This window comes from Nocardioides marmoraquaticus (assembly GCF_054777915.1).
The window spans coordinates 1-56,248 of record NZ_BAAHAA010000014.1; the positions used below are offsets into that span (position 1 = coordinate 1).

55 protein-coding genes and 1 pseudogene (1 of these 56 cut by a window edge) are annotated in these 56,248 nt (G+C 72.9%); 27 read left to right on the forward strand and 29 right to left on the reverse strand.

Annotated features, from left to right (window positions below):
* Positions 1 to 183 precede the first annotated feature (183 nt).
* From ACYU8I_RS11640 to ACYU8I_RS11680, 9 genes are all read right to left on the reverse strand, one after another.
* Complete coding sequence (locus ACYU8I_RS11640; protein WP_460840874.1) at positions 184 to 996, reverse strand: ABC transporter permease; 813 nt, start codon at positions 994 to 996, stop codon at positions 184 to 186.
* Entirely contained in the window at positions 993 to 1,907 is a 915-nt protein-coding gene (locus tag ACYU8I_RS11645) for an ABC transporter ATP-binding protein (protein ID WP_460840876.1), read from the reverse strand. Before ACYU8I_RS11645 ends, ACYU8I_RS11640 begins: the two co-directional genes overlap by 4 nt.
* Entirely contained in the window at positions 1,904 to 2,971 is a 1,068-nt protein-coding gene (locus ACYU8I_RS11650) for a LolA-like protein (protein WP_460840877.1), read from the reverse strand. Before ACYU8I_RS11650 ends, ACYU8I_RS11645 begins: the two co-directional genes overlap by 4 nt.
* A 2-nt stretch (positions 2,972 to 2,973) precedes the next feature.
* The gene (locus tag ACYU8I_RS11655) at positions 2,974 to 5,310 is read right to left on the reverse strand and encodes a glycoside hydrolase family 31 protein (RefSeq protein ID WP_460840879.1); all 2,337 of its coding nucleotides are present in this window, start codon (positions 5,308 to 5,310) and stop codon (positions 2,974 to 2,976) included.
* A gap of 31 nt (positions 5,311 to 5,341) precedes the next feature.
* The gene (locus ACYU8I_RS11660; protein WP_460840881.1) at positions 5,342 to 7,177 is read right to left on the reverse strand and encodes an alpha/beta hydrolase; all 1,836 of its coding nucleotides are present in this window, start codon (positions 7,175 to 7,177) and stop codon (positions 5,342 to 5,344) included.
* Positions 7,174 to 7,530, reverse strand: a complete 357-nt coding sequence (locus tag ACYU8I_RS11665; RefSeq protein ID WP_460840883.1) for a WXG100 family type VII secretion target — start codon at positions 7,528 to 7,530, stop codon at positions 7,174 to 7,176. The genes ACYU8I_RS11660 and ACYU8I_RS11665 overlap by 4 nt, the downstream gene beginning before the upstream one ends.
* Positions 7,523 to 8,026 carry a hypothetical protein gene (locus ACYU8I_RS11670; RefSeq protein ID WP_460840884.1) on the reverse strand — a complete coding sequence of 168 codons (504 nt, stop codon included), beginning with the start codon at positions 8,024 to 8,026 and terminating at the stop codon, positions 7,523 to 7,525. Before ACYU8I_RS11670 ends, ACYU8I_RS11665 begins: the two co-directional genes overlap by 8 nt.
* Positions 8,027 to 8,073: 47 nt before the next feature.
* Complete coding sequence (locus ACYU8I_RS11675) at positions 8,074 to 8,607, reverse strand: hypothetical protein (protein ID WP_460840886.1); 534 nt, start codon at positions 8,605 to 8,607, stop codon at positions 8,074 to 8,076.
* A gap of 91 nt (positions 8,608 to 8,698) precedes the next feature.
* Entirely contained in the window at positions 8,699 to 10,156 is a 1,458-nt protein-coding gene (locus ACYU8I_RS11680) for an HNH endonuclease signature motif containing protein (RefSeq protein ID WP_460840888.1), read from the reverse strand.
* A 680-nt stretch (positions 10,157 to 10,836) separates the two neighbouring features.
* On the opposite strand from ACYU8I_RS11680, the gene leuS reads away from it, so the two are divergent.
* From leuS to ACYU8I_RS11705, 5 genes are all read left to right on the forward strand, one after another.
* The gene (gene leuS / locus ACYU8I_RS11685) at positions 10,837 to 13,320 is read left to right on the forward strand and encodes a leucine--tRNA ligase (protein WP_460840891.1); all 2,484 of its coding nucleotides are present in this window, start codon (positions 10,837 to 10,839) and stop codon (positions 13,318 to 13,320) included.
* Positions 13,321 to 13,407: 87 nt separating this feature from the next.
* Positions 13,408 to 13,881 carry a potassium channel family protein gene (locus tag ACYU8I_RS11690; protein WP_460840893.1) on the forward strand — a complete coding sequence of 158 codons (474 nt, stop codon included), beginning with the start codon at positions 13,408 to 13,410 and terminating at the stop codon, positions 13,879 to 13,881.
* Positions 13,878 to 14,288 (forward strand): hypothetical protein, encoded by a 411-nt coding sequence (locus ACYU8I_RS11695; protein WP_460840896.1) that lies wholly within the window; start codon positions 13,878 to 13,880, stop codon positions 14,286 to 14,288. Before ACYU8I_RS11690 ends, ACYU8I_RS11695 begins: the two co-directional genes overlap by 4 nt.
* Positions 14,289 to 14,329: 41 nt before the next feature.
* On the forward strand, positions 14,330 to 14,779 hold the full coding sequence (locus tag ACYU8I_RS11700; RefSeq protein ID WP_460840898.1) for a DUF350 domain-containing protein: 450 nt from the start codon (positions 14,330 to 14,332) through the stop codon (positions 14,777 to 14,779).
* An 18-nt stretch (positions 14,780 to 14,797) separates the two neighbouring features.
* Positions 14,798 to 16,087, forward strand: a complete 1,290-nt coding sequence (locus tag ACYU8I_RS11705) for a glutathionylspermidine synthase family protein (RefSeq protein WP_460840901.1) — start codon at positions 14,798 to 14,800, stop codon at positions 16,085 to 16,087.
* Between the two features lie 7 nt (positions 16,088 to 16,094).
* Here ACYU8I_RS11705 and ACYU8I_RS11710 read toward each other — a convergent pair whose 3' ends face one another.
* The 7 genes from ACYU8I_RS11710 to ACYU8I_RS11740 all read right to left on the reverse strand — a co-directional run bounded on the left by ACYU8I_RS11710 (position 16,095) and on the right by ACYU8I_RS11740 (position 24,205).
* Positions 16,095 to 17,096, reverse strand: a complete 1,002-nt coding sequence (locus ACYU8I_RS11710) for a sugar phosphate isomerase/epimerase family protein (RefSeq protein WP_460840903.1) — start codon at positions 17,094 to 17,096, stop codon at positions 16,095 to 16,097.
* A 22-nt stretch (positions 17,097 to 17,118) separates the two neighbouring features.
* Positions 17,119 to 18,291: a Gfo/Idh/MocA family protein gene (locus ACYU8I_RS11715; protein ID WP_460840905.1), complete on the reverse strand. Its 1,173-nt coding sequence runs from the start codon at positions 18,289 to 18,291 to the stop codon at positions 17,119 to 17,121.
* Positions 18,288 to 19,160 carry a sugar phosphate isomerase/epimerase family protein gene (locus ACYU8I_RS11720; RefSeq protein ID WP_460840907.1) on the reverse strand — a complete coding sequence of 291 codons (873 nt, stop codon included), beginning with the start codon at positions 19,158 to 19,160 and terminating at the stop codon, positions 18,288 to 18,290. The genes ACYU8I_RS11715 and ACYU8I_RS11720 overlap by 4 nt, the downstream gene beginning before the upstream one ends.
* A 78-nt stretch (positions 19,161 to 19,238) precedes the next feature.
* Positions 19,239 to 20,492, reverse strand: coding sequence for a substrate-binding domain-containing protein (locus tag ACYU8I_RS11725; protein ID WP_460840909.1), 1,254 nt, complete (start codon positions 20,490 to 20,492; stop codon positions 19,239 to 19,241).
* Positions 20,493 to 20,553: 61 nt separating this feature from the next.
* Positions 20,554 to 21,597, reverse strand: a complete 1,044-nt coding sequence (locus ACYU8I_RS11730; protein ID WP_460840911.1) for an ABC transporter permease — start codon at positions 21,595 to 21,597, stop codon at positions 20,554 to 20,556.
* Entirely contained in the window at positions 21,594 to 22,694 is a 1,101-nt protein-coding gene (locus tag ACYU8I_RS11735) for an ABC transporter permease (protein ID WP_460840913.1), read from the reverse strand. Before ACYU8I_RS11735 ends, ACYU8I_RS11730 begins: the two co-directional genes overlap by 4 nt.
* Positions 22,691 to 24,205 carry a sugar ABC transporter ATP-binding protein gene (locus ACYU8I_RS11740; protein ID WP_460840915.1) on the reverse strand — a complete coding sequence of 505 codons (1,515 nt, stop codon included), beginning with the start codon at positions 24,203 to 24,205 and terminating at the stop codon, positions 22,691 to 22,693. Before ACYU8I_RS11740 ends, ACYU8I_RS11735 begins: the two co-directional genes overlap by 4 nt.
* Before the next feature lie 100 nt (positions 24,206 to 24,305).
* Here ACYU8I_RS11740 and ACYU8I_RS11745 point away from each other — a divergent pair, with 100 nt between their 5' ends.
* A complete protein-coding gene (locus ACYU8I_RS11745) occupies positions 24,306 to 25,472 on the forward strand; it encodes an ROK family protein (RefSeq protein ID WP_460840917.1) in 1,167 nt (388 codons plus the stop codon).
* A 136-nt stretch (positions 25,473 to 25,608) separates the two neighbouring features.
* Here the strand turns inward: ACYU8I_RS11745 and ACYU8I_RS11750 are convergent, their stop codons facing one another.
* A complete protein-coding gene (locus ACYU8I_RS11750; protein WP_460840920.1) occupies positions 25,609 to 26,256 on the reverse strand; it encodes an SDR family oxidoreductase in 648 nt (215 codons plus the stop codon).
* A 71-nt stretch (positions 26,257 to 26,327) separates the two neighbouring features.
* On the opposite strand from ACYU8I_RS11750, the gene ACYU8I_RS11755 reads away from it, so the two are divergent.
* The 6 genes from ACYU8I_RS11755 (at position 26,328) to ACYU8I_RS11780 (ending at position 33,200) form a co-directional block, all read left to right on the forward strand.
* On the forward strand, positions 26,328 to 27,806 hold the full coding sequence (locus ACYU8I_RS11755; RefSeq protein WP_460840922.1) for an MFS transporter: 1,479 nt from the start codon (positions 26,328 to 26,330) through the stop codon (positions 27,804 to 27,806).
* A 26-nt stretch (positions 27,807 to 27,832) separates the two neighbouring features.
* The gene (locus tag ACYU8I_RS11760) at positions 27,833 to 28,696 is read left to right on the forward strand and encodes a DegV family protein (protein ID WP_460840924.1); all 864 of its coding nucleotides are present in this window, start codon (positions 27,833 to 27,835) and stop codon (positions 28,694 to 28,696) included.
* Between the two features lie 225 nt (positions 28,697 to 28,921).
* A complete protein-coding gene (locus ACYU8I_RS11765) occupies positions 28,922 to 29,788 on the forward strand; it encodes a helix-hairpin-helix domain-containing protein (RefSeq protein WP_460840926.1) in 867 nt (288 codons plus the stop codon).
* On the forward strand, positions 29,785 to 32,100 hold the full coding sequence (locus tag ACYU8I_RS11770; RefSeq protein ID WP_460840928.1) for a ComEC/Rec2 family competence protein: 2,316 nt from the start codon (positions 29,785 to 29,787) through the stop codon (positions 32,098 to 32,100). The genes ACYU8I_RS11765 and ACYU8I_RS11770 overlap by 4 nt, the downstream gene beginning before the upstream one ends.
* A 47-nt stretch (positions 32,101 to 32,147) precedes the next feature.
* Positions 32,148 to 32,942 (forward strand): GAF domain-containing protein, encoded by a 795-nt coding sequence (locus ACYU8I_RS11775; protein WP_460840930.1) that lies wholly within the window; start codon positions 32,148 to 32,150, stop codon positions 32,940 to 32,942.
* Between the two features lie 99 nt (positions 32,943 to 33,041).
* The gene (locus ACYU8I_RS11780) at positions 33,042 to 33,200 is read left to right on the forward strand and encodes a hypothetical protein (protein ID WP_460840932.1); all 159 of its coding nucleotides are present in this window, start codon (positions 33,042 to 33,044) and stop codon (positions 33,198 to 33,200) included.
* A 21-nt stretch (positions 33,201 to 33,221) separates the two neighbouring features.
* Here ACYU8I_RS11780 and ACYU8I_RS11785 read toward each other — a convergent pair whose 3' ends face one another.
* Entirely contained in the window at positions 33,222 to 33,689 is a 468-nt protein-coding gene (locus tag ACYU8I_RS11785; RefSeq protein WP_460840935.1) for a hypothetical protein, read from the reverse strand.
* Between the two features lie 43 nt (positions 33,690 to 33,732).
* Between ACYU8I_RS11785 and ACYU8I_RS11790 the strand changes: the two genes are divergently transcribed.
* Genes ACYU8I_RS11790 through ACYU8I_RS11810 form a run of 5 tightly spaced genes read left to right on the forward strand, consistent with a single transcriptional unit; the run spans position 33,733 to position 36,819 of the window.
* On the forward strand, positions 33,733 to 34,569 hold the full coding sequence (locus ACYU8I_RS11790) for a PhzF family phenazine biosynthesis protein (RefSeq protein WP_460840938.1): 837 nt from the start codon (positions 33,733 to 33,735) through the stop codon (positions 34,567 to 34,569).
* Positions 34,566 to 34,913, forward strand: a complete 348-nt coding sequence (locus ACYU8I_RS11795) for a glyoxalase superfamily protein (RefSeq protein WP_460840941.1) — start codon at positions 34,566 to 34,568, stop codon at positions 34,911 to 34,913. Before ACYU8I_RS11790 ends, ACYU8I_RS11795 begins: the two co-directional genes overlap by 4 nt.
* A complete protein-coding gene (locus ACYU8I_RS11800) occupies positions 34,910 to 35,296 on the forward strand; it encodes a hypothetical protein (protein ID WP_460840944.1) in 387 nt (128 codons plus the stop codon). Before ACYU8I_RS11795 ends, ACYU8I_RS11800 begins: the two co-directional genes overlap by 4 nt.
* A gap of 12 nt (positions 35,297 to 35,308) precedes the next feature.
* Complete coding sequence (gene holA / locus ACYU8I_RS11805) at positions 35,309 to 36,310, forward strand: DNA polymerase III subunit delta (RefSeq protein ID WP_460840946.1); 1,002 nt, start codon at positions 35,309 to 35,311, stop codon at positions 36,308 to 36,310.
* A gap of 2 nt (positions 36,311 to 36,312) precedes the next feature.
* Positions 36,313 to 36,819 carry a putative immunity protein gene (locus tag ACYU8I_RS11810; protein ID WP_460840949.1) on the forward strand — a complete coding sequence of 169 codons (507 nt, stop codon included), beginning with the start codon at positions 36,313 to 36,315 and terminating at the stop codon, positions 36,817 to 36,819.
* Positions 36,820 to 36,877: 58 nt separating this feature from the next.
* Here ACYU8I_RS11810 and rpsT read toward each other — a convergent pair whose 3' ends face one another.
* Positions 36,878 to 37,138: a 30S ribosomal protein S20 gene (rpsT, locus tag ACYU8I_RS11815; RefSeq protein WP_460840951.1), complete on the reverse strand. Its 261-nt coding sequence runs from the start codon at positions 37,136 to 37,138 to the stop codon at positions 36,878 to 36,880.
* Positions 37,139 to 37,279: 141 nt separating this feature from the next.
* Between rpsT and ACYU8I_RS11820 the strand changes: the two genes are divergently transcribed.
* From ACYU8I_RS11820 to ACYU8I_RS11830, 3 genes are read left to right on the forward strand one after another with little or no spacing between them, the layout of a single operon-like run.
* Positions 37,280 to 37,804, forward strand: a complete 525-nt coding sequence (locus ACYU8I_RS11820; protein ID WP_460840953.1) for a GNAT family N-acetyltransferase — start codon at positions 37,280 to 37,282, stop codon at positions 37,802 to 37,804.
* A 43-nt stretch (positions 37,805 to 37,847) separates the two neighbouring features.
* Positions 37,848 to 39,569 carry a thiamine pyrophosphate-dependent enzyme gene (locus ACYU8I_RS11825; protein ID WP_460840955.1) on the forward strand — a complete coding sequence of 574 codons (1,722 nt, stop codon included), beginning with the start codon at positions 37,848 to 37,850 and terminating at the stop codon, positions 39,567 to 39,569.
* A 32-nt stretch (positions 39,570 to 39,601) separates the two neighbouring features.
* Positions 39,602 to 41,566 (forward strand): S9 family peptidase, encoded by a 1,965-nt coding sequence (locus ACYU8I_RS11830; protein WP_460840957.1) that lies wholly within the window; start codon positions 39,602 to 39,604, stop codon positions 41,564 to 41,566.
* Between the two features lie 181 nt (positions 41,567 to 41,747).
* Here ACYU8I_RS11830 and ACYU8I_RS11835 read toward each other — a convergent pair whose 3' ends face one another.
* Entirely contained in the window at positions 41,748 to 42,233 is a 486-nt protein-coding gene (locus tag ACYU8I_RS11835) for a hypothetical protein (protein WP_460840959.1), read from the reverse strand.
* 157 nt (positions 42,234 to 42,390) lie between these two features.
* On the opposite strand from ACYU8I_RS11835, the gene lepA reads away from it, so the two are divergent.
* On the forward strand, positions 42,391 to 44,262 hold the full coding sequence (lepA, locus tag ACYU8I_RS11840) for a translation elongation factor 4 (RefSeq protein WP_460840961.1): 1,872 nt from the start codon (positions 42,391 to 42,393) through the stop codon (positions 44,260 to 44,262).
* 26 nt (positions 44,263 to 44,288) lie between these two features.
* Here the strand turns inward: lepA and ACYU8I_RS11845 are convergent, their stop codons facing one another.
* A complete protein-coding gene (locus tag ACYU8I_RS11845; protein ID WP_460840963.1) occupies positions 44,289 to 46,142 on the reverse strand; it encodes an ATP-dependent nuclease in 1,854 nt (617 codons plus the stop codon).
* 188 nt (positions 46,143 to 46,330) lie between these two features.
* Here ACYU8I_RS11845 and ACYU8I_RS11850 point away from each other — a divergent pair.
* Positions 46,331 to 46,432, forward strand: a pseudogene (locus tag ACYU8I_RS11850) (hypothetical protein); the annotation flags it as partial.
* Positions 46,433 to 46,627: 195 nt separating this feature from the next.
* On the opposite strand, the gene ACYU8I_RS11855 reads toward ACYU8I_RS11850, so the two are convergent.
* Both ACYU8I_RS11855 and ACYU8I_RS11860 read right to left on the reverse strand, forming a co-directional pair.
* Positions 46,628 to 47,755, reverse strand: coding sequence for an RNA polymerase sigma factor (locus ACYU8I_RS11855; protein WP_460840966.1), 1,128 nt, complete (start codon positions 47,753 to 47,755; stop codon positions 46,628 to 46,630).
* Positions 47,756 to 47,759: 4 nt separating this feature from the next.
* Positions 47,760 to 48,167 carry a YciI family protein gene (locus tag ACYU8I_RS11860; RefSeq protein ID WP_460840969.1) on the reverse strand — a complete coding sequence of 136 codons (408 nt, stop codon included), beginning with the start codon at positions 48,165 to 48,167 and terminating at the stop codon, positions 47,760 to 47,762.
* A 125-nt stretch (positions 48,168 to 48,292) separates the two neighbouring features.
* Between ACYU8I_RS11860 and ACYU8I_RS11865 the strand changes: the two genes are divergently transcribed.
* Positions 48,293 to 48,772: a phage tail protein gene (locus tag ACYU8I_RS11865; protein ID WP_460840972.1), complete on the forward strand. Its 480-nt coding sequence runs from the start codon at positions 48,293 to 48,295 to the stop codon at positions 48,770 to 48,772.
* On the opposite strand, the gene ACYU8I_RS11870 is transcribed toward ACYU8I_RS11865, so the two are convergent.
* Entirely contained in the window at positions 48,748 to 49,572 is an 825-nt protein-coding gene (locus ACYU8I_RS11870; protein ID WP_460840974.1) for an MBL fold metallo-hydrolase, read from the reverse strand. The two genes, ACYU8I_RS11865 and ACYU8I_RS11870, sit on opposite strands and share 25 nt — an antisense overlap.
* Before the next feature lie 77 nt (positions 49,573 to 49,649).
* Entirely contained in the window at positions 49,650 to 50,267 is a 618-nt protein-coding gene (locus ACYU8I_RS11875; RefSeq protein WP_460840976.1) for a DJ-1/PfpI family protein, read from the reverse strand.
* A gap of 89 nt (positions 50,268 to 50,356) precedes the next feature.
* Here ACYU8I_RS11875 and ACYU8I_RS11880 point away from each other — a divergent pair, with 89 nt between their 5' ends.
* Entirely contained in the window at positions 50,357 to 51,694 is a 1,338-nt protein-coding gene (locus ACYU8I_RS11880) for an aminotransferase-like domain-containing protein (RefSeq protein ID WP_460840978.1), read from the forward strand.
* A gap of 84 nt (positions 51,695 to 51,778) precedes the next feature.
* Positions 51,779 to 52,375: an aggregation-promoting factor C-terminal-like domain-containing protein gene (locus tag ACYU8I_RS11885; protein WP_460840980.1), complete on the forward strand. Its 597-nt coding sequence runs from the start codon at positions 51,779 to 51,781 to the stop codon at positions 52,373 to 52,375.
* 4 nt (positions 52,376 to 52,379) lie between these two features.
* Here the strand turns inward: ACYU8I_RS11885 and ACYU8I_RS11890 are convergent, their stop codons facing one another.
* Positions 52,380 to 52,829, reverse strand: a complete 450-nt coding sequence (locus ACYU8I_RS11890; RefSeq protein ID WP_460840982.1) for a DUF6326 family protein — start codon at positions 52,827 to 52,829, stop codon at positions 52,380 to 52,382.
* A 146-nt stretch (positions 52,830 to 52,975) separates the two neighbouring features.
* Here ACYU8I_RS11890 and ACYU8I_RS11895 point away from each other — a divergent pair, with 146 nt between their 5' ends.
* Positions 52,976 to 54,112 carry a sensor histidine kinase gene (locus tag ACYU8I_RS11895; RefSeq protein WP_460840985.1) on the forward strand — a complete coding sequence of 379 codons (1,137 nt, stop codon included), beginning with the start codon at positions 52,976 to 52,978 and terminating at the stop codon, positions 54,110 to 54,112.
* Entirely contained in the window at positions 54,109 to 54,756 is a 648-nt protein-coding gene (locus tag ACYU8I_RS11900; protein ID WP_460840987.1) for a response regulator, read from the forward strand. Before ACYU8I_RS11895 ends, ACYU8I_RS11900 begins: the two co-directional genes overlap by 4 nt.
* A gap of 187 nt (positions 54,757 to 54,943) precedes the next feature.
* On the opposite strand, the gene arr is transcribed toward ACYU8I_RS11900, so the two are convergent.
* From arr to ACYU8I_RS11915, 3 genes are all read right to left on the reverse strand, one after another.
* A complete protein-coding gene (gene arr / locus ACYU8I_RS11905; RefSeq protein WP_460841108.1) occupies positions 54,944 to 55,354 on the reverse strand; it encodes an NAD(+)--rifampin ADP-ribosyltransferase in 411 nt (136 codons plus the stop codon).
* A complete protein-coding gene (locus ACYU8I_RS11910; RefSeq protein ID WP_460841113.1) occupies positions 55,345 to 55,623 on the reverse strand; it encodes a hypothetical protein in 279 nt (92 codons plus the stop codon). The genes arr and ACYU8I_RS11910 overlap by 10 nt, the downstream gene beginning before the upstream one ends.
* A gap of 424 nt (positions 55,624 to 56,047) precedes the next feature.
* On the reverse strand, positions 56,048 to 56,248 hold the 3' portion of the coding sequence (locus ACYU8I_RS11915) for a S8 family peptidase (RefSeq protein WP_460840989.1). 1,011 nt of this gene lie beyond the right edge of the window; only the last 201 of its 1,212 coding nucleotides appear in the window; the start codon falls outside the window, past its right edge — the gene reads right to left on this strand; its stop codon occupies positions 56,048 to 56,050.

A 56,248-nucleotide genomic window follows, 5' to 3' on the forward strand; every position in this document is an offset into this window, starting at 1 on the left:
GCACGGGCCACCCCTGCACGACGATGAGCTCGGCGAGGCGTTGCCGGCCGACAGGGGTCAGTGGAGCGTTAGCGTGAGTCATTGAGGACCTTCGGTCGGAGGTTGGTGTGGTAACCCCTCCGTACCGAAGGTCCTCGCTATTCGTCTACGCCTCGGCGTTCACAACCTGCCGGGGAACTACAGCTAGCGGGCGACGTCCTTGGTGGCGAAGTTGGCCCAGGCGGCGCCGGCGAACACGACGAGGTAGGCCAGCTGGGTCAGCGTGCCGTCGACGACGTCGCCCCAGCGGATCGGGTCGCGGAAGAGGTCGACGAAGGCCAGCCAGTGCCGGGTCATCAGGTAGGGCTCGAGCGGCTCGGCGGCGTCGAGCCCGAGCAGCACCGTAGAGGCCACGAGCAGGCCGATGGTGCCGAGCGCGGCGCCGACCGCCGACTCGGTGGTGGTGCTGAAGAAGAGCGCGATGGCGGCAACGCCGAGCATGCACAGCACCACGTAGACGAAGGTCATCGCGGTCCGGGTGTACATCTCGGCCGGGGTGAGGGTGCTGCCGGACACGCTGACCACCCCGGTGACGGGGGCGTCACCGAGGAGCGCCAGGCCGAGCAGGTAGCCGACCAGCCCGACGGCCAGGGTGGCGATGACGACGAAGAACACGACGCTCACCAGCTTGGCGACGAGCAGCCGACCGCGGGCGACGGGGCGCACCAGCAGGTAGCGCAGCGTGCCGCCCTGCGACTCCCCGGCGATGGCGTCGCCGCCCACGACCGCGACGGCGACCGGCAGGAACAGCGGCAGCACCAGGCCGAGCGCGGCGAGCGGGAACAGCGTGCCGTCGGTCAGCACCGCCGACAGGAAGGGCGGGCCGGTGCCGGGACGGGGGCCGAGGTCGGTCAGCGCCAGCAGCACCGCGACGACCGCGGGCAGGGCGTTGAGCGCCGCGATGGTGACCCAGGTGCGGGGGCGGCGCAGCAGCTGCCACAGCTCGACGCGGATCACGAGGCCACCTGCCGCTCCGTCGTCTCCAGCACGACCTCCTCCAGGGTCCGGCGCTCGGGCCCGATCTCGGCGACGCGGACACCCGCACCCACCAGGTCGGCGTTGAGCCGCGCCGCGTCGGGGGCGCGCACCAGCAGCACCTCGCCGTCGCGACGCTCCACGCGCCCGCCGAGCAGGCCGACGACCCGGTCGGGGTCGGGGGTGCGCAGCCGCACCCGTCCGGTCGGGGCGTGCACGGCGGCGAGCGCGTCCTGCAGCACCAGCCGACCGTCGGCGAGCACCCCCACGCGGGTCGACATCTGCTCGACCTCGGCGAGCAGGTGGCTGGACAGCAGGATGGTGGTGCCCTCCCGGTTGAGCGCGAGGAGCAGCTCGCGGATCTCGGTGATGCCCTGCGGGTCGAGGCCGTTGGTCGGCTCGTCGAGCACCAGCAGCTCGGGCCGCTGGTACAGCGCGGCCGCCAGCCCCAGGCGCTGCCGCATCCCCAGGGAGTAGGTGCGCACGGGCCGACGGTCGCGGGGGTCGAGGCCGACCTGCTCGAGCACCTCGTCGGTACGCCGCCCGCGTGCGGCCCGGCGCTCCGACCCACGGCCGGCCGCGTCGAGCACCCCGAGGTTGGCGCGGCCCGAGAGGTGGGCGTAGGCGCCGGGCCCCTCGACGAGGGCACCCACCCGCGGCAGCACCCGCGAGGCCGCCCTCGGCATCGGCTCGCCGAGAAGGTCGACCTCGCCGGACGTCGGGCGCACCAGTCCGAGCAGCATCCGGATGGTCGTGGTCTTGCCGGAGCCGTTGGCGCCGAGGAAGCCGTAGACATCGCCGCGGCGTACCTCGAGGGCGACGTCGTCGACCGCGCGGACCCCGCCGCGGTAGAGCTTGGTCAGCGCCCGGGTGCGCACCAACGTGTCGGTCATCGGCGGACCTCCAGCTCGTCGGCCGCCTGCTGCAGGGTCGGCAGGGTCACGGTGCCGACGAGCAGGAGGGCCTGCTCGTCGGACTGCGTCAGGACCACCGAGACCGGCCCGAAGGCCACGGCCTGGCGGGCCCCGGTGTCGATGGTGGCGGCGACGCGCCGCAGCTGCTCACGCAGCCCTCGGGCCACGCTGTCGCGCACCGGGATCACCGCGGTGCTGGTGGCCCCGCGGCCGTAGACGCCGGCGTCCCCGACCTCGGCGTCCGCACGCAGCGGCAGCCCGGCGATCCGGTCGGGTCGGACGAAGAAGCCGTCGGCCCGGGCCTCGAAGCCACGACCGCGCGAGACCTCGACGCCGCGGGTGAACTCGATCTGCGCCTGACGGGTGGTGGGGCGACGCAGGTCGAGGTCGGTCACGGTGCTGACCAGCGCGGGGGAGGTCTCGCCGACGCCGTACACCTCGACACGCAGCGGCACGCCGCTGTCCTGGTCGGCCCACAGGTCGATGCGGTCGAGGGTGGAGCGCGGGTCGGACGGCACCACCCGCAGGCCCGCCGCGGGCCGTCCCGCGACGCGCTCGTCGGGCAACCGGCTCAGCTCGTCGTCGGTGACCCCGGCGAGCAGCCGGCGGGCCAGCGCGACGGGCACGACGTCGGGGTCGTCGGGCAGGCGCAGGTCGTCGTCGAAGGTGACGGTGACGCGGTTGCCCTCGTAGCGCCAGCGCACGCTCACGTCGCCGGCGCGGAGGATGTCGGTCTCGCCGCTGGTGCGCAGGCGGTCGACACGGTGCTCGTCGGGGGAGCGCCACCACACGCGCAGCGTGCTCGACTCGCCCAGCAGGCGGGCGACGCCGTCCAGGTCGGAGTCGCTCTCGGGGATCTCGACCGAGCCCTGGGTGTAGACCTCGCCCGACCAGCCGGTGTCGTAGGCGTCGCGCACCGCGTCGGCGAGCGCCGGGGCGTCGAGGTCGCTGGGCTCGACGGGCCAGGCGCGCACGAGCACCGGCGCCCCCGCGAGCACCACGGCCACGGCGAGCACCAGCAGCCAGCGTGCCGCGGGGACCACGCTCACACGGTACGGGCGGCCCGGTGGGGGTCGGCGAGCACGAGCTCGAGCACGGCGTCCTCGAGGTCGCGGTCGAGCTCGAGGCCGCGCACGGCGGCGGTCGCGGCGGCGGCGTCGGACGCCGCGCGGACGACCTCGTGCACCCGCAGCTTGGTGTCGTGCTCGACCTGTGCGCGGTGGAGCAGCCCGTCGACCTGCTCGAGGGTGTGCTCCCAGCCGTGGGGGACGACTCCCTCCAGGCGTACCGCGAGCGCGTCGTCGGGCCCGACGGTGCCGAGCTCGCGGCGCTCGTGGCCCCCGGTGGTGGCCCCGAGCAGCCGCAGGTGCCAGGTACGCCGCTCGGGCACCGCGGCGTGGTCGCCGACCACCGGGCCGATGCGCAGCTCGCCGGAGGCGTCGTCCCAGCGCACCGGGGTGGTCGCCCGCGCCCCGTCGACGGTCCCGTCGTCCTCGACGAGGTCGAAGGCGCCGTCGGCGCCGGGGGCGAGCGCCAGCTCGACCACCTCGGGGTGCTCGGTGCCGACGGCCTCGTCGTCGAGGCCGGCCAGCGGCAGCAGGGCGCCGTCGGGCAGCAGCACGGGGTAGTGCTCGGCCGGACGGTGCAGCCGCAGCTCGCGGCCGCCGACGTAGCGGGTGCCGGTGAACAGGTCGGTCCAGCCGCCTGCCGGCAGCCAGGCGCGGGTGCTCGCGGTCAGCAGCTCGGGGTGCAGCGGCTCGACGATGCTCGCCACGACGACCTGCGAGCCGAAGCGGAACTGCGTCGGCACCTCGTAGGCCGCCTGCTCCTCGGGGTGCTCCCAGTACATCGGCTCCACCAGCGGCACCGACCGTTCTGCTGCGCGGACGTTCATCGTGTGCAGGTAGGGGACGAGGCGGTGCCGCAGCCGCAGGAACGCGTCGATGCTGGCCCGGGTCTCGGCCGGGAACGACCACGGCTCCTTGCGGATGAAGGGGTGCAGCGTGGAGTGCAGCCGGAGCACGGGGGAGAAGCACCCGAGCTGCACCCAGCGGTTGTGCAGGTCGTGGTCGCGCCGGCCCCACAGGTGGCCGCCGACGTCGTGGCTCCACCAGCCGTAGCCGATGTTGGAGGCGGTCGCGGTGAAGTGGGGCTGGAAGGCCAGCGACGCCCAGCTGACCACGGTGTCGCCGGAGAACCCGATGGGGTAGCGGTGGCTGCCGGGGCCGGCGTACCGGCTGAACGTCAGCGGCACCTCGCCGTCGCGCCCGGAGTCGGCGTAGTGAGCCATGTTGAGCAGCCAGAGCGGGTCGACGCCGGGCACCCGGGTGTGCTCGCCCTGCTGCCAGTCGAGCCACCAGAAGTCGACGCCCTGCTCCTCGAGTGGGTGGTGCAGCAGCGTGAAGTAGGCGTCGAGGAACCGCGGGTCGGTCGGGTCGAAGGCGACCGGCTGCCCGCTCCCCGGGTCGAGGCCCATCGCCTCGGCCATCGCGGGGTAGGCGTCCTCGAAGGAGCGCACCCCGTCGGCCGGGTGCACGTTGAGGGTGACCTTGAGCCCGCGCTCGTGCAGCTCGCCGAGGAACGCCTCGGGGTCGGGGAAGAGGTCGGTGTTCCACGAGTAGCCCGTCCACCCGACGCCGTGGCGCGGGTCGATGTCGACCCAGTGCCAGTCCATGTCGATGACGGCCACCGACAGCGGCACCCGCTCGGCCTCGAAGCGGTCCATCAGCGCGAGGTACTCCTCGGCCGAGTAGGGGTGGTAGCGGCTCCACCACGTCCCGAGCGTCCAGCGCGGCAGCCGCGGCACGGCGCCCGAGACCGCGTGCAGGTCGCGCACGGCGGCCCGGTGGTCGAGGCCGCGGGCGAAGACGTAGAGGTCGCGGTGACCCTGCCGCCGCGGCGCGGGCGCCCCGTCCTCCAGCAGGAACGACGTCGAGTCGTCGACGACGGCGATGCCCGTGCGCGAGACCACCCCGCCACCCAGGGGTGCCGCGCCGTCGACGTCGTCGAGGGTGCGGGTCGTGCCGCCCAGCCCGTCGGCCGGCTCGCCGTAGCGCCAGACGCTGGTGTGCTTGGAGTCGAGGCTCCGGGCGACGGTGACCTTGAGGCCGCTCGGGCTGAACGGCCCGCCGTCGTGCTCGAGGTGGAAGCAGGCGGTGTCGACCTCGACGCGGCCGCCCTCGTCGCGGCGTACGACGAAGTGAGGCACGGGCAGCGCCCGGTCGACGGCGAAGGTGCTGGCGCGGTCCTCGAACTCGCCGGTGTCGGACCACTCGAGCCGCACGAGGCCGGGCGTGAGCACGGTGATCCGCCACCGGTCGCCGGTCACCACCGCCTCCGGGTGTGCGACGGGGTTGCCGGGGACGTCGAGGCGCGAGGTCACGCGCCCCACCGTAGGGGGCCGCGCCCGAGCCTCAGAACGGCCAGAGTCGGCCACCCGCCTCGACGACGGCCTCCCCGGCGTCCTCCAGCCGGCCCTCGACCTCGTCCTCGATCCGCTGGCCCTGCTCCTCGACCCATCGGACACCTTCGCCGACGGTCTGGTCGGCCCACCACAACGGCGTCTCGGAGTCGCTCCGGCCGTCGACCTGCTCGACCTGGTCGCCCTCGCCGGCCACGATGCGGCCGATGTTGTCCAGCGAGGTCGAGCCGGGGTCGAAGTAGGAGGTGTGGTTGTCGAGGCTCGTGAAGACCTCGTCGGTCGCGTTGTCGACCTGGAACCGGTGCGCCCCGAAGTCGGACTCGGCGGGGTCGTCGCCCAGTCCGGCCATCGTGGGGTTGCCCAGGCGGGTCACGAAGTCGTCCTGGGCGGAGCCGACGTAGACGTCGCCCGAGAGGTCGGAGGCGTGCTCGTTGCCGCCGCCGGCCCCGGGGCTGCCGACGAGGACGGTGTTGTCGACGGGGATCCCGTCGCCGGAAGCGATGGCGACCGTCGTCGAGCCGTAGCTGTGGCCGATCGCGGTCAGGTGGGCCTGGCCGCCCTGGTCGCTGGCCCGGAGACCGTCGATGAAGTCGGACAGGTTGGCCGCCCCGGCACGCGCGTAGTCCTCCTCCGCCACCTGGGCGACGTCCTCGATGCCGTGGATCGTGTCGAGGGGACCCTCGAGGATGCCGTCGGGGCTCGGTGCGTCGTAGCCCAGCCAGGCGATGGAGGCGACGGACCCGTTGCCCTGCTCCACCGCCTCCCGGTAGACGTTGAGCGCGTCACCGGTGACGCCCTGGAAGTTGTCCATGGTCGAGGTGAGCCCGGGCACGTTGACCGAGACGTTGTCGGCGGTGTCGGGGTTGCCCCACGAGAGGGCCGCCATGCCGTCGCCTGCCGCCGCGTCGGGGTCGTAGATCATGAGCAACGGCTGCAGCGGCTCCATCGTCGCGGGGTCGAGCACGGGCTCGTCGCCCTCCCCGGCCGTGCCCAGGGCCCCGTAGAGGTGCTCGAGGCGGTCGAGCCGCTCCTGCTCCTCGTCGGTCAGCTCGCCGTCCTCCTGCTTCTGCAGCAGCGTGTTGAGGTCCTCGGAGAGGTTGGCCCGGTTGGCGTCGTCGCGCTCGACGGCGGGGATGCCGTTGCCGCCACCCACCAGGTCGGGGTGGCTGATCTTGAGCGCCTCCTGCTGGGCGGGGGTCAGTGACTCCCACCAGCGGTTCATCGCCTCGGGGTCGCCCGCCCGCTCGGAGAGCTGCTGCGCCAGACGCCCGGTGTCGGGGGCACTCTCGGCCGCGGTCGCGCCCTCGGCGACGGTGTCGTTGGCCCGCAGCACCGCGATGAAGGCGTCCTCGGCGGTGGTGAGGTCGTCGCCCCACGTCGTGACGTCGTCGTCGAAGTCGACGATGCGCCGGCGCAGGGCCTCGGCCTCCTGCTCCAGCCCGGCCTCCTCGGTCGCGATGTCGTAGGACTCCGCCCGCTGCGACAGGTCGAGCCGGTCGCTCACGAGGTACGTGCGCCGGGTGACGAGCGACTGGCGGCGGTCGAGCAGGCCGTCGAGGGTGTCGAAGAAGGTGTCACCGGCGGTCACGACGTCCTGCATCGCCGCCACCGCACCCTCGAGGTCGTCGGCCGTCGAGGTCATGGCGTGGTTGGCCACCTCGGCGGCGTCGCCCTCCCACTCGGCAGGGGCCGCGTTGTCGCGCATGACGTCGCCGGCGTCGGAGGCGCCGACGGCGGCCGCCCGGATGCCCGTCACGAAGCCGCGTCCGGAGGCCTTGACCTCGCACTCGGGCACCTCGACCGGCGGCGCCGGGATCACGACGCTCACTGCGGACCGCCCGTCGAGGTGTAGTGCGGGGTGGGCGCGCCGTCGTGCTGCCCCCAGGGCAGCAGCTGGGCCAGGTCGTGGCCGACCACCTGGTCCTGGCCCGTGTAGTCGGCCGCGGTCGCGTCGAGCGCCTCGGCGTGGCCCTCGGCGGCGTCGACCAGGTCCTGGACCTGCGTGAGCCAGGTCGATATGAAGGCCGTCGCGGCCGGTCCCAAGCGCGGACCGAGGTCGGCCACGGCGTCCTCGGCGTCGAGCAGCCGCTTCTTGCCGCCGCGCAGCACCTCGCTCTGGTCGTCCCACGTCGTCGCAGCCGTCCGCAGCGCCGTCGGGTTGACGAGGTATCCCTCAGCCATCGCTGCGCTCCTGCTCGTCGTCGAGGACGACCTCGGCGCCCCTGACCCCGACCACGAGGCTGTGTGGCTCCGCGTGCGCCTCGACCACGAACCGGGCCGCGGCGTCGACCGCGACGAGCCGGGCCCCGCCCCCGGGGCCTGGCCGCGCGTCCCACGCGGGGTCGTCGACGAGGTGGTCGCGCAGCGAGCGCAGCGCGCCGATGCTCTGCTGCGGCGTCAGGTCGGTCCAGCTCGTCCGGGCGGCGTAGCGGTGGGCCGCGCCCGTCGTACGCCGCCAGCCGCCGGTGCGGCGTCCGTCGTCGAGGCCGGTGTGCCGGACGAGGCCGTCGAGGATGCGGTCGACCTCGTCGGCTCGGGCGCGCCGCGCAGAGGGCCCGAGCGGTGGGGCGTCGGGCGGCGTCACGTCAGGTGGCAGCACGACGATGTCGATGTCGGGCTGACGTCGTCGCAGCTCGTCGAAGAACGGGTCGAGCGCCCGGTAACCCCCCGTGGTCATGGCGGCAGGTTAGTTGACCGACGCGGCGTCGGCCGCGGCTTCCGACCTCAGCCGAGGTCGCGGGCGAGGTCGGGGCCGACGTCGACGCAGTCGGAGCGGAGCGTCAGGTAGCGCAGCTCGCGGTCGGAGCCGTCCTCGGCGGCGATGGCCGAGCCGATGACCACGCGCACGGACACGCCGTCGACCGCGGTCTCGCCGAGGAGCCCGCCGTCGTCGTCGCTGACGTCGAGCCCGAGCTCCTCCCAGCTCGACGCCAGGTCGTCGAGACCGCTGGCTGGCGCGGGCGGCCCGTAGACGAGCGTCGAGCCCATCGTCAGGCGCACCGTGCCGTCGGGCGCCCCGCTGCACGGCTCGGCCGAGGCTCGCCCCGAGCCGGGGACGTCGGTCGCGCCGACCGCCTCGGCGGCCGCGGCGAAGGCGTCGGTGCCGACCTGCTGGGTCTGCGTGCGGAGCTGTTGGAAGCCGTCGGCGTCGAGCCGGTCTCCCGACGGCTCCTCCGTCGACCCCGACCCTCCACCACCACCGCACCCGGCCACGACCAGGACGAGCACGCACACGACGACGGAGCGGGGCAGGCGCATGGCGCCAGGCTAGGGGGCGTCACCGCGTGGCCACGCGAACTGGCTCGACTCGCGACGGGTGGGCACGCGGACGGGCCGGTCGCCGGTCGGGTCAGGGGCCGAGGGGTGCGCGGGTGTGGGGGACGACGGTGTACGTGTGGCCGGTGGGGCTGGTCCAGGTGTAGGTGCCGTGGCGGTCTCGCCGGTAGGTCCAGTCGTGGTGGGTCTTGGCGTTGTGGTGGCGCCGGCACAGCGGAGCGAGGTTCGATGCTCGTGTCTGGCCGAGTGGTCCGCCGTCGTCTGGTGACTGGTAGGCGTCGATGTGGTCGAGGTCGCAGCGTCGTGAGTCGCGTCGGCAGCCGGGGAAGACGCAGTGGGCGTCGCGGAGGACGACCTGCTCGTGCATGAGCGGTTTCGGGTCGTGGGTGTCGACGGCCGGGTCGCTGGCGAGGTCGATGGGCCGGAGGGTGGTGATGGGTGCGTCGATGCCGTGGCGGGTCAGCCAGGACTGGACCCCGGTGGTCGAGGAGGTTGTACAGCAACCGCCTCGAGACCCCCCGGCCGTCACCGCCCTGACCCGGACCCTGCCTCCGTGAGCGGCGCGTCGGCGGACCCACGCGGCGAGCTGTGGGGCAGAGACGGCGCCGCGGGTCTCCTCGACGAAGGTGCCGTGCTCGCTGGTGAGGTCGGCGGGGGTGAGGTGGACGACGAGGTCGGTGCCAGCCGCGGCGCCGGGGTCAGGGTGGGTGGTGCGGCCCGACATGAGGTCGAGGGCGTGCTGGGGGTCGGCGAGGATCCCGACCGCGGTCGCCCGCCGGACGTCGCGGTCGCTGGTGTCGCCGAGGTCGCGCAGGTCGGCGGCGATGCGGGAGACGGTGGCGTCGAGGAGGTCGGCGTCGTCGGCGTCGAGGGTCATGTTGACGTCCACCACGCCCGGGGCGCGGTGGTCCCGGCGCAGCCACACCCCACGACGGGTGGCGGCTGCTTCCTCGTCGGCGACGGCGCGGTCGGGGTCGGCGGTGAGCCGGGCCTCGTGGATCAGCCTGCGGGCGTCGACGGCGGCGATCTTCTGCGGGACGGCGGTGATGAGCCGGTCGGCGTGCAGCGCGGCGTCGTAGGTCAGGTCGTGGGTCTCCCGGCTGATCTGTCGGGCGAGCCACACCGGCACCCGCCCCTCCTGGGTCAGCGCCCAGAGTCGGGGGAGTCGGAAGGCGAGCTCGAGGGCGTCGCCGATGAGCTGGCGGGCGTGGTCGTGCGACCGGTCCAGCGCCGCACCGAGCTCGAGCGGCGCGAGCGGGTGCACCAGCGGCGCACCGGGGCCGGCGAGAGGGATGAGCACTCGCGACTTGTCGGTGGCGAGCAGGCCCGGCTCACCCCACCCGGCGTAGTCGACCACGACGCCGTCGGCATCGACCTCGGCCGGGTAGGCCAGCGCCCACTGCACCGCCATCCAGACCTGCTTCACCTCAGCCGCGTGGGCGTCGGCTCGGGCAGTCAGGAGCTCGTCGATGATGGCCGCCCGCACGTCGACAGGTGCCCTGTCGGCGGTGTCGAGAGGCGCGGTCTTCATGACCGAAGTCTACCGCTTGTAACTGACAATCGAACAGATGATCGACAGCATGTGGACGGGCAGCGGCCCAGGGTGGTAGGCGCCTGGCTGGGTCTCGAGGCTCGTCGCTTGCGCTCCTCGCACCTCGACCACCCCAGTCCGGCAGGGGTGGTCGAGGTGCCCGAGCCCCCGGGCGAACCTCCACCCCGCACCCGAACGACCGCGCGGCCCCTGCGGGACCGTTGACTTCGAGACGGCCGCTGCGCAACCTCCTCAGGGAGCAGGGGCCGTGCGGCGCAACCTCTCCAGGGAGCAGAGCTCGTGGGGAGGTCACCGGGTCTCGAGGCTCGTCGCTTGCGCTCCTCGCACCTCGACCAGCCAAGGGAGGCCGATGCTCCTCGACCACCCCAGTCCGGCAGGGGTGGTCGAGGTGCCCGAGCCCCCGGGCGAGGGCCTCGAGACCCCGCACCCGGAGGACGGTGCGGCGGCCCTTCGAGACGGTTGCTGCGCAACCTCCTCAGGGAGCAGGTGGTCCGGGCGGGTCGTGGCGCGTCGGGCGGTCCGGTCGGGACACGTGCTGCGGCGTACGATGAGTCCGTGACACACGCCCTGCTCCTTGCCTAGCCGCGTCGTACGACGCGGCCGCCCCTCTGCGCGAGGGGCTTTTGTGTGTCTGGAGCAGACCGAGGGAAGACGGAGAGATGAGCGAGCACGAGCAGCAGGACACCCACCTGGACTTCCGCGACGTCGAGGCGAAGTGGCAGCCGGTGTGGGCCGGGCTCGACCCGTTCCGCGCCGACGAGACCAGCGAGCGCCCGCAGAAGTACGCGCTCACGATGTTCCCCTACCCCTCGGGCGACCTGCACATGGGCCACGCCGAGGTCACCGCGCTGCACGACGTGATCGCGCGCTACTGGTGGCAGCGCGGCTTCGAGGTGATGAACCCCATCGGGTGGGACTCCTTCGGCCTGCCCGCCGAGAACGCCGCGATCCGCAACGACGAGCACCCGGCGACCTACACCTACGCCAACATCGAGACGCAGGCCGACAGCTTCAAGCGGTACGCCGTGTCCTTCGACTGGTCGCGGCGGCTGCACACCTCCGACCCGGAGTACTACCGCTGGACGCAGTGGCTGTTCCTGAAGTTCCGCGAGCGCGGGCTCGCCTACCGCAAGAACTCGCCGGTCAACTGGTGCCCGCAGGACCAGACGGTGCTGGCCAACGAGCAGGTCGTCGACGGCACCTGCGAGCGGTGCGGCGCGACGGTGACCAAGCGCGAGCTGACGCAGTGGTACTTCAAGATCACCGACTACGCCCAGGAGCTGCTCGACGGGCTCGACGAGCTGGAGCAGAGCTGGCCCGCCCGCGTCGTGACGGCCCAGCGCAACTGGATCGGTCGCTCCGAGGGCGCCCACGTCACCTTCGACGTGCACCTGGCCTCGGGCGACGTCCGGCCGTTGGAGGTCTACACGACGCGGCCCGACACGCTGCACGGCGCGACCTTCATGGTCGTCGCCGCCGACGCCGCGCTGGCCGCCGAGCTGGTCGCGCCCGACCGGGCGCAGGTGCTGGAGGACTACCTGGTCGAGGTGCGGACCGCCTCCGACATCGACCGGCTCTCGACCGAGCGCCCCAAGACCGGCGTCGACCTGGGCGTGACCGCGACCAACCCGGTCAACGGCGAGCAGGTGCCGGTGTGGGCGAGCGACTACGTGCTGGCCGACTACGGCACCGGCGCGATCATGGCCGTGCCGGCCCACGACCAGCGCGACCTCGACTTCGCCCGGGCGATGGACCTGCCGGTGCGGATGGTCATCGACACCGGCGAGGAGGACCCGGCGGTGTCCGGCACCGCCACGACCGGGTCCGGCACCTACGTCTCGTCCGGCCCGCTCGACGGACTGACCGACAAGGTCGAGGGCGTGCGCGCGGCCATCGAGCAGCTGGAGGCCGACGGCCGCGGCAGCGGGGCGGTCAACTACCGGCTGCGCGACTGGCTGCTGTCGCGCCAGCGCTACTGGGGCGTGCCGATCCCGGTGATCCACTGCGAGGCGTGCGGCGAGGTGCCCGTGCCCGAGGACCAGCTGCCCGTCGAGCTGCCCGAGCTGCGGGGCGCCGACCTCAAGCCCAAGGGCGTCTCGCCGCTGGCGGCGGCCACCGAGTGGGTGAACGTCGACTGCCCGTCGTGCGGGGGCGCCGCGACGCGCGACACCGACACGATGGACACCTTCGTCGACTCCAGCTGGTACATGTTCCGCTACTGCTCGCCCGGCCTCGGCACGGCGCCGTTCGACAGCGCGCAGGTCAACGCCTGGATGCCGTGCGACGTCTACGTCGGCGGTGTCGAGCACGCCGTGCTGCACCTGCTCTACGGCCGCTTCTTCACCAAGGTGCTGGCCGACATGGGCCTGGTCGACTTCCGCGAGCCCTGGGCCTCCCAGCTCAACCAGGGCGTCGTGATCAACCAGGGCAAGAAGATGAGCAAGTCGCTCGGCAACGGCGTCAACCTCGGCGAGCAGCTGGCCGAGTACGGCGTCGACGCCGTGCGCCTGACGCTGGTCTTCGCCGGCCCGCCCGAGGACGACATCGACTGGGCCGACGTCTCGCCCGCCGGCTCGCTGCGGTTCCTGCAGCGCGCCTGGCGCCTTGCCGGCGACGTGACCTCGCCCGTGGGCGCCGACCCGGTCGCCGGCGACGGGGCACTGCGGCGTACGACGCACCGCACGGTCGCCGACGCGGCCGAGCTGGTCGAGGGCCGTCGCTTCAACGTCGTGGTGGCCCGGGTCATGGAGCTGGTGAACGCCACCCGCAAGGCCATCGACAGCGGTGTGGGTGGCGCCGACCCGGCGGTGCGCGAGGCGGCCGAGGCCGTCGCCGTGCTGCTGTCGCTCGTCGCGCCGTACACCGCGGAGGAGATGTGGGAGCGGCTTGGCCACGAGCCCACCGTGGCCAGGGCCGGCTGGCCGGTCGTCGACGAGTCGCTGCTGGTCGAGGGCACCGTGACCGCCGTGGTGCAGGTGCAGGGCAAGGTCAAGGCCCGTCTCGACGTCGCGCCCGACATCTCCGCCGGCGACCTGGAGGCCGCGGCCATGGCCGACGCGGGCGTGCAGCGCGCGCTGGAGGGCAAGACCGTGCGCAAGGTCATCGTCCGCGAGCCCAGGCTGGTCAACGTCGTCGCCGGCTGAGGCCGGGTGCCGCCGCGCCCGCGTCGTTCGTGCGCGGCGGCGCCCGGCATGCCCTAACCTCGCCGGAGCGACGACAGGGGGGTAGGGGTGCGCGGCTTCAAGGCGTTCATGCACCGGGTGGTCAACGAGCCACGGCTGCTGCTGATGGTGCTCGTGGGTGACTTCCTCGTCGCCAGCGGGCTCTACTGGGCGATCGAGGGCACCGGTCCGATCGCCTCGATGTGGTGGGCGATCGTCACCGGCACCACCACCGGGTACGGCGACTACTCACCCGTGACGACCGCGGGCCGGGGCGTGGCAGTGCTCTTCATGCTCTCGATGCTGCTGCTGGTGCTGTGCGCCGGCGCCCACTTCACCCGGGCCGTGCTGCACGACCCCGACGCCTTCACCGATGCCGAGCAGCGCGAGATGCTCTCGCTGCTGCGGCAGAACAACGCGCTGCTGCGGATGCAGGTGGAGGCGACCCACGGGGTCGCCGCGCTGCAGGACGCGCTCGACGGCGTGGCTCCGCCCGACGAGCACCACCGCCCCACACCGACCGCCCGCGAGGAGCAGCCGTGACGACCACGATCCGCCGAGCGAGCAAGGCGGTGCCCCTGGGCCTGACCGTGCTGGCCGCCTCGAGCCTGACCGGCTGCGGTGCCGACCCCGACGTCGCCGCCGTGTGCGTCGACCCGCAGACGCAGGAGCGCGTCGACGACGACATGTGCGACTCCGGCGAGGACCCCGACGACTTCGACGGCTCCGTCGGCAGCGGCTTCTTCTGGTACTACCTCGGCACCCAGACCAACCGCGCCGTGCCCGCGGTCGGCGCGCCCGTCTCCGGCGGCACCTGGAACGGCTCCTCGCTCGTCAGCAACGGCCGCAGCATCCAGCGCGGCGGCATGCCCGCGGACGGCGCGCCGTCCTTCAAGTCCGTCTCCAAGTCGGGCGGCTTCGGCTCGTCCAAGGGCGTCTCGTCCTCCTGAGCCCCTCCGTCGTCGCACCACCCACCGAAAGGCCGTCACCGATGCTCGACCTCTGGACCGCGCTCTACCACGCCGTCGTGTACGCCGCCCTCGCCGGCGCGGTGCTGGTGCTGGCCTACCTCGTGCTCGACCTGCTGACCCCGGGCCACCTCGGCAAGCACCTGCTCGGCGGCCACGACGACCCGTCGCACGCGGCGTCGTACTCCGCGGCGACGGTCGCGGCGGCCTGGATGGTCGGCAACGGCGCGATCGTCTTCACCGCCATCTGGACCAACGGCGACACCGACCTCGGCTACGCGCTGCTCTGGACCCTGGTCTTCGGCCTGGTCGGCTGCGCGCTCAACGCCGTCATGCTCGTCGCGGTCGACCTGGTGACGCCGGGGAACCTGCGCGCCGTGGTCTGCACGCCCGGGCCCGTGGTGCCGCTCGCGGTGCTGAGCGCCGCCTCGACGCTGGCGATCTCAGCGATCGTCTGCGCCTCCATCGCCTGATCCCGCCCGGCGACCGAGATGTGGCGGCACACGAGCGTCCCGCGTCCTGACCACCTGCGGACGGTCAAGGAGCAGGGGCTGATCTTCCCCGAGACCGACCTGCCCGACGGCGGCGTCGTGCCGTACTGGAACGAGGCGGCCTGGTACGAGCTGACCAGCGGCGAGGTCGAGACCATGGAGCACGCGACCGAGCAGCTGTGGGGCATGTGCCTCGAGGCCGTGACCAAGATGCTCCGCGACTTCGACGACGCCGACCTGCGGCTGCCCCGCGGCACCTTCGACCGGGTCCGTGACTCGGTCAGGGCGGAGGACCCGAGCGTCTACGGCCGCTTCGACCTGCGCTTCGACGGCATCGACCTGCACCTCCTGGAGCTCAACGGCGACACCCCCACCGGCCTGGTGGAGACGGCGGTCGCGCAGTGGCACTGGAAGGAGGACAAGTCGTTCTCCGACGACACCGACCAGTGGAACAGCCTGCACGAGCGGCTGGTCGACCGCTGGCGGGCCCTCGCCGGGCAGGGCTTCGTGCCGGGCAACCGGCTGCACCTGTTCCACAGCCAGGCCGACACCTCCGGCGAGGAGGAGATGACGACGCACTACATGGCCGACGTCGCCTCGCAGGCCGGGCTGACGGTCTCGGTGCAGCCCATCGAGCTGATCCAGTGGAACGAGCACGTGTCGCAGCCCGGTCGCGGCCGCTTCCTCGACGCCAACGGCGAGGAGATCCGCGCCGCCTTCAAGCTCTACCCCTGGGAGGCCATGCTCGAGGAGGACCCCGTCGGTCAGATCCTGCTCTCGGGCTCCGAGATCCGGCCGGTCCGGTGGGTCGAGCCCGCCTGGAAGGTGCTGCTGTCGACCAAGGCGCTGCTGCCGGTGCTCTGGGAGATGCACCCCGACTGCCCGTGGCTGCTGCCGGCGTACTTCGACGAGCCGCGCGACCTCGAGGAGTGGATCGGCAAGCCGCTGCGCGGCCGCGAGGGCGACAACATCGTGGTGCAGAAGGCCGACGGCACCCGGATCGTCAACGACGGCTCCTACGGCGGCGACCGGATGGTCTACCAGCAGTACGTCGAGCTGCCCAACTTCGGCACCGGCACCGACGGCGACAACTACGCCATGGTCGGGTCGTGGATCGTCGACGGAGAGGCGGCCGGCGCCATCGTGCGCGAGTCGGACGGACCCGTGACCGACTACTTCAGCCGCGTCGTGCCCCACGTCATCAGCGACGCCCTCGAGCCCGGCATCGCCCAGCAGCTGCTGTGGCGCAACCAGCGGGTCACCGACTCGCTGCCGCGCCTGCCCAACTGAGGGTCGCTCAGTCCTGGGCGAACGCCGCGTCGAAGGACGCGGCGGCGGGCGGGAAGTCGAGCCGCTGGAGGTAGGCCAGCGCCTCGGGGGCGCCGTGCAGGCGGTCCATGCCGGCGTCCTCCCACTCGACCGAGATCGGGCCGTCGTAGCCGATCGAGGCGAGCGCCCTGAAGCAGTCCTCCCACGGCACGTCGCCGCGGCCGGCCGAGACGAAGTCCCAGCCGCGACGCGGGTCACCCCACGGCAGGTGGGAGCCGAGCCGGCCGTTGCGGCCGTTGCCGATCCGCATCCGGGTGTCCTTGCAGTCGACGTGGTAGATCCGGTCGGCGAAGTCGGTGATGAAGCCGACCGGGTCGAGCTGCTGCCACACCATGTGGCTGGGGTCCCAGTTGAGCCCGAACGCCGGGCGGTGGCCGATGGCCTCGAGCGTGCGCACCGTCGACCAGTAGTCGTAGGCGATCTCGGAGGGGTGCACCTCGTGGGCGAAACGCACGCCGCACTCGTCGAAGACGTCGAGGATGGGGTTCCAGCGGTCGGCGAAGTCCTGGTAGCCGGCGTCGATGGTCTCGGCCGGCACCGGGGGGAAGAGCGCGACGTACGGCCAGATCGAGGAGCCGGTGAAGCCGACCACGGTGTCGACGCCGAGGCGCTGGGCGAGGCGGGCGGTGTCCATCAGGTCCTGGGCGGCGCGCTGCCGCACGCCCTCGGGGTCGCCGTCGCCCCACACGCGGGAGCCCACGAGCGCGCGGTGGCGCTCGTCGATCGGGTCGTCGCAGACCGCCTGGCCCTTGAGGTGGTTGGAGATGGTCCACAGGCCGAGGCCGTGGCGCTCGAGGATGCCGAGCCGCTCGGCGACGTAGTCGTCGTCGTCCCAGCGCGAGGCGTCGAGGTGCTCGCCGGAGACCGCGACCTCGAGGCCGTCGTACCCCCAGCCGGCGGCCAGCCGGGCGACCTCCTCCAGCGGCAGGTCGGCCCACTGGCCGGTGAAGAGGGTGAAGCGTCGGGTCACGGTGTCCTCCTGGGTCGTGGTCTCAGACGGCGGCGGGTCGGACGGGGCTCAACGAGGGTGACGGCACCGCCACGCGGCGGCCGTCCTGCGCCGCACTCTGCTCGACGGCGTCGAGGACGCGCTGCACCGACAGGCCCTCGGCGAACGACGGCTGCGGGTCGCGCCCCTCGGCGACGGCGCGCAGCAGGTCGGCGGCCTGGTGGGTGAAGGTGTGCTCCCAGCCGATGACGTGGCCCGGCGGCCACCAGGCGTCGAGGTAGGGGTGGTCGGGCTCGGTGACCAGCAGCGTGCGGGTGCCACCTGACGCGTCGTCGGTGATGCGCAGCTCGTTGATCCGCTCGAGGTCGAATCCGACGGAGCCGCGGCTGCCGAAGAGCTCGATGCCCAGGCCGTTCTTGCGGCCCGTCGCCATGCGGGAGACCTCGAGGCTCGCCACGGCGCCCCCGTCGGTCTCGAGGGTGCCCCAGGCGGCGTCGTCGACGGTGACGCGCTCGGGGCCGTCGCGGCCGGGTCGCTCCGGCACGAAGGTGCGGGTGGTGGCCGAGACCGAGGTGACGCACTGGCCGGTGAGGAACTGCAGCTGGTCGACGGCGTGGGAGGCGAGGTCGCCCAGCGCGCCGGAGCCGGCGTCCTCGCGGCGCAGCCGCCAGGTCATCGGGGCGTCGGCGTCGGCGAGCCAGTCCTGCAGGTAGCTGAGCCGGACGTGGCGCACGGTGCCGAGGCGACCGCTCGCCACGAGCTCCCGGGCCAGCGCGAGGGCGGGCACGCGGCGGTAGTTGAAGCCCACCATCGAGCGCACGCCCCGCGCGCGGGCGGCGTCGGCCGCCACCACCATCGCCTCGGCCTGCGCGACGTCGTTGGCGAGGGGCTTCTCGACCAGCACGTGCTTGCCCGCGGCCAGCGCCGCCTGCGCGACCTCGGCGTGCAGGTGCCCCGGCAGGCACACGTCGACCAGGTCGACGTCGTCGCGCTCCAGCACGCTGCGCCAGTCGGAGGAGGAGTCCTCCCAGCCGTACGCCGCCGCGGCTCGGGCCACGGCGTCGGGGTCACGACCCACCAGGACCGCCTGGCGCACCGGGGTGGTGTCGGGGAAGAAGGCGCCCACCGAGCGCCAGGCGTGGGAGTGGGCCTTGCCCATGAAGGAGTAGCCGATGACGGCGACCCCGAGTGACGGGCCGAGGGGTCCTGTGGTCATGAGGTTCCTCCGATGAGGTCGCGCAGGAAGGCCAGGCCGTCGCGGGCGAGGTCGTCCTGGGTGGGCGCCAGGGGGCGCCAGATGGAGGCCGCCGTGGCGATGGCGGCGTTGTCGGCGGTGAAGCTCTCCAGCACGAGCGGGCCGGCGTACCCGACCTCGTCGAGCGCGGCCAGCAGCGCCGGCCAGTCGGTCTGGTCGCCGCCCGGGGCGCCACGGTCGCTGCCGCAGACCTGCACGTGCACGAGGTGCTCGCCGGCACGTCGTACGGCGTCGGCGGAGGAGCGCTCCTCGAGGTTGAGGTGGTAGGTGTCCAGCGCGAGCCCGAGGTGGGGCCCGAGCAGCGGCCCGAGGGCGTCGAGCCCCTGGGCGGTGGTGTTGACGAGCGAGGTCTCGTAGCGGTTCAGCGGCTCGACGCCGATGGCGACCCCGGCCTGCCGGGCGTGCTCGACCACCGGCGCCAGGTGCTCCCGCAGCTCGTCGTACGCCGCCCCCCGCGCGGCGTCGTCGAGCCGCCAGGTGCGCCCGGTCGCGGCGTAGAACGGGCCGCACACCGCGGCCGCCCCGACGCCGTGGGCCAGGTCGACGCACGCCCGCAGGTAGTCCTGCGTGGCCCGCACGGCCGACGCGTCGGTCGCGACGAGGTCGCGACCGGGGGCCATGGCCCCCACGACGCACGGCACGAGACCGGTCTCGTCGAGCAGCGGCCGCAGCACCTCGGACGTGAGGTCGCCGGCCTGCTCGAGCGGCAGCTCGACGGCGTCGAAGCCGAGCCCGGCCACGTGGCGCAGCAGGTCGGGCGCGGTCGCGTCGGTGAGCGGCGAGGTCCACACCCAGGTGTTGACGCCCAGGGGGCGCACGGGTGTCGTCATCGGGGGCCTTTCGTCAGGGGGTCCCCGTCCGGGACGTCGCAGCGGGACGTCCCGGACGGGGAGCGGTCAGCAGGGGCGTCAGGGGATCTGACGCTCCTCCCACACCTGCGGGTAGCCCGGCAGGTCCTCGCCGCCGAACTTGGCGTAGTGGCCGTCGGGCATGCCGTCGTTGGCCTCGAGGAAGTCGGCGCGCTCGTCCTCGGTGATCGGGGTCTGGGGGAGCACCCACTCCTTCGGGACCTCCTCGCCGGCGAAGATCTTCTGCGCCGCGAGCAGCGGGGTGCGCCACTGGAAGTTGGAGTAGACGGGGGCCAGGCCGGTCAGCCCGGTCTCCTCCCACTTGCGCAGGAAGCTCATCTCGTCCTCGCCGGTCATGACCGGGAGGTCGGCGCCGGCGTCCTCGAAGGCCTCGATGGCGGCGACGGCGCCGTCACCGGCGTCCATCCACACGCCCTGCACGTCGCCCTTGGCGAGCTCGTCGCTGATGATCTTCTTGATCTCGGCCGGGTCGGCGCCGGTGAAGTAGTCGACCGCCTCGATGCCGTTGTCGCTGAAGATCTGGTCGGCCGCGGCCCAGCGGTTCTCGAGCACGTCGACGCCGGGCAGGATCCGCAGCGCGACGACCTTGTCGCCCTCCTCGAGGTTCTCGGAGAGGAAGTTGGCGGTGTCGATGCCCCAGGCGTAGCCACCGATCGGGTGGATGAAGGTGGTCGGGCAGTCGGTCTCGACGCCGCGGTCGAAGACGATGACCGGCTTGCCGGTCTCGCAGGCCCGCTCGACGGCGGGGGTCATGGCCGCGGTGGAGTTCGGCGAGATGATGAACACGCCGCAGTCGCCCTGCTCGATGAAGTAGTCGATGTCGGCGATCTGGGTGTTGTCGTCGTCCTTCGCGTCACGGGTCTCCATCTCGGAGATGACGCCCTCCTCCTGCATCACCTCGAGCTGCTGGTTCATGGTGATCCAGCCGGTCTGGCGCCACGGGTTGGAGATCGAGGCGTTGGCGAAGCAGGCCTTCTGGGGGCCCTCGACCGCGAGGTCCGAGGTGTCGGTCATCTCGCCGTCGATGTACTGCAGCCAGGGCTCCGCCTCGTCGCCCTCGAAGGTGGCGTCGCGCTGCTCCATCTGCTCGTCGAAGGTGGCCTGGTCGAACCACTGCGAGTCCTTGCCCGACTCGGTGTCGGACCCGGCCTGGGCGCCGTCGCTGGACTCGGACGACGAGTCCTCCTCGACGGTCGCCGACTGGTCGGTGGAGCCGCAGGCGGTCAGCACCAGCGAGGCCGCCGCGGCCGCGGCGAACAGCTTCGGCGTGCGCCGTCGCACGAACAGGGACATGACATCTCCTACGGGTCGGCCCGGGGCGGGCTGTGGGTGGGGTGGGACGGGTGGAGCGGGGTCAGGGGGCGGTACGCCGCCTCGGCCTGCGCGGCCCGGACCGCCAGGCGCGGCCGCCGAGCGCGACGGCGGCGATGATGATCAGGCCCTGCACGGTGTCGCGCCAGGTCGAGGGCACGTCGCGGAAGTTGAGCAGCGTGAAGAGCAGGTCGAGCGCGATCGCGCCGGCGGCGGCGGAGAGCACCCAGCCGCGGCCACCTCCGAGGACCACGCCGCCGAGCACGACGGCGGTGATGGCGATGAACTCGTAGCCGCGGCCGACCGAGGGGTGCACGCCGGCCTGGCCGACGAGGATGATGCCGGCGAGCGTGGCCGAGAGCGACGACAGCACGAAGGCGCGGGTCTTGACCCACCACACCCGGGCACCGCTGACCTCGGCGGCGCGGGGGTTGTCGCCCGAGGCGATCAGCGTGGCGCCGTACGGGCGACGCATCAGCCAGGCCGCCGCGGCGGCGACCACCACGAGCAGGACCAGCGGGTAGGGGAGCAGGTCGACGACGGGCAGGCCCTCGAGGCCGCCGCGGCCGATCTCGCGGAAGGTGTCGGTCGGGTTGCCGGTCGCCGCGCCGCCGGTCAGGTAGAAGACGAGGCCCGACAGCGCCAGCATCGTGCCGAGGGTGACGATGAAGCTCGGCACCCCGAGCAGCGTGGTCGCGAGGCCGTTGACCAGGCCGACGAGCGTGCCGATGACGACCATCAGCACCATCACCGGCAGGATCCGGCCGTCGTCGTCGCCGATGAGGTTGCCGGCCATGACGACCTGGGCCGCGATCACCGAGCCCATCGACAGGTCGAACTCGCCGGAGACGATGACGAAGTACTGCCCGATCGCGATGATCGCCAGCGGCGCGCTGCGGGCCAGGAAGCGCACCAGCCGGTCGGGCTCGCCGAAGGCGGGGTTGGACGCGACCACGGCGACGAGCAGCACCACGACGAGCACGACGACGGCGCCGCCGGGCGTGGCCAGCGTGCCGAGGGCACGGCGGGCGGTGCTGCCCTCGTGGGCGGGGACGGTGCGACGCGGGGCGTCGGTCGTGCTGCTCACCGGGCCTCCTCGGCAGTGGCAGGGGCGGTCTCGAAGCGGGTGGCGCGGCGGGGGATGGCCCGGCGCGCGTAGACCGCGACGGCCACGACGATGACGAGGCCGCGCACGACGTCCTGCAGGAAGGAGTTGACCTCCAGCACGCTCATCAGGCTGTCGAGCACCGCGAAGATCGCGACGCCGCCGATCGTGCCGAGGATGGTGCCGCGGCCGCCGGCCAGCAGCGTGCCGCCGAGCACCACCGCGGCGATCGACATCAGGTCGTAGCCGCCCTGGCTGCCGATCGTCGGGCTGCCGACGCTGGTGCGCGAGAGCAGCAGCAGCCCGGCGACCCCGGCCGTGGTCGAGCACATGACGTGGGCGGCCACCACCGGCACGGAGGTGCGCACGCCCGACATGCGGGCCACCTCGCGCCCACCGCCCACGGCGTAGAGCTGGTGGCCCAGGCGGGTACGACGCAGCACCAGCGCGGCGAGCGCGGCGAGGACGAGCATGACGATTGTCGACAGCGGCACCGGGCCGAGCAGGAAGATGCCCCACAGCTGGAACTCGTAGGGCGCCGAGCCGGCGTTGCCCTGGTAGTTCGACGCGAGGTAGCCCGAGAGCACCAGGCCGATGCCCAGCGTCGCGATGAAGCCGTGCACCTTGAGGCCGGTGACGACGAGGCCGTTGGCGAGGCCGACCAGCGCGCTGACGCCGAGCGCGGCGAGCACGCCGGGCACGACCATCCCGGTCTGGCCGGCCATGACGACGCCGCCGACGAGGCTGGCGAGGCTGATGACGTAGGGCACCGACAGGTCGAGGCTGCCGGCGAGGATGACCATGGTCTGGCCGATCGCGACGAAGCCGAGCGTGCTCATCAGGGTGAGCACGCCGACGATGTTGCCGGTGGAGAAGAAGTTCTGTCCGTCGAGGGCCGAGAGCACCACGGCCACGACGAGCACGGCGGCCAGGGCGACGTACACCAGCTGCGTGCTGTCGGCCCGGCCCAGCGCGGCGAGCGGGCCGCGGCGGCGCCCTCGTCTGGCCGGGCCGGGGGGCAGCGGCGGAGCGGGGGGAGCACCCGCGCCGGGCGCCTGGCCGGTCTCGATGGTGCTCACGCGACCTCCTCGACGCTCGCGCCGGTGGCCAGGGCCAGCACGCTGACCTCGTCGCTGCCGGCGGGCAGCTCGCCGGCGACGCGCCCGTCGCGCATCACCAGGATCCGGTCGGACATGCCGATCACCTCGGGGAGCTCGCTGGAGACCATGACCACCGCCAGGCCCTGGGCGGTGAGGGTGCGGACGAGGTCGTAGATGCCTCGCTTGGCGCCGACGTCGATGCCGCGGGTGGGCTCGTCGAGCAGCACGACCCGTGGGTCGGCGCCGAGCCACCGTGCGAGCACGACCTTCTGCTGGTTGCCGCCGGAGAGGAACTGCACCTCCTGGTCGCCGCTGCGGGCCGCGACCTCGAGCGTGGCCAGCAGGTCGGGCAGCGCGCGCCGGGCGGTCGACGTACGCCGCGGGAACACGGCGCGCACGACGCTCAGGGCGTTGGCGGTGATGCTCTGGTTGAGCGCCAGGCCCGAGGCCTTGCGGTCCTCGGTGACGAGGGCGAGCCCGCCGCGGCAGGCTGCGCGCGGGGTGCGCATCGTGACCTCCTCGCCGTCGAGCAGCACCCGGCCGCGGGTGAAGGGCTGCACGCCGAAGACGCCCTCGAGCACCTCGGTGCGGCCGGAGCCCTGCAGGCCGGCGATACCGAGCACCTCGCCGGCGCGGACCTCGAGGTCGATGCCGTCGACGAAGCCGTTGCCGCAGCCCTCGAGCCGCAGCCGCACGTCGCCGGTCGCGACCTCGGCGGGGCGGTCGGGGAAGAAGGCCGACATCTCGCGACCCACCATCAGCCGCACCAGCGTCGCCTCGTCGAGCTCGGCGGCGGGCCGGGAGTCCACCAGTGCGCCGTCCTTGAGCACCGTGATGGTGTCGCAGAGGTCGAAGATCTCGCGCAGCCGGTGGGAGACGTAGAGGATCGCGACGCCGCGGGCGGTGAGCCGGCGGATGATGGCGTAGAGCAGCTCGACCTCGTGGCCGGCCAGGGCCGCGGTGGGCTCGTCCATCGAGATGATGCGGGCGTCGTGGCTGACGGCCTTGACGATCTCGACGACCTGCTGCTCGGCGACCGACAGCGTGCCCACCCGCGCCTCGGGGTCGAGCCCCTCGACGCCGAGGCCGTCGAGCAGCGCCTGGGTGTCGGTGCGCATGCGGCGCACGTCGACGAGCAGGCCGCGGCGGGGCTCGCGGCCGAGGAAGACGTTCTCCGCGACCGTGCGGTCGGGGAGCAGGTTGAACTCCTGGAAGACCGTCGCCACCCCGGCCGCCTGCGCCTGCAGCGGGTGGGTGAAGCGCACGTCGTCGCCGGCGAGCGTCAGGGTGCCCTCGTCGGCGACGTGGACCCCGGCCAGGATCTTCATCAGCGTCGACTTGCCGGCGCCGTTCTCGCCGACCAGGCCGTGCACCCGGCCGGCCACGAGGTCGAGGTCGACGTCACGCAGCACGACGTTGCCGAGGAACGCCTTGGTGAGGCCGCGGGCGCTCAGCACGGGGGTGCTCTGCTCGGTGTCGGACTCGCTCACGGCGGCACTGTGACACGCGTCTCCCACTTATGTCGAGCACTGGTCAAAAGACGCGTGTCGTGTGTCCGAAGTGTCGGACGCGCGCCACCGACGTGGTTTGATGACGCCCGTGCAGGCCAGCGACGTCTTCGAGCTGCTGCGCGACGGACGACCCTGGACCCGCGCGCAGCTGGCCCAGACCACCGGTCTGGCGCGCTCGACGGTGGCGACCCGGATCGAGGCGTTGATGCGCCTCGGGCTGGTCGCGCCGCGCGACGGCGTCTCCACCGGCGGTCGGCCCGCGTCGCTGTTCGCGATGAACCCCCGCGCCTTCGTCGTCGCCGGCGTCGACGTCGGTGCCACCCACGTCTCGGTCGCCCTCGGCGACCTCTCCGGCGAGCTCCTGGCGCACGACTCGATGTCGCTCGAGGTCGCCGACGGCCCCGAGGTCGTCCTCGCGGCCGTCGCCGCGAGCGTGCGCCGCCTGCTCGACGACCTGCCCGGCAGCCGCCTCGCCGGCGTCGGCATGGGCCTGCCCGGGCCCGTCGAGCACTCGACCGGGCGGCCGCGCAACCCGCCGATCATGCCCGGCTGGGACGGCTACGACGTTCCGGGCCGCGTGCAGCGCGACCACGACGTGCCGGTGCTCATCGACAACGACGTCAACATCATGGCGCTGGGCGAGCGCGAGGTCGCGTTCCCCCACGTCGAGGACCTCGTCTTCGTCAAGGTCGCCACCGGCATCGGTGCCGGCATCATCTCCGGCGGGGCGCTGCAACGCGGCGCCCAGGGCACCGCGGGCGACCTCGGCCACGTGCGGGTCGCCGGGCACGACGACGTCGTGTGCCGCTGCGGCAACCTCGCGTGCCTGGAGGCCGTGGCCGCCGGCCCCGCCGTCGCGGCGGCGCTGCGCTCCCGCGGCGTACCCGCCACCACGACGCAGGACGTCGTCGACCTCGCCCGCGGCGGCGACCTCACCACCGTGCAGGAGGTACGCCGCGCCGGCCGCGACCTCGGCGAGGTGCTCGCGACCCTCGTCAACCTCGTCAACCCGTCGGTGCTCGTCGTCGGCGGCAGCCTCGCCGCAGCGGGCGAGCACCTGCTCGCCGGCATCCGCGAGGTGGTCTACCGGCGCTCGCTGCCCCTGGCCACCGAGCACCTCCAGGTCGTCCCGACCACCGTCGGCCGCGACGCCGCCGTCCAGGGCGCCGTCGCCATGGCCGTCGCCCACGTGCTCTCGCCCGAGCAGATCGAGCTCGGCGTCTCCCGCCTCGCCGCCACGTCCTAGGCCCTGCCGCGGTCCGGGCCGCCGCGAGGCGGTGCTTTTCGAACGAAAAGCACCTGGTCCCGGCGGTTTCCCACCGATGCGCTCCTCGACACGCCGATCAGCAGGAGCGGAACGGTCGGAAGGACGAGAGCAGGCGTCAGAGCCGCCCGATCGCCTCGCGCACGGAGTCGTCGCCGGCGATGACGTCGAAGGTGTCGCCAATGGTGGAGTCCATCTCGAGCACCTCGGCGAGCACGTGGGCGACGTCGCCGCGGGTGATCGAGCCGGCGTCGAGGGTGCCGACGGAGACCCGGCCCGAGGGCACGTCGTCGGTGAGCCTGCCGGGCTTGACGATGGTCCAGTCGAGCTGCGGCTGCGAGCGCACGTAGTCGTCGGCGGCCTGCTTGGCACGCAGGTAGACCTGGAAGACCTCGTCGCTGTCGGGGTCGGCGTCCTCGGTGCCCATCGCCGAGACCATGACGTAGCGGCGTACGCCGGCGGCGACCGCGGCGTCGGCGAGCAGGATGGCGCCGTTCTTGTCGACGGTCTCCTTGCGCTCGACGTTGCCGTCGGCGCCACCGCCCGCGGCGAACACGACGGCGTCGGCCCCGCGGACCTTGCCGGTCATCTCCTCGAGCGTGGTGTCCTCGAGGTCGAGCAGGTCCCACGAGACGCCGTCGGCCTCGAGGTCGGGGCCCTGCTCGGGCGACCGGATCAGGCCGACGACCTCGTGGCCGTCCTGGGCGGTCAGCCGCCCGAGCTGGCGGGCGATCTGGCCGTGTCCTCCGACGATGACGATGCGCACGGGGTGCCTCTCTGCAGGGAACGGGTCTGCCACCAGCGGTACCCCGCGGGGACGACGGGTACCCGCCCCTGGTGACCGAGGTGGAGCACGCCGCAGGCCAGGCCGGCGGCGAGGGAGCAGGGCGGGGCGAGCGCCACGACGACCGGTGGCGGGCGCTCGCGGTCTGCCTGGTCGCGGGCGGCATGTGCCTGCTCGACGTCAGCATCGTCAACGTCGCGCTGCCCTCGATCCGCGAGGGGCTGCAGGCCGACGACAGCCAGGTGCAGTGGATCGTGGCGGGCTACGCGCTCGCGTTCGGCATGGCGCTGGTGCCGGCCGGGCGCCTGGGCGACGCGCGGTCGCGCCGTACGGTCTTCCTGTGGGGCGTCGCCCTGTTCGCCTTGGCCAGCGCGGCGTGCGGCGCGGCGCCGAGCGCCGCCTTCCTCGCGGTCGCGCGGGTGGTGCAGGGCGTCGGCGGCGGCCTCATCACCCCGCAGGTCTCGGGCTTCATCCAGAGCCTCTTCCGCGGCCCGGAGCGGGGCCGTGCGTTCGGCCTGTTCGGCGCGAGCATCGGCATCTCCACCGCGATCGGGCCGCTGCTCGGCGGCGTGCTCGTCCAGCTGGGCGGGCCCGACTTCGGCTGGCGGCTCGTCTTCTACGTCAACGTGCCGGTCGGCATCGCGCTGGTCGCGCTCGCGCTGAAGTGGCTGCCGACAGCACCGGGCGGCCGCAGGCAGTCGCTCGACCCGGTCGGCGTGCTGCTCTTCGGCGTCGCCATCCTGCTGGCGCTGCTGCCGGTCGTCGAGGGTGAGCAGGGCCAGCCGCTGGGCGAGCGGCCGTGGTGGCTGATCGGCGTCTCGGCGGCGGTGCTCGTGGCGTTCTACCTGTGGGAGCGCACGTGGACCCGGCGCGGCCGCGAGACCCTGGTCGACCTGCGCCTGGGCCGCGTCCCGTCGTACGTCTTCGGGCTGGTGCTCGGCACGTTCTACTTCGCCGGGTTCACCGCCATCTTCATCACGCTCACGCTGTTCCTGCAGCAGGGCCTCGGCTACAGCGCGCTCGAGGCGGGGCTGACGCAGCTGCCCTTCGCGATCGGCTCCGCGGTGTCGTCCTTCACCGGCGGGCGCCTGGTCACCAGATTCGGGCGGGTGCTGGTGCTGGTCGGGCTCGTCGTCGTCACCGGGTCGCTGCTCGCGATCGACCTCGTAGTGCCGCGGCTCGACTCGCACGTGGGGTGGTGGTTGGCGCCCTTCCTGCTGCTCGCCGGGCTCGGCGGCGGCTTCGTGATCTCGCCCAACATCACCCTCGCCCTCGACGAGGTCGACGTGGAGCGCGCCGGTGCGGGCGGAGGCCTGCTGCAGACCGCGCAGCGGGTGGGCTCGGCCGTCGGGGTCGCGGTCGTGCTGGCCCAGTTCTTCGACGAGCTCGCCGCCACGCAGGGCGACTACGCCGAGGCGTTCTCGGTCTCCCTGCGCACCGTGGTGGTGCTGGTCGCGGTGGCGCTGGTCTTCGCGCTCGTCGACCTGCTGCGGCGGGTGCGGTCCGCGGACGCGAGCGTCACCCCGCAGTAGTCGGGTGCGCCGCTACCCTGGCGCGCATGCCCGTCTCCCGCGTGGGGGTCGTCACCGACTCCACCGCCTCGCTCGCCTCTGCGACGGCCGCGGAGCACGGCATCGAGGTGGTCCCGCTCGAGGTGGTCGTCGGCGACGACGTGCACCTCGAGGGCACGGGCACGCTCGGGTCGGGCGACCTCGCGCGGGCGCTGCGCGACGGGGTCAAGGTCTCGACCTCGCAGCCCGGGCCCGGTGCCTTCGCGGAGGCCTACCAGCGCCTCGACGATGCCGGTTGCGAGGCGGTCGTCTCGGTCCACCTGTCGTCCGACCTCAGCGGCACCCGCGACTCCGCCGTGCTCGCCGCCGACGCCGCGCCGCTGCCGGTCACCGTGGTCGACACCCGCCAGGTCGGCATGGGGGTGGGGTACGCCGCCCTGGCCGCTGCCGCGGCGGCCGCCTCCGGGCTGGGGGCCGACGAGGTCGCCGACGCCGCCCGCCGCCGGGCCGCCGCCACCACGTCGCTGTTCTACGTCGACACCCTGGAGCACCTGCGCCGGGGCGGACGCATGGGCGCTGCGGCCGCGCTGCTCGGCAGCGCCCTCGCGGTCAAGCCGCTGCTGCGGCTCGATGACGGGAAGGTCGTCGCGGGGGAGAAGGTCCGCACCGCCGGCAAGGCGCTGCAGCGGCTCGGCCAGCTCGCCGTCGAAGCCGCCGACCACCGCCCCGTCGACGTCGCCGTCGCCCACCTCGAGAGCCCCGAGCGCGCGGCCGACCTCGCTGCGATGGTCGGCGACTGGCTCGATGACGAGCTCGACGACCGCGAGGTCACCGTCGTCGACGTCGGCGCCGTCCTCGGCGCCCACGTCGGCCCCGGCATGGTCGGCATCGCCGTCGCGCCGGTGGTCTGACGCCCCAGCCCCGCCCGCCCCCTGATTACCCGCCTGGGCGGGTAATCGGTGACTTAGTGGCCGCGGCAACAGTCACCAAGTCACCGAGAAGGACGACAAGTACGTCACCGGCCGGCCCCGTGCTTGGGCTGACGCTCGGCGTCCACAGGGCCCCGTGACTCCGGATTTTCCACAGGTACGTCGTCGGCCGGCCCACGGTCGCCCGGACCGACCTAGCGTCGCCGGATGCGCAAGTCGCCCCCCGACGAGGTCGTCGCCGCCGCCCGGCGGCGGCTCGAGCTGCTCGGCCGCGAGCTCGACCAGGCCGGGCTCGCCCGGCTGCCCGACGCGCCACCCCCGGCGGAGGTTCCTCCCGACCCCCTCCCGCCGCCGGGGGTGGTGCACCCCTCCGGCCGCCACGCCGCCGCCCGACCGGCCCGGCCCGGACTCGGCGAGCGGGTGGCGGGGCTGGTGCCCGACAGCTTCCGCGGCGCGGTCGCGCTCGAGCGCGGCGCCCTGGTCGTCGTCCTCGTCCTCGCGCTGCTGGGCGCCGGAGCGGCGCCGTACGCCGTCACGCGCGACGCGGGCACCTCGACGCCCGCGCCGCCGGCGACGGTGGCGTCCGCCGAGCCGCTGGTGGAGGCGGCCCCCTCGACGCAACCGACGGCCACGCCCTCGGCCGGCACGGTCACGGTGCACGTCGCCGGCAAGGTACGCCGCCCCGGCGTGCTGGAGCTGCCGACCGGCTCCCGGGTCGACGACGCCGTGCGGCAAGCGGGTGGCGCGCGGCGCGGCACCGACCTCAGCGGGCTCAACCTCGCGCGGGTGCTCGTCGACGGCGAGCAGGTGCTGGTGGGCGTCGTCGGGCCGGTGCCCGGCGCGGCGGCCTCGGCGGCCGAGCAGGCGCCTGGCTCCGCGGCGGCCCTGGTCAGCCTCAACACCGCCACGCTCGACCAGCTCGACACGCTGCCGGGCGTGGGGCCGGTGACGGCGCAGAAGATCCTCGACTGGCGCGAGGCCAACGGTGCGTTCTCGGCCGTCGAGGAGCTGCTCGAGGTCGACGGCATCGGCGACAAGACGTTGGCCGAGATCGCCCCTCACGTGACCCTGTGACGGCGCTGCCGCCGCCGCCCGACGAGCCATCCGACCGCCCCGACCTGCGGCTGCCGGCGTTGGCGGCGGTGGCGTGGGGCGCGGCGCTGGCGGCGCTGCTGCTGCCGCGGGGCGGGCTGCTGCTCCTCGCCGCCGGGCTGGTGGTGCTGACCCACCGGGTGCGCGCCGCCGGACGCGGCCGCACGCTGCTGGCCTGGTGGTTGGCGGCGACGGCGGTCGCCGGGATCGCGGTGGTGCGGGTCGAGGCCGTCGCGTCGGGGCCGGTGGCCGAGCTCGCCCGCGAGGAGGCGGTCGCGCGGCTGGTGCTGGTGACGACGAGCGATGCGGTCGAGCGGGACGGGGCGTTCGGGCCGGTGGTGGTGCTGCGGGCCCGGGTGGTCGACACCGTCGGCCGCGGCGAGCACCACACGGGTCGCGCGCCGGTGCTGGTGCTCGCCGACACCGACTGGCTCCGGGTGCCGCTCGGCACGACGGTGCGCACCACCGCGCGGCTGGCCCCACCGCGCGAGGGTGACCTCGCGGCGGTGGTGCAGCCGCGGGGCCCGCCGACGGTGGTGGCCGAGGCCGCGGCACCCTGGCGGGCGGCGGAGGTGGTGCGGGCGGGGATCCGCGCGGCCGTGGCCGACCGGTCCGAGGGACCGCGTGCCCTGGTGCCGGCGCTGGTGGCCGGTGACGACGCGGGCATGGACGCGACGACCACCGAGCAGTTCGAGACCGCCGGCCTCACGCACCTGCTCGCCGTGTCCGGCACCAACCTGACGCTGGTCGTGGGCGCGCTGCTGCTCCTCGCGCGGTGGGCGGGCGTGCGCGCCCGCGGGTTGCTGGTGGTCGGGCTGCTGGGCGTGGCCGGGTTCGTGCTGCTCGCCCGCACCGAGCCGAGCGTCGTGCGTGCTGCGGCCATGGGCACGGTCGGGCTGCTCGCGATGGGTCGTCACGGTCGGCGCAACGGCACGCGGGTGCTCGCCGCCGCGGTGCTGCTGCTCCTGCTGTGGGACCCGTGGTGGGCGGTGTCGCCCGGCTTCGTGCTGTCCGTCCTCGCGACCGCGGGCATCCTCTGGCTCGCCCCGGGGTGGCGCGACCGGCTGACGACCTGGACGCCACGGTGGGTGGCCGAGGCCGTCGCCGTGCCGCTCGCGGCCCAGCTCGCCTGCACGCCGGTCGTCGCCGTGCTGTCCGACCAGGTCAGCCTGGTCGCCGTCGCGGCGAACCTGCTGGCCGCGCCCGCCGTCGGTCCCGCCACCGTGCTCGGTCTCGCGGGCGGACTCCTGGCCGTAGCGTGGACGCCACTCGGCGCTGCCGTCGCCGCACCCGGAGCCTGGTGCGCTGGCTGGATCATCGCCGTCGCGCGATGGTCGTCGGCCCTCCCGACCGCGGCGGTGCCCTGGCCCGGCGACGGCCTCGGGCTGACGCTGCTGGTCGTGCTGTGCCTGGTCGGCGCGCTGCTGCTCGGCCCGCTGCTGCGTCGACGTCGCCTCGTGGTGGCCGTCGCGGTCGTGTGCGTGCTGGTCCTGGTGGTGCCGACCCACCGGTTGCCGCGGCTGCCCTCGCTCGGGTGGCCGCCCAGCGGCTGGGTGATGGTGGCCTGCGACGTCGGCCAGGGCGACGCCCTCGTGCTCTCGACCGCGCCGGGGGAGGCCGTCGTGGTCGACGCCGGGCCCGACCCCGGCGCCGTCGACCGCTGCCTGCGGCGCCTCGACGTCGAGCAGGTGCCGGTCGTGCTGCTGACCCACTTCCACGCCGACCACGTCGCGGGCCTGGCCGGGGTGCTGCGCGGCCGGTCGGTCGGCGTGGTCGAGGTGAGCGCGCTGGCCGAGCCCGCCGGGGGAGCGGCGCTGGTCTCCGACGTCGCGGCGTCCGCCGGCGTGCCGGTGCGCGAGGCGGCGTACGGCGCGACCCGGGTGGCGGGCGCGCTGACCTGGCAGGTCGTCGGCCCATCGCCCACGGCACCGGTGGAGGGGGCCAACGACGCCAGCGTGGTCGTGCTCGCCGAGTCGCACGGCGTGCGGATGCTGCTGCTCGGCGACCAGGAGCAACCCGCCCAGGCGCGGCTGCTGCGCGAGGTGCCCGAGCTCGACGTCGACGTGCTCAAGGTGGCCCACCACGGCAGCGCCGACTTCGAGCCCGACCTGTACACCGCCACCCGCCCCGGGCTCGCCGTCGTCTCCGTCGGCGCCGACAACGACTACGGCCACCCCGCCCCGTCGCTGCTCAGCGCCCTGCGTCGACTCGACGCCGAGGTCGGTCGCACCGACCAGTCCGGCGATGTCGCCGTCGTGGTCGACGCCGAGGGGCGGCCACGGCTCAGCGACTGAGGTGTCGGTGCGTCCTGCGAGCATCGACGCGAGAGGAGGGCTTCCTCATGGCCGAGACTGAAGACCGCGACGACAAGCCGTGGCGGTGGATCGCTGCTGCGCTCGTCTTCGTGGTGCTCTCGCCGGTAGCGGCCGCGCTTGCCCGTTTCGCTGACGGTACGTGGCTGTACGTCTGGATCGTGGTCCAGGCGGTTGCCACGGGGCTGGCGTTCGTCATCCCCCAGTGGCGGCAGGTCGTGGCGACGAGGAGCGAGGCCGAGGCGGCGGAGCGCGAGCTGGAGACACGAATCGAGACTCGGGTGGCGATGAACGACGCCCTCGACCCGATCCTGCGTCACCTCGGCGAGATCGCCCGCGAGGACGACCCAACGACACGGGAGCAGCTGCGAGCGCAGACGGTCCCACTGGTGCTCAAGACAGCGGCCGAGGCGATCGGTCCCGACCGGTCCCGAGCCTGTTGGTTCCGGCTCGAGGCCGGCCCCCCGAAGCGCCTGGTGCCGGGAAGTGCCGCAGTCGGGCGCGCTGGATCGGCGACCACGACCTTCACCGAGGGAACCGCTGCGGGCGACGCGGCGATCGACATGGTCCTGGCGGACGAGGACAGGCTGTGCGAGGACATCGCCGTCACACCGCCGCCTGGTTGGGACCGTTCGAAGAACCGCGACTACGCGACCTTCATCTCGGTGTCCGTCATCGCCGGTGACACCGCATATGGGATGCTCACGCTCGACGCCGTGGAGCCAGGCACGCTGAGCGCGGAGGACCTGGGGCTGCTCCGGCTGATGGCAGGTCTGCTCGCCGTAGCTCTGAGCATCTCGTCTAGACCGGTGGCCGGGTCGTGACGCGCGTCCAAGAGCGCCGCGCGCAGACCTGTCGGACCGTTGCACTAGTTTCCTGGCCACAGGCTCGGCACACTGGTGGATGACGCAGCAGGAGGCATCGTGGCAGTCAAGATCCCTGGCAAGCAGCCGGACGACCGTGTCCAGCAGATCCTGCGCGACCCCAAGGGCTACTTCGCCAACGCTCGCAAGCAGGCGAGGGCAGCGGTGCAGGCGGAGCGTGACCGGGGTGCTGCTCGCGCCCGTCGCCGCCCCGCCTGAGCATCGGGCTCTGGCACCGGCTCAGGCTCCCGCGAGGGCCACGCCCGTCCACCGCTCGTCTGCACTGACGTCGAGCAGGACGTCGAGCCACTCGGGGACGGGCCGCGGTGTGCGGTCGCCGTCGTCGATCTCGGCGAGCAGGATGCCGTCCAGGAGCTCGTCGACCGCGATCCGCCACCCGTCACGCTCGACGACGTACCGGGTCTTGCGGAGTGTCCGGGCCGGAAGGTCGACGAGGAGCGACCACTCCCGCTCGTCTAGATAGACGTTGGTGCACGCGACCGCGGCGGCCGTACCGTCGACGCGGACCTTCTGGGTCAGCTTGCGCACGACGGGCCGTCCGGTCTCGTGCACCTCCCGGAGACGCAGCCGGCTGCGGTCGACGTACCGGTCCACGATCCGCCGCGTGGCCGTCACGCCGTCGGGGACGCTCGAGACCAAGAACCGCCGTTCACGCTCGACCACGGCGTACTTCAGCGGCACCGACATGCTGCGACGGTACGCGGCGACGCCGAGGTGGCAGGGTGGCGGCGTGACTGCGCGTGGGTTCCGGCAGGTCGACGTCTTCGGGAGCGGGCCGCTGCGTGGCAACCCGGTGGCGGTGGTGCACGACGCGGAGGGGCTCGACGACGCGACGCTGCAGGCGTTCGCGAGCTGGACCAACCTCTCGGAGACGACCTTCCTGCTGCCGCCGACCGACGCGGGCGCCGACTACCGGGTGCGGATCTTCACCCCGGAGACCGAGCTGCCGTTCGCCGGCCACCCGACCCTGGGCACCGCGCACGCCTGGCTCGAGGCGGGCGGGCAGCCGCGGCGCGACGGCGTGGTGGTGCAGGAGTGCGGCGTCGGGCTCGTCGACGTACGGCGCGGGGATGTGCTGGCCTTCGCGGCGCCAGGGTTCCTGCGCCACGGGATGCCCGACGAGTCGACGCTGGCCACCGCCGTACGCGCGCTGCGGCTGCGGTCGAGCGACGTGCTCGGGGCGTCGTGGATCGACAACGGGCCAGGCTGGCTCGGCCTCCTGCTGCGCGACGCCGCGACCGTGCTCGCGATCGAGCCTGACTACTCCGCCATGGGTGACCTGATGCTCGGCGTGGTCGGGGAGCACGACGACGCGGTGGACGCCGACGTCGAGGTGCGGGCGTTCTGCCCCGGCATCGCCGTGCCCGAGGACCCGGTCACGGGCAGCCTCAACGCCGGCTTCGCGGTCTGGCTGCAGGCCGACGGCACCCTCCCCGCGTCGTACGTCGCCCGGCAGGGCACCGCGCTCGGCCGCGACGGCCGCGTGCACGTCGACCGTGACGACGGCGGCACGACCTGGGTCGGTGGCTCGACGTGCACCGTGGTGCAGGGGAGGGTGGAGCTGTGAGCGTGATCCCGATCCTGCGGACCTTCCCCGGACACGAGGCCGACCGGTTCTACCTCGGCTACCTCGGCTTCGTCGTCGACTGGGAGCATCGCTTCGAGCCCGGCCTGCCGCTCTACCGCCAGGTCTCGCGCGAGGGCTGCGTGCTCCACCTCAGCGAGCACCACGGCGACGCGACGCCGGGGAGCGCCGTACGGATCGAGGTCGCCGACGCCGAGGCGCTCAGCCGGCGGCTGGTCGCCGACGACGCCTACCCGCTGCGGCCCGGTGTCGAGGTGCAGGAGTGGGGGCGGGAGGTGCTGGTGCTCGACCCGTTCGGCAACCGACTGGTGTTCTGGTCGCCGTGAGGCTCGACCGGCCCGTCCTCGTCAGCAGCCTGGTCGCGGGTTCGCTCTGGTCGCTGGTGCCGGTGATCTGGCTCGGCGCCTGGGTCCTCGCGGTGATCGGGCTTGGTTACGTCGTGGTCGTCAGCCTGTTCTTCGCCGCGGCCTGCAGCAGGCCGCTGACGATCCGGCAGGAGGCCGCCGTGTGGTTGGTCCCGTGGGTCGTCGCGGTCGCCGTGTGGTTCGCCGTGCTCAGCCCGATCGACGGGCCTGGAGTGTTCGCCTTCCTCCTCGCCCTTCTGCTCGCCACGCCGGCGTACGTGGTGTGGCAGCTGACCGCGGTCCTGCTGCGGGAGCTCGTGCGGTGGCGGGGTTCGGCGAGCGACCGTGCTGTCGGAGGCGCGTGAGAGGCTTCCGCCGTGCCGAGCCGATCCGCTGCCCCGAGCCAGGGCGTGCCCCGCGAGCTGCTGGGGCGGGTGCTGCTGGTGACCGGGCCGGAAGAGTTCCTGGCCGACCGGGCGGTGCGGCAGGCCCGTGCGCTGGTGCGCGAGGTCGACGCCGAGGCCGAGGTCTCGGCGACCGAGGCGGGCGAGCTGACGATGTCGGCGCTGGGCGACCTGGCGGCGCCGTCGCTGTTCTCCAGCACCCGCTGCGTGACGGTCACGAGGCTGGAGGACCTCCCCGAGGACTCCGCGGCCGGCCTGCTCGACTACGCCGCCGACCCGGCGCCCGACGTCGCCCTGCTCCTGGTGCACAGCGGCGGGCAGAAGGGCAGCGGCCTGCTGACCCGGCTGCGCAAGGTCGCGTCGGTGACCGAGGTCAAGGTGGCGACGCCGACGGCGCGTGACTACCCGGGCTTCGTGGTGGCCGAGCTGCGCGCGTTCGGCGCGCGCATCGACCCCGAGGCGGCCGACTTCCTGGTGCAGTCGGTCGGCCACGACCTGCGCTCGCTGGCGGCGGCGGCGAGCCAGCTGAGCAACGACTTCGACGGCCAGGCCCTGACCACCGAGATGGTGCGTCGCTACTTCGGCGGCCGAGCCGAGGCCAAGTCGTTCGTGGTCGCCGACCACGCCCTCTTCGGCCGTACGGCGCCCGCACTCGAGGAGCTGCGCTGGGCCCTCGACTCGGGCACCCCGCCGGTGCTGGTCACCAGCGCGCTCGCCTCCGGCCTGCGCGGGCTCGCCCGGCTGGTCTCCGCCCCGCGCGGACGCTCCGAGGGCGAGCTCGCCCGCGACGTGGGCGTGCCGCCGTGGAAGATCAAGGTGCTGCGCGGCCAGGCCCGCAGCTGGGACCCCGCCTCGCTCGCCCACGCCATCCGGGTGGTCGCCCGCGCCGACGCCGACGTCAAGGGCCAGTCGAGCGACGCCGCCTACGCCCTCGAGCGCGCCGTCATCGAGGTGGCCGGCGCCGCGCGGGGCTGAGGGTGATCCTCCCGGAGGTCCGCGACCTGCGGCTGGTGACGATCCGCCGCGGCGGCACGCTCAGCGACGACGACCACCGGCTGCTGGCGTGGTGGGCGGCCGACTGCGCGGAGCGGGTGCTGCCGCTGTTCGCCGTCGAGCGGCCCGACGACCTGCGTCCGCGCGAGGCGGTCGAGGCGGCTCGTGCCTGGGCGGCCGGCGACCTGGCGATGATGGCGGCGAGAGCGGCCGGCGGTCACGCCATGGGGGCGGCGCGTCCGCTGAGCGGGGCGGCGAGGTTCGCGGCGTACGCCGCCGGGCAGGCCGCCTGCGTCGGCCACGTCGCCGAGCACGACCTCGGCGCGGCGGCGTACGCGATCAAGGCGGTGGCCGCCGACCGCGGCGCCGAGGCGGGCCGGGCCGAGCGTGACGCGCAGCGCCACCTGTTGCCGGCGGCGGTCCGGAGCCTCGTGCTGGAGGACCAGGCGCGGCGCGACACGATCTGCTGGGGCGTCTTCGGCGACCCCTGAGACGACGAACGGCGTCGACCCCCGAGGGGATCGACGCCGCGCGTGCAGCAGCGGGGCCTCAGAGCGAGGCGGCCTGCTTGGAGATCGAGGACTTGCGGTTCGCAGCCTGGTTCTTGTGGATGACGCCCTTGCTCGCGGCCTTGTCGAGCTTCTTGTTCGCGTCGGCGGCGAAGGCCTTGGCCTTGTCGGCGTCGCCGGCGGCCGCGGCCTCGCGGAACTTGCGGATGGCGGTCTTGAGACCCGACTTCACCGACTTGTTGCGCTCGTGCGCGACGAGGTTCTGCTTGTTGCGCTTGATCTGGGACTTGATGTTGGCCACGTGGCTCGCTCTTCCGGTCGCTGAGAACTGGTCAAAAGAAAAGATGGAGGGGTCCGGGAGAGGGCCGGACACACAGCCACCAAAGATACCAGCGACGTCGCCGACGGCCCTAATCCGCGCGGCGGGGCGCACCATGGGGCGATGGTCCACCTCGCGCTGCCGCACCCACGCTTCCAGGCGTCGTTCCTCGGGTTCGCCGCGGAGCTGGCCGACGAGGGCCGGACCGGCGACCGGTCGATGATCGGGCAGGACATCGCGGAGTGGACCGGGGCCTGGGAGGTGCCCGAGGGCTTCGCGGCGTACGTCGCCCAGGTGCGCCACCAGAGCGAGCGGGCCGAGCCCGGCTTCGTCACCCACACGACGTGGTGGTGGGTCGACGAGGCAGCCGTGCTCGGGCGCATCGACCTCCGCCACGACCTGACCGACCACCTGCGCGAGGTCGGTGGCCACGTCGGCTACGACGTGCGGCCGAGCGCCCGGCGGCAGGGCCACGCGACCGCCATGCTGGGCGCCGTACGACGGGAGGCGGCGCAGCGGGGCCTCGGGCCGCTGCTGGTGACCTGCGACGACGACAACGTCGGCTCGCGGCGCACCATCGAGCGCAACGGGGGCGTGCTGGAGGACCGGCGTGGCGCGAAGCTGAGGTACTGGGTGCCGACTGGGTAGACGACAGGGGCACGCGCCACCGCCACGAACCCCAGGAGCACCCGTGACCACCGTCGCCGACCTGATCGTCACCGCCGTCGCCGAGCACGGGGTGCGCACCGTGTGGGGCGTCGTGGGTGACGCGCTCAACCCCTTCACCGACGCCATCCGCCGCGAGGAGCGGCTGGAGTGGATCGGGGTGCGCCACGAGGAGGTCGGCGCCTTCGCCGCGTCGGCCCAGTCGCAGCTGACCGACGACCTCGCGGTCTGCATGGGCACCGTCGGGCCGGGCTCGCTGCACCTGCTCAACGGCCTCTACGACGCCAAGAAGAGCCGTACGCCGGTGCTCGCGATCTGCGGTCAGGTGCCGCAGGAGGACCTCGGCACCGACTTCTTCCAGGAGGTCGACAACGACGCGGTCTTCGCCGACGTCGCGGTCTACCGCACCACGCTGACCTGCGGCTCGCAGCTGCCGCACGTGCTCGAGGAGGCGGTCAACGCCGCGCTGTCGCAGCGGGGCGTGGCCGTGATCTCGGTGCCCGGCGACGTCGGCTCGCTCGAGGTCGAGCACGACCGGGTGCCGCGGTTCGTGCGCCCCACCCCGCCGGTCGCGGCCGACCCGCGCGACGTCGCCGAGGTGGCCGGGGTGCTCGACTCCGCCAAGCGCGTCACCCTGCTCGTCGGCCACGGCGCCCGCCACGCCCGGCCCGAGGTGATGGCGTTGGCCGAGCGACTGAACGCGCCGATGGTCCTCAGCCTCAAGGCCAAGGACGACTACGACGAGGACAACCCCTACGAGATCGGCCAGTCGGGGCTGATCGGCAACCCGGCGACGGCCGAGGCGTTCGCGGCCTGCGACACCCTCGTGCTCGTCGGCACCGACTTCCCCTACCGCGACTTCCTGCCCGACGGCAAGACCGTGGTGCAGCTCGACGACCGCGGTGCGCACGTGGGGCGGCGTACGCCGGTCGACCACGCGCTGGTCGGCGACACCGCCCTCACCCTGCGCGCGCTGCTGCCGCAGCTGCACGAGCACGCCAGCGGGGCCCACCTCAAGGCCGCGCGCAAGGTGTACGACACCTGGCGCACGCTGCAGTCGCACCTCGCCGACCCGTCGTACGACCGCAAGGCCCGCGGCCTGCTGCGGCGCAAGGTCGACAACCCCGACGCCCGGGTGCGCCCGGAGGTCGTCGCGGCGGCGATCGAGCGGCACGCCGCCGACGACGCGGTCTTCACCGTCGACACGGGGATGGCGGTGGTGTGGCTGTCGCGGTTCGTGCGGATGACCGGCGGGCGGCGCCAGCTCGGCTCCTACAACCTCGGGTCGATGGCCAACGCCATGCCGCAGGCGCTCGGCGCTGCGGCGCTCGACCGCAGCCGGCAGGTGGTCGCGCTGTGCGGCGACGGTGGGCTGAGCATGCTGCTGGGCGACCTGATCACCGCGGTCTCGCACGACCTGCCGGTCAAGCTCGTCGTCTTCGACAACGGCCGGCTCGGCATGGTCAAGCTCGAGATGGAGCAGGTGGGGCTGCCGGAGTTCGGCACGGTGCTGCACAACCCCGACTTCGCCGCGGTGGCCCGCGCGATGGGCATGCACGGCGTGCGAGTCGAGTCGCCCGGCGACGTCGACGACGCGGTCCGCGAGGCCTTCGCGCACGACGGCCCGGCGCTGGTCGACGTGCTGACCAACCCCGACGAGGTGGCGGTGCCGCCGAAGCCGTCACTGAGCCAGGTCAGCGGGTTCGCGATCGCCAAGACCAAGGAGTTCGTCACGAGTCCGGAGTGAGTCCGCCACCCGGCTCGTCCTAGGTTGGCCTGATGCGTCCCGACGACCTCGACCTGCTCTCCGCCTGCGGCCGCCCGTCCCTCACGCCGGACGGCGCCGTGGCGGTCACCACCGTCACCCGCCCCGACCTCGCCTCCGACGCGTACGTCGGCGGGCTGTGGGCGGTGCCGACCGACGGGTCCGCCCCCTGGCGGCTCACGGCGGGGGAGCGCGACTCCGCGCCGGCCGTCAGCCCCGACGGCACCCGCGTCGTCTTCCTGCGGGCGGGCGAGGGCAAGGCGCCGCAGCTGCACGTGACGCCGCTGCGAGGCGGCGAGCCGGTCGCGGTGACGGACGCCGACGCCCACCCGCTGGGTGCGGGCGCGCCGGCGTGGAGCCCCGACGGCACCCGGCTCGCGTACGCCGCCCGGGTCGCCGAGGCGGGCCGCTACGGCACCGAGGACGACGAGGGCCGCAGCCCCGAGCCGAGTGCCGAGCACGCCCGGCTCGTCACGACGTTCCGCTACCGCACCGACGACCTCGGCTACACCCGCGACCGCCGCCGGCACGTCTTCGTGGTCGCGGTGCCTCGTGATGTGGCACCGGGGGTCGTCGCGCCCAAGCGGGCCGAGCCGACCCAGCTGACCGACGGCGACCAGGACGACACCGACCCCGTGTGGAGCCCCGACGGCCGCTCGCTGCTCTTCGTCTCCGCCCGCCACGACACCCGCGAGTTCGACCTGCGGGTCGGTGTCTCCCGGGCCTCGGTCGACGGCGGGTCGGTCGAGACCGTGCTCGACGAGCCGCACCTCGACCTGGGGCCGGTCGCGTTCCTGCCCGACGGCCGGCTCGTGGTCGGCGCCCGCGAGGTGGGGGAGGGCACCGACTTCGTCGGCCGGCCCACACGCCTCGGCGTGGCCGACGGCGGCTCCGTCGAGCTGCTGACCGACGAGGAGCACGACCTCGACATCGGGTCCGCCGCCGACCTCGTCGTCGCCGGCGACCGGGTCGTGGTGCGCGAGCTGCACCGGGGCACGGTGCGGCTGCTGTCAGTGCCGCTGGACGGCTCGGCTCCGGAGGTGCTGTTGCCGGGCGAGGTCGTCGTCGCCGGGCACGCCGTCGCTGGGGAGACGGTGGTCGTCGCGGCGGCCACCCCGGTGCGACGCGCGGACCTCGCAGTGGTCACCGACCAGTCGCCGAGGTGGCTGACCAAGGTCTCCGCCGGCCTGTCGGAGAGCGGCGTACGACCCCTGGAGACGCGGGTCGTCCACGGCTCCGACGGCTACGAGGTGCAAGGCTGGGTCGTGCTGCCCGACCCCGGCCGGTTCGACGGCCCGCACCCGGTGCTGCTCAACATCCACGGCGGCCCCTACAGCCAGTACGACGTGGCCGTCTTCGACGAGGCGCAGGTCTACGCCGGCGCCGGCTACGCCGTCGTGATGTGCAACCCGCGCGGCTCGTCGGGGTACGGCGCGCACCACGGCCGCGTCATCCGCGGCGCGATGGGCTCGGTCGACGCCGACGACGTGCTGACGTTCCTCGACGGCGTGCTGGCCGACGACTCGCTGCCGCTCGACTCCGATCGGGTGGGCGTGATGGGCGGGTCGTACGGCGGCTACATGACCGCCACGCTGACCACCCGCACCGACCGCTTCGCCGCGGCGATCGTGGAGCGCGGCTACCTCGACGGGCACTCGTTCGTTGGCAGCAGCGACATCGGCTGGTTCTTCCCCGGGGAGTACTCCGGCGACCGCGACGGCATCGTGGCCCAGTCGCCGATGACCCACGTCGACCGCGTCACCACCCCGACACTCGTCATCCACTCCGAGGAGGACTGGCGCTGCCCCGTCGAGCAGGGCCAGCGCTGGTTCACCGAGCTCAAGCTGCGCGGTGTGGAGGCCGAGCTGCTGCTCTTCCCCGGCGAGGGCCACGAGCTCTCCCGCTCCGGCCGCCCCCGCCACCGCCGCCAGCGCTTCGACCACATCCTCCGCTGGTGGACGACGCACCTCCCCGTCTGACCCACCCCGCTCCCTGAGGTGCGAGCGGAGCGAGCCACGAAGGGCGGTCGAGCCGTCTCATCGTCGGTCGAGCCGTCTGATCGTGGGTCGAGCCTGTCGAGACCACCTCGACCACCCTGGGGGGGTCGAGGTGCCCGAGCCCTGGGCGAGGGCCGCGAGACCCGGTGACGTGCCTGCTACCTCAGCACCCGCACGAGTAGTAGGTGATGTCCCAGTGGCTGCCCTCGCGGGCGTACTCGTTGCCCGAGGCGGCGACGTACACCCGCGCGCCGTCCGACCGGGTGCGGTCGTAGCGGTAGGTGCCGGTGATGTGGTTGTCGACGCAGGTCGTCGGGCGGATGTCGACCTTGTAGCCGTTGTAGTGGCTGTACGGCCCGCCCGCGTGCCCGACCTCGGTGCCGCCGGTGATGGTGACGGCGCAGCCGGAGGCGCGCTGGTAGGTGATGATCCCCTGCACGGTCGTGTCGTTGATCTGCTCGTACGACGTGCAGGTGCCGACGCTGCGGTCGGTGCAGCCGCCGGTCGAGACCCGGCTGATGCCGGCGGCCGAGAGCTGCGAGGCGGCCTGGGCGTCGCTGAGCTTGGTGACAGCCGCCGCCGGCGCAGTGGGCAGCAACGCCACTGCGCCGGCCGCGACCGAAGCGGCGATGACCCGGGTCGGACGCATGCGCCGACCGTAGGCAGTGCGGCGTACGACGCGGAACCGCTCGGCGGCTGCACGGACCTGCGCTGCATCGAGGTGCAGCGGTCGGGGGAGTGGGGCCCGCATGGGAGGATGAGGGCGTAGTCCGCACGTCTCCAGCCAGGAAGCAACGACACCCTCCGTGACCGCCGCCGCTGCGCCCGCCGTCGGGTCGACCGACCCCGCGATCATCCGCAACTTCTGCATCATCGCCCACATCGACCACGGCAAGTCGACGCTGGCCGACCGGATGCTGCAGCTGACGGGGGTCGTCGACGAGCGCGCTGCCCGCGCGCAGTACCTCGACCGCATGGACATCGAGCGCGAGCGCGGCATCACCATCAAGAGCCAGGCCGTGCGGATGCCGTGGACGGTGCCGGCCGACAACGAGGAGGGTGCCGAGCCCGGCACCTACGTCCTCAACATGATCGACACCCCGGGCCACGTCGACTTCACCTACGAGGTGTCGCGCTCGCTCGAGGCGTGCGAGGCCGCGATCCTGCTGGTCGACGCGGCGCAGGGCATCGAGGCGCAGACGCTGGCCAACCTCTACCTCGCGCTCGGCGCCGACCTGCACGTCATCCCGGTGCTCAACAAGATCGACCTGCCGAGCGCCAACCCCGACAAGTACGCCGCCGAGATCGCCGGCATCATCGGCTGCTACCCCGACGACGTGCTGCGCGTGAGCGCCAAGACCGGCATCGGCGTCGAGAAGGTCCTCAACGAGATCGTCAAGCAGACCCCGCCGCCGAAGGGCGACCCCGACGCCCCGCCGCGTGCACTGATCTTCGACTCGGTCTACGACATCTACCGCGGCGTCGTGACGTACGTCCGCGTGGTCGACGGCAAGCTGTCGCACCGCGACCGCATCCAGATGATGTCGACCGGCGCCGTGCACGAGATGCTCGAGGTGGGGGTCATCAGCCCCGAGCCGGTCAAGGCCGACCACATCGGCGTCGGCGAGGTCGGCTACCTCATCACCGGCGTGAAGGACGTGCGCCAGAGCCGCGTCGGCGACACCGTCACCTCGCAGCACAAGGGCGCGACCGAGCCGCTGGGCGGCTACAAGCACCCCAACCCGATGGTCTTCGCCGGCCTCTTCCCGATCGACGGCGACGGCTACCCGACGCTGCGCGACGCCCTCGACAAGCTGCAGCTCAACGACGCGTCGCTGGCGTACGAGCCGGAGACCTCCGGCGCGCTCGGCTTCGGCTTCCGCTGCGGCTTCCTCGGCCTGCTCCACATGGAGATCACCCGCGACCGTCTCGAGCGCGAGTTCGGCCTCGAGCTGATCTCGACCGCGCCGAGCGTGGTCTACGAGGTGACGATGGAGGACGGTCGCGTGCACCACGTGACCAACCCCAGCGAGTATCCCGAGGGCAAGATCGCCGAGGTCCGCGAGCCCGTCGTCAAGGCGACCATCCTGGCGCCGAGCGACTTCATCGGCGTCATCATGGAGCTCTGCCAGAGCAAGCGCGGCAACCTCCAGGGCATGGACTACCTGTCCGAGGACCGTGTCGAGATGCGCTACACGCTGCCGCTCGCCGAGATCGTCTTCGACTTCTTCGACCAGCTGAAGTCGAAGACCAAGGGCTACGCCTCCCTCGACTACGAACCCATCGACGACCAGGCCGCCGACCTCGTCAAGGTCGACATCCTGCTCCAGGGCGAGCCCGTCGACGCCTTCAGCGCGATCGTCCACCGCGACTCCGCCTACTCGTACGGCGTCATGCTCGCCGGCAAGCTGCGCGAGCTCATCCCGCGCCAGCAGTTCGAGGTGCCCATCCAGGCCGCCATCGGCGCCCGCGTCATCGCCCGCGAGACCATCCGCGCCATCCGCAAGGACGTCCTCGCCAAGTGCTACGGCGGCGACATCTCCCGCAAGCGAAAGCTGCTCGAGAAGCAGAAGGAAGGCAAGAAGCGGATGAAGATGGTCGGCCGCGTCGAGGTCCCCCAAGAGGCTTTCGTGGCTGCGCTGTCCACGACTCAGCCTGCGGAGAAGTCAAAGAAGTAGGGTAGCCCTATTTCATAGTCCGCTAATTACAGGCTGTTCTCAAGGTCCGGGACGGAGTCGTCTGTGACGTACGTACCTTGCAGCCAGCGCTGAACGGCGGCTTGAAAAGCTGGATCAAGATCTGCCCAACTTGCTTGTCGGGCGAGTTCGCGTCGAGTGACGTCGGACTTGCTAGCGCCGCGCCGAGACTCTTCGCGACACTTTGAGCCCAAGAGATATGCGAGCTCCTCGCCGCTAGTAGCGACGGCTCCAATGACCTCCCCGACCAATTTCGCGCGCTCGTTCGATTGCGAGCCGGCCAGCGCGTACTCGAGGTCAAAAGGCAGTAGATGGATGCCGAGCCCAGCCGTCCGGCTCCTGGCGTTGAATTCAGTTACAGCGACGGGGTGCGTCAATTGGTCCTTCGATTTGTAACTGTCATCGACGGCCGCGCGCACGTCACGAACGGTCTCAGGTACCTCCATCCCAGCCTGGTTCAAGCACTTGATGACCTGCTGCGAGGCGTCGCCGTCCGCGCACACTAACCAACGAATCGCAGCTCTGCGTTCTTGGTCCACGAATCCTCGAAGGAGGCGAACCCACGGGGTGAAGGCTGTCTTCCCGCCGACGGCAATGACCGCCATCTGGCTACACGCTGGCCGGAGAACCGGGTTGCTCGCGAGTCGGCGACGAATTTCCTCGAATGCCGCGACGTCCCCAGCTCCTTCGACAAGGAGAACACTTCTAGCGAAGAGCGCCTCGGCCCCTCTGCCGCTCATGTAGGCCGATTGCCGTTCATCGACGCCGTCGACGCGCGCGGCACTGTAGATGCGGTGATCCCGCAAGATGGCCACGTCGGAGACCGTAGCCTCGTCGATCATGGCCGCGCTGTGAGTTGAGGCGATGAACCAGAGCGCGTCGTTGTCGAGGAGGCTCCTAGCCAGTTCGCGCTGCGCGGAGGGATGCAGGAACGTCTCGGGCTCCTCCAGGAGGAGCCGCACGCGCCTTGAGGTGACACGCACGCCTTTTAGCAGCCCAATAACAAGAAGTGATTGCAGTCCTGATCCCACCTCCTCAACAGGCACCATGAGGTCGTCGTGCGCACCGGTAGTGAGCCGCAGCGCAACCGCGTCCGCAAGCCAACCAAGTGCATCGTTGTGCTCAAAGTGGAGTTTGAGCTCGGCCTTCTTGAAGAGATGGCGCGACTCGTCGCTAAATCCTTCGACGACATCGACAAGTTCTTGTTCGGCGCGTTCCCTAAGAGAGTCGAGAGCCTCGCGGACGCGGCGGACGCGATCGGCGGGTCGCCCTTGCGCGGCGGGCAACATCGAGGATTGCAGCCGCTCCAAGACAAGTGAACGCAGTTGTTGGCGAAAAGTGCCTGCCGACGTGTCGCGAACGTTTGGAATGTAAAGCCAGTCTTCGCTCGCACGGAGAAGCCGAATGAGATCGAGTGCCCGTGGATCTGAAGCAGCCTGCTCACCGCGACGTGGAGGGCCGAGGTGCGCCGTCACACGACGCTGTGCAACTTTCAAGCGCAACTGGGCCAGCCCCGCCTGCGCTCGGAAACCGCGGGCAATCCTTAGATCGCTGATCCGGATATCGAGAGTAACGCGACGCGCACGGCCCGCTGTCTCGGCAGCTGGGAGCAACAGTTGAGCTTCGGCGTCGGTGAGTTCGCGGGCCCCGCCGAGTAGTGCCTCGTCTGCAGCGTTGATGGTCCAGTCGAGGATGCGGAGCAGCGATGTCTTCCCTGCGTTGTTCGGCCCGACGAGAAATCGGGCCCTCTGATCGGTATCGAGCGCCACGTTCTTGAACCCTCGGAGATTCTCAACTCGGATCCGCTCTAGATGCGCGGTGGCCGAAGTCCGTCCGGCGGCGTTCGGTTGTCGGGGTGGCACTCCTGAAGCCTTTCACAGCCGAGGCCTAACCAACCCCATGTGCCTACACCGGTAGAGGAGTGGCTGGTGGCTTTTCGGCTAGAAGGCCGGACTAGTCGCGAGGTCTTGACCGGCAGTGACTGGAACGCCATCCCTGCGTGCAGAGGTGGCAACGTCGCACGTCCTACACGGCGCTTGTGGAGGCCTGCATGAGCTCGGCGGCCGACCAGCAGCAGTACCTCGACGCGCCGCGGCAGCGCGAGTCGGGTTGGAACCACCTGGCTGGGAACCCGTCCTCTGGCGCCTACGGCATCCCGCAGTCTTTGCCGGGCGAGAAGATGGCCGATGTCGCTCCTGACTGGCACACAAAATTCGGATACCCAGATCACCTGGGGGCTGGCCTACATCGCCGCGCGCTACGGCAACCCCCAGGGCGCGTGGGAACACTCCGAGCGCGTCGGCTGATACTGCCGACGAGTTCCGCGCACAACCTCCTCGACGAACGGCTAGGAGCGTGCGGCCTTCCGCAGGAGGTGCTCGCGTTCGGCCTGGCTCGTCGCGAGGTCAGCCGCAGCGGCAAACAGGCGGGCGGCCTCGGTCAGGTCGCCGGCGCGCTCGTGGAGGTGGGCGCGGGCGGCGGTGTGGCGGGGCAGTGACGGATCGAGCTGGGCGAGTGCGTCGAGGCCAGCCTGCGGCCTGTGCGCCTCGCCGACTGCGACGGCACGGTTGAGGCGGGCGACGCGGTTGTCGGTGAGCCGGACCAGCTCGTCGTACCACTCGACGACCTGCGGCCAGTCCGTCTCTTCGACGCTCGGGGCGTCAGCGTGGAGGGCGGCGATGGCGGCTTGTGCCTGGTACTCGCCGAGCTGGTCACGAGCCAGCGTGACCTGGAGCAGGTCGATGGCGTCGGCGATGGTGGCGGTGTCCCAGAGCGAGCGGTCCTGCTCGGCGAGCGGCACCAGGCGACCGTCGGGCGTCGTACGAGCCGGTCGGCGAGCGTGGTGCAGGAGCATCAGGCACAGCAGTCCGGCGACCTCGGGGTGGTCGACCAGGGCCGCGAGCTGGCGAGTCAGGCGGATCGCTTCGGCGGCGAGGTCGACGTCGCCGGAGTAGCCCTCGTTGAAGACCAGGTAGAGCACCCGCAGGACCGTGGCGACGTCACCCGGCTGGTCGAGGCGGGAGTCGGCCACCGAGCGCTTCGCGCGGCTGATGCGCTGCGCCATGGTCGCCTCCGGCACGAGGTAGGCCTCGGCGATCTGCTTGGTCGTGAGGCCGCCGAGCGCGCGCAGCGTGAGGGCGACGGCGGACGATGGGGTCAGCGAGGGGTGGGCGCAGAGGAAGTACAGCGACAGCTCGTCGTCGTACGACGACACCGGTCCGGCGGGTGGCTCGTCGTCGACCAGGTCCTCGCGACGGCGGCGCGCACCCTCCGACCGGGTCGCGTCGAGGAACCGGCGCCATGCGACGGTGACCAGCCAGCCCTTCGGGTCGCGCGGCGGGTCGTCGGCCCAGGTGCGGACGGCCTCGACGAGTGCCTCCTGAACAGCGTCCTCGGCCGCCGCGAAGTCGGCTCCGCGGCGGACGAGGACGCCGATCACGCTGGGAACGAGCGTCCGCAGCAGCGACTCGTCCACGCGGTCAGTCCTCGATGCTGCCCGGCACGCCCATGACCTGCCGCAGCTCGATCCACTCGCCGAGCGGCTCGCCGCCCGCGGCCGGCGCGGCCGAGAGCTCGCCGGCCAGCTCGACGGCGCGCTCGTGGCTGTCGACGTCGATCATCATCCAGCCGGCGACGAGGTCCTTGGTCTCCGCGAACGGTCCGTCGGTGACGGGCGGCCTGCCCTCCCCGTCGTACCGCACCCACGAGCCCTCCTGCGCGAGCCCCTGCGCGTCGACGAACTCGCCGGACTCGGTCAGCCGGTCGGCGAAGTCCTTCATGAACTGCATGTGCGCGTCGACCTCGTCGGGCGTCCACCGGTCCATCGAGACGTCGTTGGTGGGGGCGGGGGCGCCGCGGTAGTGCTTGAGCATCAGGTACTTCGGCATCGTCATCTCCTCGGTGTACGGCGGCCCGTCCGGCCGCCTCTCACCCCGGGGACGGAGCCGGTGGACCGTCCTCGACATCCTGACGCAGAATCTCTCGAACTTTCTCGTCGCACCCAGGAGCAGTCGTGTCGCACACCGTCGACTTCGTCCACGTCTCGACCGAGGGCCTCGAGTCGTCGCCGCACGCCGAGGCGCTGGCGGGGCTGCGGGCCAACGAGGCGCGCTACTTCAAGAACAAGTACGACCACGTCTCCGTCACCGAGCCGGCCAGCGAGCGGCCCGACATCGCTGAGTACGTCGCCCGCATCCTCGCCGAGCGCGACCTGGCGATCGCGTCGCCGCCGCTCGAGGTCACGACGTGCGAGGTCGACGGCATCCGCTGGACCCATGTCTTCCACGAGTCCGGGCTCGCGATCAACGTGCTGTGGACGCTCGCCGAGGGCGGCAAGCGGGCGGTCGGGTTCAAGCTATCCGACGGCATGGACGTGCCCGACGAGCTGGAGGGCCGGTTCAAGTTCGCCCGGCAGAAGTCCAAGCTGGCCGGGACGATCCGCGGGAGCTTCTTCGTCATCAAGGGCGACTACGAGCCGCCGCGGCTCGCCTGACGCTCACCGAGCACCGCGACCTGGTGCTCGTGGATGCCGCGCACCCACTCCCAGCCGAGCACGGGCGAGGTGAGCCGGGGGTCGTCGGGAGACGTGCCGCGCTCGAAAGCGTGCAGGTAGGCGCGGTCGCGGTCCATCCGCAGCGCGACGTCGCCGCCGTGGGCCACCGACCCGTGGCCGGGCACGGCGAGGTCGACGTCCTGCGCGGCGAAGTTCAGCACGGCGAGCCCAGAGGCGTACTCCCCGGCGGGGTCGGCCGAGGCGGTGTCGAGCATCGGCACGAACACGTCCGACAGCATGTCGCCGGCGACGAGCACCCGGCTCTCCTCGACGACGAGCGCGGCGTGGCCGGGGGAGTGCGCCGGGTGCTCGACGACGCGTACGGCGGGTCCGTCCCACGGCACGTGGGTCGCGCGGGCGGGGAGCGGGTCGACGAGGCCGAAGAGGTCGAGCGGCACGTCGTCGGCGACCTCCTCGGGCAGCCCCTCCGCCTCGCGCTCCTGCCAGTCGGGGCGTGACCGGGCCTCGCGCAGCACCTTGGCGCAGCGCGGAGTTCCGAAGCGTGGGGCGTGCCCGAGCGCGGGGTGCCACAGCACGTGGTCCCAGTCGGGGTGGGTCGAGAAGCCCGCGGCGACCGACAGTCCGCGTTCGCGCAGGTCGTCGGCCAGGCAGGTCATCTCGCCCGCGGTGACCCCCGCGTCCACGACCAGGAAACCGTCACCGCCGACCACGACCACCGTGTTGTTGCGCAGGACGGCGCTCTGGTGCACGAGCACCCCGTCGGCGATCTCGGTCAGCACGGCAGCTCCTCGGGCGCGGATGGACGACACGGTGGGCGACACGGGGCAGACCAGCGGGAGCGACCGGACTCATCGTCTCAGGTCAGCGCCTCGGTGGGCAGGTACGGCGTGACCGCGGCGAGGGCGCGGTCGACGTACGACTGCTTCTCGCCGACCGGCGCGACGTAGTGCAGCGCGTCGGTGGCGGCACCACGGCCGACGAGGCGGTCGATGATCCAGGCGGCGAGGTACGGCGACGCGAGGCACCCGCCGGCGGTGGCGACGTTGCCGCGGGCGAAGAACGGCTGGTCGAGCACGTCCACCCCTGCCGCGACGACCCACGGCTTGGTGATGAGGTCGGTGCAGGCCGGTACGCCGCTGAGCAGGCCGAGACGGGCGAGGACCAGGGCGCCGGAGCACTGGCCGGCGACGAGCTGGCGCGAGGGGTCGAGGCCGCCGAGCACGCGCATGATCGCGGGGTCCTCGACGACCTCGCGGGTGGCGATGCCGCTGCCGACGATGACGGCGTCGGCGGCGACCGCCTCCTCGAGCGTCGACATCTGGTGGACCACGACGCCGTTCATCGACGTCACGGTCGGGGCGGGGGTGGCGAGCGTGACCCGCCAGCCCTCGGTGCGGACGCGGTTGAGCACGCCGAGCGCGATCAGGGAGTCGAGCTCGTTGTAGCCGTCGAAGGTCAGGATGGCGATGTGCACGGGGTCCTCCCGGATCGGTGGTCGTCGGGGACACCGTCGGGCGCGGGCGTGCGTACCGTCAAGAAATTGTCATGCATACACTCCGGCTCGTGCCGGCCCCGCGCTACAAGTCCGTCGTCGACGACCTCGCGTCGTCCATCCGCTCGGGCCGGCTGGCGCCCGGAGCGCGGCTGCCGACCCACCGCGCCCTCGCCGCTGACGAGGGGATCGCGCTGGCCACTGCGACGCGCGTCTACGTCGAGCTCGAGGCCATGGGGCTGGTCAGCCGGGAGCAGGGGCGCGGCACCTTCGTCCGCGACCTCACCCTGCCGCCGGGCCACGGCGTCGACCAGCGGGCGGTCGGGGCCGACACCGTCGACCTGAGCTTCAACTACCCCGTGCTGCCGGGGCAGGCCGACCTGCTGCGCGACGCGCTGCGCGACCTCGCGGGAGCGGGCGACCTCGAGTCGCTGCTGCGCTACCAGCCCCACGGCGGTCGTCCGCAGGACCGTGCCGTCGCCGCCGAGCACCTCGTACGCCGCGGGCTAGCCGTCGGCGCCGACGACGTGGTCGTGGTCAACGGCGCCCAGCACGGGCTCGCCGTCGCGGCCATGGCGCTGCTGCGGCCCGGCGACGTCGTCGCCGTCGACGCGCTGACCTACCCGGGGTTCCGGGTGCTGGCCGAGACGCTGCGCCTCGAGCTCGCGCCCGTGCCGTCGTCGATGGACGGGCCCGACCTGGACGCGCTGGCGCGGCTGTGTGCCCGCCGCGCGGTGCGAGCGGCGTACGTCATGCCGACGGTGCACAACCCGCTCGGCTGGGTGCTCGCATCCGACCAGCGCGAGCGCCTGGTCGAGATCGCCCGGCGGCACGACCTGCTGCTCCTCGAGGACGCGTCGTACGCCTACCTCGACGAGAGCCCGCCACCCCCGCTCGCCGCTCTTGCCCCCGAGCGGACGCTGCACGTCGCGGGGATCTCGAAGAGCGTCGCGACGGGACTGCGCGTGGGGTTCCTCACAGTCCCAGCTGCGCACGTGCCGGCCGTCGAGCGGGTCGTCCGCGCGACCACCTGGAACACCCCCGCACTGACCGTCGCCATCGCCTGCGGCTGGCTGGCCGACGGCACGGTCGACCGGCTCGAGCACGCGAAACGCGTCGACGCTGCCGCTCGGCAGGTCATCGTGCGGGAGGAGCTTCTTGGGTGGCCGTACCGCGCCCACCCCCAGTCGTACGTCGCCTGGCTCACGCTGCCCGAGGACGCCCGCGCCGACCGCGTCGCGGCGACGCTGGCGGGCCAGGGGATCGCGGTGTCGTCGGCCGAGCCCTTCGCGACGACCACCCACGTGCCCCAGGCGCTCCGGCTCGCGCTCGGGTCCACCACTCACGACCGCCTCCGCGACGCCATGGCCGTCGTACGGCGGGTGGTGGCGGAGGACGCTGCGAGCTGAGCTGTTCAGGCGGGACGGTGTCGACCGCTGTGCGAGCCTGTGCCGGTGAACGCATGTGCCACGTGGCGAGCGGGGGTCAGAGGGATGTTGATCGTCCCGCTGCTCGTCGCCGCGCTGCTGACCGCCGGGTGCGCACCGCTCGCGCCGAAGTCGTCCGAGGCCTCCGCCGCACCGACCCGGAGCGCGTCCCCCACGCCGGTCGAGACGCCGACGGCAGAGACACCTGCCCCCACGAGGACGACGGCCGCGATCCAGCGCACGGGTGCCGCCGCCCGCGTGCCGCGCGCCGTCATCGTCAAGCAGCTGGCCATGCGCGCGGAGCGGGTCGCGGCGAACCTGGCGACCGCATCCCCCGAGGTGCTGCCCGACGACATCGACCCGAATTCCAACCGGGCGCTCGGCTACACGCTGATGCTCGAGTTCGGCGCGGCGGCCGACCAGTGGCAGTACCTCGACGCGCTGTGGCAGCGCGAGTCCGGTTGGAACCACCTGGCCGAGAACCCGTCCTCGGGCGCCTACGGCATCCCGCAGTCGCTGCCGGGCGAGAAGATGGCCGACGTCGCTCCCGACTGGCGCACCAACCCGGAGACCCAGATCACCTGGGGCCTGGCCTACATCGCCGCGCGCTACGGCAGCCCCCAGGGCGCGTGGGAGCACTCCGAGCGCGTCGGCTGGTACTGACGACTCAGCGCACCGCGGCCGCGCTCGCGGGCACGGTCGAGGCGGCGTGCGGCCAGGCCCACGACCAGCGGACGACGAGAACGAGGAGTGCCAGCTCGAGCGCGACCCCGAGGCCGTAGAACGCCAGCCAGGTCTCGCCCGCGAGGTTGAAGGCCGTCACGGGCACGTAGAGCGCGGCCACCGCCAGGTTGAGCACGCGGGCGGCGCGCGCGGGCAGCGTGACCGACATCGCGGTCATGAGGATCGGCACCGACACCAGGGCCAGCGCCGACGTCGAGAAGGTCTGCGACAGGTCGAACTCGAAGACCCGGCCGTCGAGGATGTCGCTGATCGCCCCGGGTGTGTAGAAGTGCAGGATGTCGACGTAGGCGTAGAGCAGCGCGAAGCTCGTCCACGCGGCAGCGAGCCTGGTCCGGACCGGGGCGGGTTGGTCGTCGAGCACGAGGGTCTCCATCGTCGAAGGGGTTGGTGCCCCCACGCTCGCCGACCCCGCCCCTGCGGTGCCTCGGTCCGAGGGCCGCCACTCGCAGCCGGAAGCACGATCGTCGCCTCGTCCTTTTGGTCGGTACGCCGGGCGCCGCTGGTCCCTACCCTGGTGCCGTGGTCACGGTCCAGCGCGTCGCCTGGCACGAGCCCCGGCCGGCCGCGGTGCCCCCGGTCGGTCGCCTCGACGTCGTGATCGCCGGGGCGTACGCCGCAGCCGTCGTCGCCGAAGGCGTCGTACGGCCCAGCCCGGTCTGGCCCGTGGTCGCAACCGTGCTCGCTCTGGCCGTGGCGCCGGCTCTGCTCTGGCGCCGGCAGCACCCGCTGGTCGCCGTGGTCGCCGGGTGGGGCGTGGCCGGGTGCTTCTCGCTGCTGCAGCTGCTCGCGGGGTCCGCCGACGTCGGGCCCTCCGCGATGCTGGTCGTGCTGGTGCTGCTCTTCGCGCTGGTGCGGTGGGGCTCGGGATGCGAGGTGCTCCTGGGCGCCGCGGTCGTCGCCGTCGTCGTCGTGCTGGGCCTGTACGCCGCCTCGGCCGGCGGGGCGGAGGTGTTCGGCGGCATCGTCCTGGTGCTGCTGGTCGCCGCCCTGGCCGCCGTCTTCCGCTACCGCGCGGAGGCGTGGCTGCGCCAGCAGCGCGAGATCCGCAACGAGGAGCGGGTGGCGCTGGCGCGCGAGCTGCACGACACCGTGGCCCACCACGTGTCGGCCATCGCGGTGCAGGCGCAGGGCGGAGGGGTCGTCGCCGTGGCCCAGCCTGCAAGGGCCGTCGAGGTGCTGGCTGCGATCGAGGCGGAGGCCTCGCGCACGTTGACCGAGATGCGGGCGATGGTGCGGGTGCTGCGTGACGACGACGCCGACGACCTCGCGCCCCGGCGCGGCGTCGGTGACCTGCCCGCACTCGCCCGATCAGGGGAGACACCCGACGTCGTGGTGCACGTGGACGGGTCGGCGACCGGTCTGCCGGCGGCCGTCGACGCCGCGCTCTACCGGCTCGCCCAGGAGTCGGTGACCAACGCCCGCCGCCACGCACGCGGCGCCACCCGCGTCACGATCGAGGTGCGGCGCGACGGAGACGTCGTACGGCTGCGGGTGGGTGACGACGGGGCCACCGGGGCGAGGGCCGGGGCCGAGCCCGGCTACGGCCTGCAGGGCATGAGGGAGCGCGCCGAGCTCCTCGGCGGGACCCTGGTCGCCGGTCCGGCGCCGGGCGGTGGCTGGACGGTCGAGGCCGCGCTGCCCGTGGTGGAGTCGTGAGCATCCGCGTCGTCGTCGCCGACGACCAGGACCTGGTCAGGACCGGGCTGGTCATGATCCTCGATGCCCAGCCCGACATCGAGGTCGTCGGCGAGGCGGCCGACGGGATCGCTGCCCTGGAGGTCGCGACCCGGTTGCGTCCTGACGTGCTCCTCGTCGACATCCGCATGCCCGGCCTCGACGGCGTCGAGGTGACCCGGCGGCTCGCCGGCCCCGACGTGAGCGACCCGATGGCCGTCGTGGTGATCACGACCTTCGACCTCGACGACTACGTGCTGGGCGCGCTGCGAGCCGGCGCTCGCGGCTTCCTGCTCAAGGACGCCGGACCCCAGCTGCTCGTGCAGGCCATCCACGCCGCCGCCGCCGGCGACGCGCTCATCGCCCCCAACGTCACGCGGCGACTGCTGGCGTCGTTCGCCGACCAGGCCCCGACGGCGCCGGACCAGCCACTCGTCCCGCTGACCGAGCGCGAGGAGGAGGTGCTCCTGCTGGTCGCGCGGGGGCGATCCAACGCCGAGATCGCCGCCGAGCTCTACGTCGGGCTCAGCACGGTCAAGACGCACGTCGCCTCGCTGATGACGAAGCTCGGCGCCCGCAACCGGGTCGAGGTGGCGATCTGGGCCCACGACACCAGACGGGTCTGATCGGTCCGCTGGATCGCCCCGGTCGCCTGGCGCAGGATCTCCCGGATCTCGTCACGCAGGCCCGCGCCGTCGGCAGTCGCCTCCCACACCGTCGACGTCGTCAACGTCTGCACGGAGGGCCTCGAGTCGTCGCCGCGCGGGAGCGGAGGTGGCTCGCTGTGCTCGCACCTCAGGAAGCGAGGGCAGGTCAGTTGATGATCTCGCCCTTCTCGGCCTCGATACGGGCGAGAGCACTGCGCCAGCCAGCGAGCTCGTCGGGGGTGAGGCGGGGCCAGTCGTGGACCTCGTCGACGATGCGGATCGGGTCGCGGCTGCGGTAGGAGCGGGTGGGGTTGCCGGGGAACTTCTTGTCGGTGACGTTGGGGTCGTCCTCCCACTCGCCGGTGGGCTCGACGACGTACACCCGCGGCTCGCCGTCGCCCGCCGCGAGCTCGGCGGCGAGGCCGGCGCCGTTGATCGTGGCGGTGAAGTAGACGTGATTCATGATGATCGACGGCCGGTAGTTGGACCGCCGGCCCGCCGTCAGGAAGTCGCCGACCTCGAGGTCGGCCTTGGTGCCGTGGAAGAACGGCCCCTGGTCGAGCACGCTCACGAGCAGGTGTCGTCGGTGCAGCCGACGCGGCCGCGGGAGATGGTCGCCATCAGGCCGAGGGTCCAGCAGGTCGGGCAGCCGCGCCAGGCGACGACGCCGGGGACCGCCAGCAGCAGCGCCCAGGGCGTCGTACCGGCGTAGGCGAGGGCGGCCACGACGAGCACGGCACCGACGACGCCGCGTACGACGTGCTCGGCGACCGACCGGCTCGCGAACATGCGCGCGACCGGGTCCTCGTCGAGGCGCTCGGCCGGGCGCTCGGTGGTCAGGGCCATGGGTCCAGGGTAGGTGAGCTGCTGCGGAGTGCTGATCGTGTGGACTTGCTGTTGCGTGGACGCAGCAATCCCACACGATCTCGCTCGCGAGGACTCGCACCCCTGCGGCTGAGCAACCGCATCGACACACCGAGGCACGGGCCCTTCGTGACGCCCGCTCGTTCCTCGCGGGCTCCTCAGGGACCGGTGGAGGGCATCGACCATCGGGGGGCGCGCCCTTCGTGACGCCCGCTCGGTCCTCGCGGGCTCCTCAGGGAGCGGGGGAGGGCATCGACCACCGGGGGCTGCGCCCTTCGTGACGCCCGCTCGTACCTCGCGGGCTCCTCAGGGAGCGGAACGAGGACGAGCGGGGGGCCGGACGTGGAGCGGGGCCGGGACGGCGAAGGAGATGGACGCCGTCCCGGCCCCGGTCAGGGGTTGCTGCTCAGTAGCTCGTGAAGAGCAGGCGGTTGGGGGAGCCGTTGGTGCCGGAGACGACACCGGTGGTGGCGTTGCCGACGATCGCGTTGGTCACGGTCGAGGGGGAGGCGCCGGGGTTGAGCTGGAGGTACTGCGCGGCGACACCGGCCACGTGCGGCGAGGCCATCGAGGTGCCGGAGATGGTGTTCGTCGCCGTGGTCGAGCC

Bases quoted from the DNA above. Each gene is read 5' to 3' on its own strand.
- ACYU8I_RS11645 (WP_460840876.1), bottom strand. From the start codon at position 1,907: ATGACCGACACGTTGGTGCGCACCCGGGCGCTGACCAAGCTCTACCGC.
- ACYU8I_RS11665 (WP_460840883.1), bottom strand. From the start codon at position 7,530: ATGGCTGAGGGATACCTCGTCAACCCGACGGCGCTGCGGACGGCTGCG.
- ACYU8I_RS11670 (WP_460840884.1), bottom strand. From the start codon at position 8,026: ATGACCACGGGGGGTTACCGGGCGCTCGACCCGTTCTTCGACGAGCTG.
- ACYU8I_RS11675 (WP_460840886.1), bottom strand. From the start codon at position 8,607: ATGCGCCTGCCCCGCTCCGTCGTCGTGTGCGTGCTCGTCCTGGTCGTG.
- ACYU8I_RS11680 (WP_460840888.1), bottom strand. From the start codon at position 10,156: ATGAAGACCGCGCCTCTCGACACCGCCGACAGGGCACCTGTCGACGTG.
- leuS (WP_460840891.1), top strand. From the start codon at position 10,837: ATGAGCGAGCACGAGCAGCAGGACACCCACCTGGACTTCCGCGACGTC.
- ACYU8I_RS11700 (WP_460840898.1), top strand. From the start codon at position 14,330: ATGCTCGACCTCTGGACCGCGCTCTACCACGCCGTCGTGTACGCCGCC.
- ACYU8I_RS11705 (WP_460840901.1), top strand. From the start codon at position 14,798: ATGTGGCGGCACACGAGCGTCCCGCGTCCTGACCACCTGCGGACGGTC.
- ACYU8I_RS11715 (WP_460840905.1), bottom strand. From the start codon at position 18,291: ATGACCACAGGACCCCTCGGCCCGTCACTCGGGGTCGCCGTCATCGGC.
- ACYU8I_RS11720 (WP_460840907.1), bottom strand. From the start codon at position 19,160: ATGACGACACCCGTGCGCCCCCTGGGCGTCAACACCTGGGTGTGGACC.
- ACYU8I_RS11725 (WP_460840909.1), bottom strand. From the start codon at position 20,492: ATGTCCCTGTTCGTGCGACGGCGCACGCCGAAGCTGTTCGCCGCGGCC.
- ACYU8I_RS11745 (WP_460840917.1), top strand. From the start codon at position 24,306: ATGACGCCCGTGCAGGCCAGCGACGTCTTCGAGCTGCTGCGCGACGGA.
- ACYU8I_RS11760 (WP_460840924.1), top strand. From the start codon at position 27,833: ATGCCCGTCTCCCGCGTGGGGGTCGTCACCGACTCCACCGCCTCGCTC.
- ACYU8I_RS11765 (WP_460840926.1), top strand. From the start codon at position 28,922: ATGCGCAAGTCGCCCCCCGACGAGGTCGTCGCCGCCGCCCGGCGGCGG.
- ACYU8I_RS11775 (WP_460840930.1), top strand. From the start codon at position 32,148: ATGGCCGAGACTGAAGACCGCGACGACAAGCCGTGGCGGTGGATCGCT.
- ACYU8I_RS11785 (WP_460840935.1), bottom strand. From the start codon at position 33,689: ATGTCGGTGCCGCTGAAGTACGCCGTGGTCGAGCGTGAACGGCGGTTC.
- ACYU8I_RS11820 (WP_460840953.1), top strand. From the start codon at position 37,280: ATGGTCCACCTCGCGCTGCCGCACCCACGCTTCCAGGCGTCGTTCCTC.
- ACYU8I_RS11830 (WP_460840957.1), top strand. From the start codon at position 39,602: ATGCGTCCCGACGACCTCGACCTGCTCTCCGCCTGCGGCCGCCCGTCC.
- ACYU8I_RS11835 (WP_460840959.1), bottom strand. From the start codon at position 42,233: ATGCGTCCGACCCGGGTCATCGCCGCTTCGGTCGCGGCCGGCGCAGTG.
- ACYU8I_RS11860 (WP_460840969.1), bottom strand. From the start codon at position 48,167: ATGCCGAAGTACCTGATGCTCAAGCACTACCGCGGCGCCCCCGCCCCC.
- ACYU8I_RS11885 (WP_460840980.1), top strand. From the start codon at position 51,779: ATGTTGATCGTCCCGCTGCTCGTCGCCGCGCTGCTGACCGCCGGGTGC.
- ACYU8I_RS11890 (WP_460840982.1), bottom strand. From the start codon at position 52,829: ATGGAGACCCTCGTGCTCGACGACCAACCCGCCCCGGTCCGGACCAGG.
- ACYU8I_RS11910 (WP_460841113.1), bottom strand. From the start codon at position 55,623: ATGGCCCTGACCACCGAGCGCCCGGCCGAGCGCCTCGACGAGGACCCG.